Source organism: Streptomyces sp. A0958 (assembly GCF_004795035.1).
Taxonomy (GTDB): domain Bacteria; phylum Actinomycetota; class Actinomycetes; order Streptomycetales; family Streptomycetaceae; genus Streptomyces.
Genome location: NZ_SSBK01000008.1, coordinates 112,791 through 170,461 on the forward strand (window position 1 = coordinate 112,791; position 57,671 = coordinate 170,461).

At 72.6% G+C, this 57,671-nt stretch carries 48 protein-coding genes (2 of these 48 cut by a window edge); 32 read left to right on the plus strand and 16 right to left on the minus strand.

Going from position 1 to position 57,671, the window contains the following annotated elements; translation table 11 throughout:
- Window positions 1-93, plus strand: the end of a protein-coding gene (locus E6P78_RS11490) for a pyridoxamine 5'-phosphate oxidase family protein (RefSeq protein ID WP_136203443.1). 324 nt of this gene lie to the left of the window's left edge; the window shows 93 of its 417 coding nt (coding positions 325-417); its start codon lies off the left edge, out of view; its stop codon occupies window positions 91-93.
- Between the two features lie 123 nt (window positions 94-216).
- Here E6P78_RS11490 and E6P78_RS11495 read toward each other — a convergent pair whose 3' ends face one another.
- Window positions 217-714 carry a nuclear transport factor 2 family protein gene (locus tag E6P78_RS11495; RefSeq protein ID WP_136203444.1) on the minus strand — a complete coding sequence of 166 codons (498 nt, stop codon included), beginning with the start codon at window positions 712-714 and terminating at the stop codon, window positions 217-219.
- Window positions 715-901: 187 nt separating this feature from the next.
- On the opposite strand from E6P78_RS11495, the gene E6P78_RS11500 reads away from it, so the two are divergent.
- From E6P78_RS11500 to E6P78_RS11555, 10 genes are all read left to right on the plus strand, one after another.
- Window positions 902-2,374: an FAD-dependent monooxygenase gene (locus E6P78_RS11500; RefSeq protein ID WP_136203445.1), complete on the plus strand. Its 1,473-nt coding sequence runs from the start codon at window positions 902-904 to the stop codon at window positions 2,372-2,374.
- Window positions 2,375-3,053: 679 nt separating this feature from the next.
- Window positions 3,054-3,272 carry a hypothetical protein gene (locus E6P78_RS11510; protein WP_206307786.1) on the plus strand — a complete coding sequence of 73 codons (219 nt, stop codon included), beginning with the start codon at window positions 3,054-3,056 and terminating at the stop codon, window positions 3,270-3,272.
- A gap of 292 nt (window positions 3,273-3,564) precedes the next feature.
- Entirely contained in the window at window positions 3,565-3,894 is a 330-nt protein-coding gene (locus E6P78_RS11515) for a TcmI family type II polyketide cyclase (RefSeq protein WP_136203546.1), read from the plus strand.
- Entirely contained in the window at window positions 3,891-5,162 is a 1,272-nt protein-coding gene (locus tag E6P78_RS11520) for a beta-ketoacyl-[acyl-carrier-protein] synthase family protein (protein ID WP_136203446.1), read from the plus strand. The genes E6P78_RS11515 and E6P78_RS11520 overlap by 4 nt, the downstream gene beginning before the upstream one ends.
- Window positions 5,159-6,373, plus strand: a complete 1,215-nt coding sequence (locus E6P78_RS11525) for a ketosynthase chain-length factor (RefSeq protein ID WP_136203447.1) — start codon at window positions 5,159-5,161, stop codon at window positions 6,371-6,373. Before E6P78_RS11520 ends, E6P78_RS11525 begins: the two co-directional genes overlap by 4 nt.
- Before the next feature lie 90 nt (window positions 6,374-6,463).
- Window positions 6,464-6,733 carry an acyl carrier protein gene (locus tag E6P78_RS11530; RefSeq protein ID WP_136203448.1) on the plus strand — a complete coding sequence of 90 codons (270 nt, stop codon included), beginning with the start codon at window positions 6,464-6,466 and terminating at the stop codon, window positions 6,731-6,733.
- Window positions 6,734-6,745: 12 nt separating this feature from the next.
- On the plus strand, window positions 6,746-7,534 hold the full coding sequence (gene fabG / locus E6P78_RS11535; protein WP_136203449.1) for a 3-oxoacyl-ACP reductase FabG: 789 nt from the start codon (window positions 6,746-6,748) through the stop codon (window positions 7,532-7,534).
- A gap of 222 nt (window positions 7,535-7,756) precedes the next feature.
- Complete coding sequence (locus tag E6P78_RS11545) at window positions 7,757-8,701, plus strand: aromatase/cyclase (RefSeq protein WP_136203451.1); 945 nt, start codon at window positions 7,757-7,759, stop codon at window positions 8,699-8,701.
- Window positions 8,702-8,703: 2 nt separating this feature from the next.
- Window positions 8,704-10,218 carry an FAD-dependent oxidoreductase gene (locus E6P78_RS11550; RefSeq protein WP_276607216.1) on the plus strand — a complete coding sequence of 505 codons (1,515 nt, stop codon included), beginning with the start codon at window positions 8,704-8,706 and terminating at the stop codon, window positions 10,216-10,218.
- 220 nt (window positions 10,219-10,438) lie between these two features.
- Window positions 10,439-11,953, plus strand: coding sequence for an FAD-dependent monooxygenase (locus E6P78_RS11555; protein ID WP_136203452.1), 1,515 nt, complete (start codon window positions 10,439-10,441; stop codon window positions 11,951-11,953).
- A gap of 173 nt (window positions 11,954-12,126) precedes the next feature.
- On the opposite strand, the gene E6P78_RS11560 is transcribed toward E6P78_RS11555, so the two are convergent.
- Window positions 12,127-13,212: a methyltransferase gene (locus tag E6P78_RS11560; protein WP_136203453.1), complete on the minus strand. Its 1,086-nt coding sequence runs from the start codon at window positions 13,210-13,212 to the stop codon at window positions 12,127-12,129.
- Between the two features lie 339 nt (window positions 13,213-13,551).
- On the opposite strand from E6P78_RS11560, the gene E6P78_RS11565 reads away from it, so the two are divergent.
- From E6P78_RS11565 to pcaB, 4 genes are all read left to right on the plus strand, one after another.
- The gene (locus E6P78_RS11565; RefSeq protein WP_136203454.1) at window positions 13,552-15,030 is read left to right on the plus strand and encodes an FAD-dependent monooxygenase; all 1,479 of its coding nucleotides are present in this window, start codon (window positions 13,552-13,554) and stop codon (window positions 15,028-15,030) included.
- 95 nt (window positions 15,031-15,125) lie between these two features.
- On the plus strand, window positions 15,126-16,598 hold the full coding sequence (locus E6P78_RS11570; RefSeq protein ID WP_136203455.1) for an FAD-dependent monooxygenase: 1,473 nt from the start codon (window positions 15,126-15,128) through the stop codon (window positions 16,596-16,598).
- A gap of 376 nt (window positions 16,599-16,974) precedes the next feature.
- Window positions 16,975-18,990, plus strand: a complete 2,016-nt coding sequence (locus tag E6P78_RS11575; RefSeq protein WP_136203548.1) for an FAD/NAD(P)-binding protein — start codon at window positions 16,975-16,977, stop codon at window positions 18,988-18,990.
- Window positions 18,987-20,402, plus strand: a complete 1,416-nt coding sequence (gene pcaB, locus E6P78_RS11580) for a 3-carboxy-cis,cis-muconate cycloisomerase (protein ID WP_136203456.1) — start codon at window positions 18,987-18,989, stop codon at window positions 20,400-20,402. Before E6P78_RS11575 ends, pcaB begins: the two co-directional genes overlap by 4 nt.
- A gap of 32 nt (window positions 20,403-20,434) precedes the next feature.
- Here pcaB and E6P78_RS11585 read toward each other — a convergent pair whose 3' ends face one another.
- The 8 genes from E6P78_RS11585 to E6P78_RS11620 all read right to left on the minus strand — a co-directional run bounded on the left by E6P78_RS11585 (window position 20,435) and on the right by E6P78_RS11620 (window position 29,727).
- Window positions 20,435-21,055 (minus strand): winged helix-turn-helix domain-containing protein, encoded by a 621-nt coding sequence (locus tag E6P78_RS11585; RefSeq protein ID WP_240799163.1) that lies wholly within the window; start codon window positions 21,053-21,055, stop codon window positions 20,435-20,437.
- 310 nt (window positions 21,056-21,365) lie between these two features.
- A complete protein-coding gene (locus tag E6P78_RS11590) occupies window positions 21,366-22,409 on the minus strand; it encodes a C45 family peptidase (RefSeq protein WP_136203458.1) in 1,044 nt (347 codons plus the stop codon).
- Window positions 22,406-23,014, minus strand: a complete 609-nt coding sequence (locus E6P78_RS11595; protein ID WP_136203459.1) for a GNAT family N-acetyltransferase — start codon at window positions 23,012-23,014, stop codon at window positions 22,406-22,408. Before E6P78_RS11595 ends, E6P78_RS11590 begins: the two co-directional genes overlap by 4 nt.
- Before the next feature lie 74 nt (window positions 23,015-23,088).
- Complete coding sequence (purB, locus tag E6P78_RS11600; RefSeq protein WP_206307787.1) at window positions 23,089-24,375, minus strand: adenylosuccinate lyase; 1,287 nt, start codon at window positions 24,373-24,375, stop codon at window positions 23,089-23,091.
- 48 nt (window positions 24,376-24,423) lie between these two features.
- The gene (locus E6P78_RS11605) at window positions 24,424-25,917 is read right to left on the minus strand and encodes a glutamine synthetase family protein (protein WP_136203460.1); all 1,494 of its coding nucleotides are present in this window, start codon (window positions 25,915-25,917) and stop codon (window positions 24,424-24,426) included.
- 52 nt (window positions 25,918-25,969) lie between these two features.
- The gene (locus E6P78_RS11610; protein WP_136203461.1) at window positions 25,970-27,895 is read right to left on the minus strand and encodes a hypothetical protein; all 1,926 of its coding nucleotides are present in this window, start codon (window positions 27,893-27,895) and stop codon (window positions 25,970-25,972) included.
- Window positions 27,892-28,221 carry a 4Fe-4S dicluster-binding protein gene (locus E6P78_RS11615; protein WP_240799145.1) on the minus strand — a complete coding sequence of 110 codons (330 nt, stop codon included), beginning with the start codon at window positions 28,219-28,221 and terminating at the stop codon, window positions 27,892-27,894. The genes E6P78_RS11610 and E6P78_RS11615 overlap by 4 nt, the downstream gene beginning before the upstream one ends.
- Before the next feature lie 309 nt (window positions 28,222-28,530).
- Complete coding sequence (locus tag E6P78_RS11620; protein ID WP_136203463.1) at window positions 28,531-29,727, minus strand: ParB N-terminal domain-containing protein; 1,197 nt, start codon at window positions 29,725-29,727, stop codon at window positions 28,531-28,533.
- Between the two features lie 333 nt (window positions 29,728-30,060).
- On the opposite strand from E6P78_RS11620, the gene E6P78_RS11625 reads away from it, so the two are divergent.
- Window positions 30,061-30,780, plus strand: a complete 720-nt coding sequence (locus E6P78_RS11625; protein WP_240799146.1) for a gamma-glutamyl-gamma-aminobutyrate hydrolase family protein — start codon at window positions 30,061-30,063, stop codon at window positions 30,778-30,780.
- 102 nt (window positions 30,781-30,882) lie between these two features.
- Window positions 30,883-32,427, plus strand: a complete 1,545-nt coding sequence (locus E6P78_RS11630) for an alpha/beta fold hydrolase (RefSeq protein WP_136203465.1) — start codon at window positions 30,883-30,885, stop codon at window positions 32,425-32,427.
- Between the two features lie 72 nt (window positions 32,428-32,499).
- Here the strand turns inward: E6P78_RS11630 and E6P78_RS11635 are convergent, their stop codons facing one another.
- Complete coding sequence (locus E6P78_RS11635; RefSeq protein ID WP_136203466.1) at window positions 32,500-33,702, minus strand: MFS transporter; 1,203 nt, start codon at window positions 33,700-33,702, stop codon at window positions 32,500-32,502.
- Between the two features lie 78 nt (window positions 33,703-33,780).
- Between E6P78_RS11635 and E6P78_RS11640 the strand changes: the two genes are divergently transcribed.
- Window positions 33,781-35,058 carry an ATP-grasp domain-containing protein gene (locus E6P78_RS11640; RefSeq protein WP_136203467.1) on the plus strand — a complete coding sequence of 426 codons (1,278 nt, stop codon included), beginning with the start codon at window positions 33,781-33,783 and terminating at the stop codon, window positions 35,056-35,058.
- On the opposite strand, the gene E6P78_RS11645 is transcribed toward E6P78_RS11640, so the two are convergent.
- A complete protein-coding gene (locus E6P78_RS11645; RefSeq protein ID WP_136203468.1) occupies window positions 35,028-35,894 on the minus strand; it encodes a phytanoyl-CoA dioxygenase family protein in 867 nt (288 codons plus the stop codon). The two genes, E6P78_RS11640 and E6P78_RS11645, sit on opposite strands and share 31 nt — an antisense overlap.
- Window positions 35,895-36,208: 314 nt before the next feature.
- Between E6P78_RS11645 and E6P78_RS11650 the strand changes: the two genes are divergently transcribed.
- From E6P78_RS11650 to E6P78_RS11690, 9 genes are all read left to right on the plus strand, one after another.
- Entirely contained in the window at window positions 36,209-37,576 is a 1,368-nt protein-coding gene (locus E6P78_RS11650; protein ID WP_240799147.1) for an SUMF1/EgtB/PvdO family nonheme iron enzyme, read from the plus strand.
- Window positions 37,576-38,985, plus strand: coding sequence for an MBL fold metallo-hydrolase (locus E6P78_RS11655; protein WP_136203469.1), 1,410 nt, complete (start codon window positions 37,576-37,578; stop codon window positions 38,983-38,985). Before E6P78_RS11650 ends, E6P78_RS11655 begins: the two co-directional genes overlap by 1 nt.
- Window positions 38,982-39,986 carry an alpha/beta hydrolase-fold protein gene (locus tag E6P78_RS11660; RefSeq protein ID WP_136203470.1) on the plus strand — a complete coding sequence of 335 codons (1,005 nt, stop codon included), beginning with the start codon at window positions 38,982-38,984 and terminating at the stop codon, window positions 39,984-39,986. The genes E6P78_RS11655 and E6P78_RS11660 overlap by 4 nt, the downstream gene beginning before the upstream one ends.
- The gene (locus E6P78_RS11665) at window positions 39,974-41,815 is read left to right on the plus strand and encodes an asparagine synthetase B (protein ID WP_136203471.1); all 1,842 of its coding nucleotides are present in this window, start codon (window positions 39,974-39,976) and stop codon (window positions 41,813-41,815) included. Before E6P78_RS11660 ends, E6P78_RS11665 begins: the two co-directional genes overlap by 13 nt.
- Window positions 41,757-42,854 (plus strand): hypothetical protein, encoded by a 1,098-nt coding sequence (locus E6P78_RS11670; RefSeq protein ID WP_136203472.1) that lies wholly within the window; start codon window positions 41,757-41,759, stop codon window positions 42,852-42,854. The genes E6P78_RS11665 and E6P78_RS11670 overlap by 59 nt, the downstream gene beginning before the upstream one ends.
- Window positions 42,851-44,254, plus strand: coding sequence for an aldehyde dehydrogenase family protein (locus E6P78_RS11675; RefSeq protein WP_136203473.1), 1,404 nt, complete (start codon window positions 42,851-42,853; stop codon window positions 44,252-44,254). The genes E6P78_RS11670 and E6P78_RS11675 overlap by 4 nt, the downstream gene beginning before the upstream one ends.
- Before the next feature lie 6 nt (window positions 44,255-44,260).
- The gene (locus E6P78_RS11680; protein ID WP_136203474.1) at window positions 44,261-45,382 is read left to right on the plus strand and encodes a GntG family PLP-dependent aldolase; all 1,122 of its coding nucleotides are present in this window, start codon (window positions 44,261-44,263) and stop codon (window positions 45,380-45,382) included.
- Window positions 45,379-45,831, plus strand: a complete 453-nt coding sequence (locus tag E6P78_RS11685; RefSeq protein WP_136203475.1) for a pyridoxamine 5'-phosphate oxidase family protein — start codon at window positions 45,379-45,381, stop codon at window positions 45,829-45,831. The genes E6P78_RS11680 and E6P78_RS11685 overlap by 4 nt, the downstream gene beginning before the upstream one ends.
- A 165-nt stretch (window positions 45,832-45,996) precedes the next feature.
- Window positions 45,997-47,748, plus strand: a complete 1,752-nt coding sequence (locus E6P78_RS11690) for an FAD-dependent monooxygenase (protein WP_136203476.1) — start codon at window positions 45,997-45,999, stop codon at window positions 47,746-47,748.
- Between the two features lie 191 nt (window positions 47,749-47,939).
- Here E6P78_RS11690 and hemG read toward each other — a convergent pair whose 3' ends face one another.
- Complete coding sequence (gene hemG / locus E6P78_RS11695) at window positions 47,940-49,421, minus strand: protoporphyrinogen oxidase (RefSeq protein WP_136203477.1); 1,482 nt, start codon at window positions 49,419-49,421, stop codon at window positions 47,940-47,942.
- Between the two features lie 305 nt (window positions 49,422-49,726).
- Here hemG and E6P78_RS11700 point away from each other — a divergent pair, with 305 nt between their 5' ends.
- Window positions 49,727-50,455, plus strand: coding sequence for an SDR family oxidoreductase (locus E6P78_RS11700; protein WP_136203478.1), 729 nt, complete (start codon window positions 49,727-49,729; stop codon window positions 50,453-50,455).
- Window positions 50,456-50,559: 104 nt separating this feature from the next.
- A complete protein-coding gene (locus E6P78_RS11705) occupies window positions 50,560-51,429 on the plus strand; it encodes an NmrA/HSCARG family protein (RefSeq protein WP_168712599.1) in 870 nt (289 codons plus the stop codon).
- A 21-nt stretch (window positions 51,430-51,450) separates the two neighbouring features.
- Here E6P78_RS11705 and E6P78_RS11710 read toward each other — a convergent pair whose 3' ends face one another.
- Window positions 51,451-52,068: a DsbA family protein gene (locus E6P78_RS11710; protein WP_136203479.1), complete on the minus strand. Its 618-nt coding sequence runs from the start codon at window positions 52,066-52,068 to the stop codon at window positions 51,451-51,453.
- A gap of 221 nt (window positions 52,069-52,289) precedes the next feature.
- On the opposite strand from E6P78_RS11710, the gene E6P78_RS11715 reads away from it, so the two are divergent.
- The 3 genes from E6P78_RS11715 (at window position 52,290) to E6P78_RS11725 (ending at window position 54,492) form a co-directional block, all read left to right on the plus strand.
- On the plus strand, window positions 52,290-53,318 hold the full coding sequence (locus tag E6P78_RS11715) for a methyltransferase (protein WP_136203480.1): 1,029 nt from the start codon (window positions 52,290-52,292) through the stop codon (window positions 53,316-53,318).
- A gap of 61 nt (window positions 53,319-53,379) precedes the next feature.
- On the plus strand, window positions 53,380-53,811 hold the full coding sequence (locus E6P78_RS11720; RefSeq protein WP_136203481.1) for a carboxymuconolactone decarboxylase family protein: 432 nt from the start codon (window positions 53,380-53,382) through the stop codon (window positions 53,809-53,811).
- 18 nt (window positions 53,812-53,829) lie between these two features.
- Window positions 53,830-54,492, plus strand: coding sequence for a sulfotransferase family protein (locus E6P78_RS11725; protein WP_136203482.1), 663 nt, complete (start codon window positions 53,830-53,832; stop codon window positions 54,490-54,492).
- 762 nt (window positions 54,493-55,254) lie between these two features.
- On the opposite strand, the gene E6P78_RS11730 is transcribed toward E6P78_RS11725, so the two are convergent.
- Complete coding sequence (locus E6P78_RS11730) at window positions 55,255-57,006, minus strand: ABC transporter ATP-binding protein (RefSeq protein WP_136203552.1); 1,752 nt, start codon at window positions 57,004-57,006, stop codon at window positions 55,255-55,257.
- Window positions 57,007-57,418: 412 nt separating this feature from the next.
- Window positions 57,419-57,671, minus strand: partial view of an ABC transporter permease gene (locus E6P78_RS11735; RefSeq protein WP_136203483.1) — the end only. The gene runs 665 nt beyond the window's last position; the window shows 253 of its 918 coding nt (coding positions 666-918); its start codon lies beyond the right edge, outside the window — the gene reads right to left on this strand; its stop codon occupies window positions 57,419-57,421.

Consider the following 57,671-nt stretch of genomic DNA (forward strand, 5'->3'; position numbering starts at 1 on the left):
TACGCCGAGCGGTACTGGTCGGGGCCGCCGAACCCGCCCGGCCGGGTGGTCATCGAGATCGAGGTGGACCGGGTGCTCAGCCTCAACACCTGAGGCGGGTACGCCGCAACGGCACGTGCGCGGCGGCGCCGGGAGGATCTCCCGGCGCCGCCGCGCACGTGCCGTTGCGGCCGCCGGGCCCCGGGCACGGAACCCGGGGGAGGGCCCCGGGCCCTCTCACGCTCCCTTCGGGGGCGGCGTTCCGTCCGCCCACAGCAGGCGGAAGGACAGCAGCGTCAGCCGCCAGCCCAGCGGGGTGCGCCGGGCCTCGCCGTCGACGAACGTGCCGGTGGCGAACAGCGGCGGCAGGTCGCCTTGCGGGCGCGCGTGGTGCGGGTGGTGCACGTGCGTGCACAGCACGTTGGCCCGCAGCGTCGCCCGGTCGCCGTCGAGGACGACCAGGGCCCCAGAGCCCAGGTGCTGGGTGGCGGCGAAGGCCGACAGGGCGGTGAGGTGGAACTTCGCCATGCCCTCGGCGCCCTCGTGCCGGCTCATCGGCGGGAAGGCGACGACGCCGTCCGGCGTGAACAGCCGCGCGGCCCAGGCGTCGTCGAGCTTCTCGTCGTCGAGCGAGAGCAGATAGCGGTCCAGCAGGGCCGCCACGAGGGCCCGGGACTCCGCCGGGGTCTCCGCGGCCGGGACGGCGGGACCGGCGGGAATGTGAGTGGAGGTCATGCCCGAGCATGCGCCCGCGCGCACCCGCGCGGGCAACCCCGTCGACAAGGACCCGACGAAGTCCTGACGAAGATCTGACGTGGCCGGCCTTTTTCTGACATTCCTTTTCAAAGGCCTGTACGGATCGCTATTTACGCTCCGCCCGAACCCTCGCGATACTGGGAGTACACCAGTGGGAAGAGGGCAAATGCGCACCTTTGATGCGGACGTCGTTGTCGTGGGGGCCGGCCCCACCGGACTTATGATCGCGGGCGAATTGAGGCTCAATGGAGTCTCCGTCATCGTGCTTGACAAGCTCGCGGAACCCATTCAGGAATCACGTGCCCTAGGTTTCTCGGCACGTACGATCGAGGAATTCGCGCAGCGCGGTCTGATTTCCCGCTTCGGTGAGGTCGGCGTCATACCCGTCGGCCACTTCGGCGGTGTCCCGCTCGACTACCGGGTGCTGGAGGGCGGCTCCTACGGGGCCCGCGGCATCCCGCAGGCCCGCACCGAGGGCGTCCTCGGCGGCTGGGCCCGGGAGCTCGGTGCCGAGATCCGCCGCGGCGTCGAGGTCGTCGGCCTCGACCAGGACACCGACGGTGTCACCGTGACCGGCTCCACCGCCGACGGCGCCCTGAGCCTGCGCGCCCGGCACGTGGTCGGCGCCGACGGCGCCCGCAGCGTCGTGCGCAAGCTCACCGGCATCGACTTCCCCGGCACCGAACCCGCCATGGAGCTCCGCTTCGCGGACGTCGCCGGCGTCCAGCTGCGCCCCCGCTTCAGCGGCGAGCGCGTCCCCGGCGGCATGGTCATGGTCATCCCGATGGGCCCGGACCGCGCCCGCGTCATCTACTTCGACAACACCCAGCCGCTGCGCACCGCCGAGGGCCCCCTCGCCTTTGACGAGGTCGTCGAGGCCTGGCAGCGCCTGACCGGCGAGGACATCTCCGGCGCCACCCCGCTGTGGGTCAGCTCCACCACCGACAACTCCCGCCAGGCGTCCGAGTACCGGCGCGGCCGGGTCTTCCTCGCGGGCGACGCCGCGCACATCCACCTGCCCATCGGCGCGCAGGGCATGAGCGCGGGCATCCAGGACGCGGTGAACCTCGGCTGGAAGCTGGCCCTGGACGTCAAGGGCCGGGCGCCCGAAGGCCTGCTCGACACCTACCACGCGGAGCGGCACCCGGTCGGCGCCCGCATCCTGACCAACACCCTCGCCCAGCGGATTCTCTACCTCGGCGGTGACGACATCACCCCGATGCGCGAGGTCTTCTCCGAGCTGGTCGAACACCACGACTCGGTCCGCCGGCACCTGGCCGGGATGGTCACCGGCCTCGACATCCGCCACGAAACGGTCCAGGGCGACCACCCCCTGCTCGGCCGCCGGCTGCCCGACCGTGAACTGCTCGCGGACGGCGAGAAGACCTCCGCCTTCGCGCTGCTGGCCGCCGGACGGGCCGTGCTCCTGGACCTCGGCGGCGGCCCCGCCCTGCACGAGGCGGCGGCCGGCTGGGCGGACCGCGTCGACGTGATCGGCGTCGACTACCCCGACTGCGCCGCGCCGGTGGACGCCATCCTCGTCCGCCCCGACGGCTACGTGGCCTGGGTCGCGCCCCTCGGCGCCGGCCCCGCAGGCCTCACCGACTCCCTCTCCCACTGGTTCGGTCCCGCACAGTAGGCGCGTTCCGCCCGGTTTCGTCCCACCTCCAAAGGAAGCGAAGAAGAATGCCTTTCATCTCTGTCGAGGACAAGCACCTCACCGTCCTCAACCTCTTCACGACCGACAAGCCCGAGAACCAGGACAGCCTGATCGCGGAGATGACGAAGATCGTCGACGCGGCCACGTACGAGGGCTGGATGTCCTCCACGGTCCACGCGGGCGTCGACCAGCCGGGCACCGCGAACTTCATCCAGTGGCGCAGCGGCGAGGACCTCGAGAAGCGCTACGCGGGCGAGGAGTTCAAGCACCGCACCCTGCCGGTCTTCTCCGAGATCACCACCTCGATCAAGCTCCTGCAGAACGAGGTCGCCTACGTCCTGACCTCCGACGGGCCCGGCGGCAAGGCCGAGATCGGTCCGCACCGCGACGACTACACCTGCATCTCCGTCTTCGTCGTCCGCCCCGACGCGCAGGACGAGGCCATCGACGCCCTCGGCGCCGGCCAGGAGTACTTCAAGGGGGATGTCCCGACCATCTCACGCTCCGCCCCACGCGTAGGCCCAGGAACGACCCAAGCCCTTTCACCGCGCGCTCGCCGCCGGAAGGGCGACCCAAGCCCCCACCCACCGAGGGCCGCGAGGCCGCGAGGTCGGGACAACGCCACTTCAAGGACCTGCCGGGCTTCCGCTCGCACATCGTGCTCAAGGGTCTGCGGGCCCGCGGCCTGGACGGCACCTTCGTCGTCTCCTACTCGCAGTGGGACAGCAAGGAGGCCTTCGAGGCCTACCGCCACCAGGCCCCGGAGAAGCAGCCCGAGGCCCGCAAGGCCGCCATGGGCCGGGTCCGCGCCGTGGCCGTCGGCGCCCCGTACGTCAACACCTACCAGGTGGTCCACACCCGCGCCGCCGGCGAGTGATCCGGCGCGCCGGCGACGGCGCGACCGGCCCGCACACGCCCCGGGACGCCTGGCTCCCCGCCTTCGGGGGCCGGGCGTCCCGCGCGTGTGCCCGGGACGCGGTGCCCGCCCGCGCACCCGTCCGGCGGCGTCCGGCCGCCCGGCTCCGGTGGAATTCGAGAATCCCCCGGGCGAGCCGCGATCTGTGTGCGGGACCGTCAAGACGGGTGGCGAGTCCATTCCCGGCCACGAATTACCGAGGACCCGGCCTTTCCGTAATCCCTCCCATGCAACCGCTGAGGAGCTAAACCTTATGCACAGCACGCTGATTGTCGCACGGATGGCAGCCGCATCCGCCACCGATGTGGCCAAGCTGTTCTCCGAATTCGACGCGACGGACATGCCTCACCGCATGGGGACGCGGCGCCGCCAGCTGTTCTCGTACCGGGGCCTCTATTTCCATCTCCAGGACTTCGACGAGGACAACGGGGGCGAGCTGATCGAGCAGGCCAAGACGGACCCGCGCTTCGTGGGGATCAGCGAGGACCTCAAGCCCTTCATCGAGGCGTACGACCCGAAGACCTGGCGCTCGCCGGCCGACGCCATGGCGCAGCGCTTCTACACGTGGGAGGCGAACGCGTGAACCGCCGACGCGTGGTCATCACCGGCATCGAGGTGATCGCACCCGGCGGCGTGGGCAGGGAGAAGTTCTGGGCCCTGCTGAGCGAGGGTCGCACGGCCACCCGCGGGATCACCTTCTTCGACCCGGCGCAGTTCCGCTCCCGGGTCGCCGCCGAGGTCGACTTCGACCCGTACGCGCACGGCCTGGCGCCGCAGGAGGTGCGCCGCCTCGACCGGGCAGCGCAGTTCGCCGTCGTCGCCTCGCGCGGCGCGGTCGCCGACAGCGGCATCGACCTCGAGGGGTACGACCCCCACCGCATCGGCGTCACCGTCGGCAGCGCTGTCGGTGCCACGATGGGCCTCGACGAGGAGTACCGGGTCGTCTCCGACGGCGGCCGGCTCGACCTCGTCGACCACGCGTACGCGGTGCCGCACCTGTACGACTACATGGTGCCGAGCTCCTTCGCGTCCGAGGTCGCCTGGGCCGTCGGCGCCGAGGGCCCCTCCACCGTGGTCTCCACCGGCTGCACCTCCGGCATCGACTCGGTGGGCTACGCCGTCGAGCTGGTGCGCGAGGGCACCGCGGACGTCGTGATCGCCGGTTCGTCCGACGCGCCGATCTCGCCGATCACGATGGCCTGCTTCGACGCGATCAAGGCCACCACCCCGCGGTTCGACGAGCCCGGACGCGCCTCCCGGCCCTTCGACAGCACCCGCAACGGCTTCGTCCTGGGCGAGGGCACCGCCTTCTTCGTCCTGGAGGAGCTGGAGAGCGCCAAGAAGCGCGGCGCCCACATTTACGCGGAGATCGCCGGCTACGCCACGCGCTCCAACGCGTACCACATGACGGGCCTGCGCCCCGACGGTGTCGAGATGTCCGAGGCCATCAACCTCGCGCTCGCCGAGGCCCGGATGAACCCCGAGGCCGTCGACTACATCAACGCGCACGGCTCGGGCACCAAGCAGAACGACCGGCACGAGACGGCCGCCTTCAAGCGCAGCCTCGGCGACCACGCCTACCGCACTCCGGTCAGCTCCATCAAGTCGATGGTCGGGCACTCGCTCGGCGCCATCGGCTCCATCGAGATCGCCGCCTCGGCCCTGGCCATGGAGTACGACGTCGTGCCCCCGACGGCCAACCTCACCACGCCCGACCCCGAGTGTGACCTCGACTACGTCCCCGTGACTGCGCGCGACCAGCCCGTCGACGCGGTCCTCACGGTCGGCAGCGGATTCGGCGGCTTCCAGAGCGCCATGGTGCTGGCCAGCCCCGAAAGGATTCTCGTATGACCACGTCGGTGGTGGTTACCGGTCTGGGCGTCGCCTCCCCCAACGGGCTCGGCGCCGAGGACTACTGGGACGCGACCCTGGGCGGGAAGAACGGCATCGGCCGCATTACCCGCTTCGACCCGGCCGGTTACCCGGCCGGGCTGGCCGGCGAGATCCCCGGCTTCGCGGCCGAGGACCACCTGCCCAGCCGTCTGCTGCCGCAGACCGACCGGGTCACCCGGCTGGCGCTGGTCGCCACGGACTGGGCGCTCGCAGACGCGGGCGTCGACCCCGGGAAGCAGCCCGAGTTCGACATGGGCGTCATCACGGCGTCCGCGGCCGGCGGCTTCGAGTTCGGCCAGGGCGAGCTGCAGAGCCTGTGGGCCCGGGGCAGCCAGTACGTCTCCGCGTACCAGTCCTTCGCCTGGTTCTACGCCGTCAACAGTGGCCAGATCTCGATCCGCAACGGGATGAAGGGCCCCTCCGGCGTCGTCGTCAGCGAGGGAGCAGGCGGCCTCGACGCCGTCGCCCAGGCCCGCCGTCAGATCCGCAAGGGCACCCCGCTGATCGTCACCGGTGGTGTGGACGCATCGATCTGCACCTGGGGCTGGGTGGCGCAGCTGTCCACGGGCAGGCTCAGCACCAGCAGCGAACCCACCCGCGCCTACCTGCCCTTCGACCGCGACGCCCGCGGCTACGTGCCCGGCGAGGGCGGCGCGATCCTCATCGCCGAGGACGCCGGCGCGGCCCGCTCCCGCGGCGCCCACGTCTACGGCGAGATCGCCGGCTACGGGGCGACGATGGACCCCCGGCCGGGCAGCGGCCGCGAACCGGGCCTGCGCAAGGCCGTCCAGGTCGCGCTCGCCGACGCCGGGACCGCCCCCGGCGAGGTGGACGTGGTCTTCGCCGACGGTGCCGGCGACCCGGCCCTCGACCGCGTCGAGGCCGAGGCGATCAGCGCCGTCTTCGGCCCCCGCTCCGTCCCGGTGACCGTGCCCAAGACCATGACGGGCCGCCTGTACTCGGGCGCCTCGCCGCTGGACCTGGCCGCCGCCTTCCTCTCGATCCGCGACGGGGTCGTCCCGCCGACCGTGCACGTCGACCCGTGCCCGGACTACCCCCTGGACCTGGTCCTCGGCCGGCCGCGCGAGGTCCGGGTGCGCACCGCGCTCGTCCTGGCCCGCGGCAGCGGCGGCTTCAACTCCGCCATGGTCGTACGCGCCGTGGACTAGAGAGCCCCGAACGGCGGGCGGCCCCGCCCGGGGCCACCCACCGCCCACGCACCGACCCACACCACCTCACGGACGAAAAGGACTTCCACCATGGCCACCAAGGCGTTCACCCTCGACGACCTCAAGCACACCCTGCAGGAGGCCGCAGGCGTGGCCGAGGGCGTCGACCTGGACGGTGACATCCTCGACACGGAGTTCGACGTGCTCGGCTACGAGTCCCTCGCGCTGCTGGAGGCCGGCAGCCTCATCGAGCGCGAGTACGGCATATCCCTCGACGAGGAGGCCGTCAACGACGCGCACACCCCGCGGGCCTTCATCGAGGTCGTCAACACCCAGCTCGCCCCCGCCCAGGCCGCCTGAGGAGATCCGGACATGACGCAGCACACCACCCCCCGGGTCGCCCTCGTCACCGGCGCCACCAGCGGCATCGGCCTGTCCTCGGCGCGCCTGCTCGCCCGCGACGGCCACCGGGTGTTCATCGGCGCACGCAACGCCGACAACGTGGCCGAGACCGTCAAGGAGCTCCAGGCCGAGGGCCTGGACGTGGACGGCGGCGTGGTCGACGTCCGCGACACCGCGTCCGTCGACGCCTGGGTCCGGAGCGCGGTCGACCGCTTCGGCACCGTCGACGTCGTGGTCAACAACGCCGGCCGCTCCGGCGGCGGTCCCACCGCCGACATCGCGGACGAGCTGTGGGACGACGTCATCGACACCAACCTCAACAGCGTCTTCCGCGTCACCCGCGCCGCCCTGACGATCGGCGGGATGCGTGCCAAGGACCGCGGCCGGATCATCAGCATCGCCTCCACCGCCGGCAAGCAGGGCGTCGTCCTCGGCGCCCCGTACTCGGCCTCCAAGCACGGCGTCGTCGGCTTCACCAAGGCCCTCGGCAACGAGCTGGCCCCGACCGGCATCACCGTCAACGCGGTCTGCCCCGGCTACGTGGAGACCCCGATGGCCCAGCGCGTGCGCCAGGGCTACGCCGCCGCCTACGACACCTCCGAGGACGCCATCCTCGAGAAGTTCCAGGCGAAGATCCCGCTCGGCCGCTACTCCACCCCGGAGGAGGTCGCCGGCCTGGTCGGCTACCTGGCCTCGGACACCGCCGCCTCCATCACCTCCCAGGCGCTCAACGTCTGCGGCGGACTGGGCAACTTCTAGGGCGTGTTCCGAAAGTCCCGCCTGCCGGGCGACGCCTGGCACGCACGCTCGCGGCGTTGCCGAAAAGCCCTACCAGCTCCGCTACGAGGGTTCCCGGCGCCTTGCGATCGTACGCACCAGACGCCGCCCGGCCCGCCCTCCGGGCGGACGGCGCCACTTTCGGAACACCGCCCTGGTCGCCCGCCCCACGCACCACCGGAAACCACTTGAGGAGAACCCGTCATGACCACGCGTGAGGTCGAGCACGAGATCACCATCGGCGCCCCGGCCGCCGCCGTGTACCAGCTGCTCGCGGACGTGACCAACTGGCCGCGCATCTTCCCGCCCACCATCCACGTGGACCGGGTCGAGGCCGAGGGCGACGAGGAGAGGATTCGGATCTGGGCGACCGCCAACGGCCTGCCGAAGAACTGGACCTCGCGGCGCACCCTGGACCCGGAGGGCCTGCGCATCACCTTCCGCCAGGAGGTCCCGGCGGAGCCCGTCAAGCACATGGGCGGCACCTGGATCATCGAGCCGCTCGGCGGGGCGGAGGCCCGCGTCCGGCTCCTGCACGACTACAGCGCCGTCGGCGACGACCCGCACGACCTGCTGTGGATCGAGCGGGCGGTGGACAAGAACAGCACCTCCGAGCTGGCCGCCCTCAAGGCCAACGTCGAGGCGGCCCACGCCGCGGAGACCGAGGAGCTGACCTTCTCGTTCACCGACACCGTCCGGACCGGCGGCTCCGCCAAGGACGCGTTCGACTTCATCAACGAGGCCCAGCTGTGGGCCGAGCGGCTCCCGCACGTGGCCGTGGTGCGCCTCGCCGAGGACACCCCGGGCCTGCAGGAGCTGGAGATGGACACCCGCGCCAAGGACGGCTCGGTGCACACCACCAAGTCGTACCGGGTCGTCTTCCCCCACGCCAAGATCGCCTACAAGCAGGTCACCCTGCCGGCGCTGATGACCCTGCACACCGGCGAGTGGACCTTCGTCGAGACAGACGCCGGCACCGACGTCTCCTCGCAGCACACGGTCACCCTCAACACCGAGAACATCGCGCGCGTCCTCGGCCCCGAAGCCACCGTGGCCGACGCCCGCGAGTACGTCCACACGGCGCTGTCCACCAACAGCTGCGCCACCCTCGCCCACGCGAAGGCCCACGCCGAGTCGAAGGCCTCCTGACCGTGGCGCCCGATTCCGCGGCGGACGGCGCGGAGCCGGCTCCGGGCGGCACGCGCCGCCCGGACCGGCTCGACACCCAGGTCCTCGTCGTCGGGGCCGGCCCCGTCGGGCTGATGCTCGCCGCCGAGCTGGCCCGCGGCGGCGTGGACGTCGTCGTGGTGGAGCGGCGCAAGGGCCCCTCCACCGAGTCCCGGGCCTCCACGCTGCACGCCCGCACCATGGAGATCCTCGACGCGCGGGAGCTGCTGCCCGACGTCGGCACGCCGCCGAACGAGCCACGCGGCCACTTCGGCGGCCTCCCCCTCGACCTCACCCTGCCCGGTCCCCACCCCGGGCAGTGGAAGGTGCCGCAGACCAGGACCGAGGCGGTCCTGGAGGAGTGGGCGCTCTCCCTCGGCGTCGACATCCGGTGCGGCCACGAGCTGGCCGCGGCCGGTGAGGTCGGCGACCACGTCGAGGCCGAGGCCGTCGGGCGCGACGGGGTGCTGCGGCTGCGGGCCCGCTACCTGGTCGCCTGCGACGGCGAGGACAGCACCGTACGACGGCTGACCGGGGCCGGGTTCCCCGGCCACGACGCCGTACGGGAGCTGCTGCGGGCCGACGTCGAGGGCATCGACGTCCCCGACCGGCGCTTCCAGCGCCTGGAGCGAGGGCTCGCCGTCGCCTGGCGCAACGACAGGGGCGTCACCCGCGTCATGGCGCACGAGTTCGGCTCCACCGCGCGCCCGCGCACCTCGGCCCCCTCGTTCGAGGAGGTCGCGACCGTCTGGAAGCGCGTCACCGGGGAGGACATCAGCGGCGGCACACCGCTGTGGGTGAACTCCTTCGGCGACGCCTCCCGGCAGCTGGCCTCCTACCGGCACGGGCGGATTCTGTTCGCGGGGGACGCCGCGCACCGGCAGATGCCGATCGGCGGCCAGGCCCTCAACCTCGGCCTGCAGGACGCCTTCAACCTGGGCTGGAAGCTCGCGCTCACCGTACGTGGGCAGGCGCCCGAGAGCCTCCTCGACACCTACCACGAGGAGCGGCACGCGGTGGGCCGCCGGGTCCTGGCCGACATCGAGGCCCAGGCCCTGCTTCTGCTCGGCGGCCCGGAGGCGGAACCGCTGCGCGCCCTGCTGGGCGAGCTGGTCGCCCTGGAGGAGGTACGGGACCACCTGGCCGGGATGATCAGCGGACTCGACGTGCGCTACCCGGTCCCGGGCCCCGCACACCCGCTGCTCGGCGCCCGGCTGCCGCACACCGCCGTACGGACCGGCGGCCGCGAGCTCACCACGGCCGAACTGCTGCGGCCCCGCGGCGGACTGCTGCTCGTCCTGGGCGGCACCGGCGTACGGCTGCCCGGCGGCTGGGCCGACCGCGTCACGGCCGTCGCCGGCGAGGTGGGGCCCGGTTCCCCGACGGGGGAGACCGGCGCCCTGCTCGTACGGCCCGACGGTCACGTGGCGTGGGCGGGCCGGACCGAGGACGGCCTTGCCGAGGCCCTTGAACGGTGGTTCGGGCCGGCCCGGAACTAGAGCGTGTTTCGAAAGTAGCGCCGGAGGCCCGGGGCGCGCGGCGCCCCGGCCCCGGGCCCACGGAACCGGTCCGGAACGGGCGCCCGGCCGTACACCGGACGCCGGCCGCGCGCCCGGCCGGACCGAGGACGCGTCCGCCCTCCGGGGCGGACGCGTCCGCACCCACCCACCCCCCACGAAGCCAGTGCCCAGCGATCCCCACTGCAAGGAAGGACACCCCATGAAAGGGACAGCCGCGGACGCCGACGTCATCGTCGTCGGAGCCGGTCCGACCGGACTGATGCTCGCCGGCGAACTGCGCCTGGGCGGAGCCCGCGTCGTCGTGATCGAGAAGCTGGCTGCGCCGACCGGGCAGTCCCGCGGCCTGGGCTTCACCGCCCGTGCCATGGAGGTGTTCGACGAGCGCGGGCTGCTGCCCCGGTTCGGCCAGGGCGAGACCCTCGCCACCAGCCCCATGGGGCACTTCGGCGGGGCCCAGTTCGACTTCACCGTGCTGGAGGACGCGCACTTCGGCGCCCGCGGCATCCCGCAGGGGGAGACCGAGGCCGTGCTGGAGGGCTGGGCCGTCGAGCTCGGCGCCGACGTCCGGCGCGGCTGGGAGTTCCTCTCCCTCGCCGACGGCTTCCTCGACGGGGACCACGCCGAGATCACCGTCCGGACGCCCGAAGGCACCGAACAGCGACTGCGCGCCGCGTACCTGGTGGCCGCCGACGGGGGCGCCAGCCGGGTCCGCAGGGCCGCCGGGTTCGAGTTCCCCGGCACCGACGCCACCCAGGGCATGTACCTCGCCGACGTCACCGGCTGCGCGCTGCGGCCCCGGTTCCTCGGCGAGCGCCTGAACAACGGCATGGTGATGGCCGCCCCGCTCGCCGAGGGCGTGGACCGGATCATCGTCTGCCCCGACGGCACGCCCGCGCACGACCGCGAGCGGACCGTCACGTTCGAGGAGGTCGCGGCGGCCTGGCAGGCCATCACCGGCGAGGACATCTCGCATGGCGGCGCCGACTGGGTCTCCTCCTTCACCAACGCCACCCGCCAGGCCTCCGCGTACCGGCGCGGCCGGGTGTTCGTGGCCGGCGACGCGGCGCACATCCACCTCCCGGCCGGCGGCCAGGGCCTGAGCGCGGGCGTGCAGGACGCGGCCAACCTCGGCTGGAAGCTCGCCGCCGTGGTCCGCGGCGACGCCCCCGGGGCGCTGCTGGACACCTACCACGCCGAGCGGTGGCCGGTCGGCCGCCGGCTGCTGGCCAACACCCGGGCCCAGGGGGTGGTCTTCCTCGGCGGAGCGGAGTCGGACCCGCTGCGCGAGCTGTTCTCCGAGCTGGTCCGGTACGACGACGTCAAGCGGCACCTGGCCGGTGCGGTCAGCCACCTCGACATCCGCTACGACCTCGGGGCAGGCGAGGACGCCCACCCGCTGGTCGGCCGCCGGATGCCGCCGCGTCCGCTGGTCGACGCGGACGGCGGGCAGCACCGCGTCGCGCAACTGCTGCGCACGGGCCGGGCCGTGCTGCTCGACCTCGCCGACGACGCCGGGGTGCGCCGTGCGGCGGCCGGACACCTGGGCCGCCTCGACGTGCACACCGTGTCCGCCAAGCCGGTCGACGGCCCGGACGTGCTGGCCGGCGCCGGCGCGCTGCTGGTCCGCCCCGACGGGTACGTGGCCTGGGCGGGCGGTTTTGCGCGGGGCCTGACGGCCGCGCTGGAGCGGTGGCTCGGACCCGCCGCCCCCTGACCGTTCCCGGGGCAACGGCACGGAAGCCGGCGGGGTGCGTACGCGAGAACCGCGTACGCACCCCGCCGGCTTCCGTACGGGCCCGGCGGCCCGCCGCGTGCGGTGCCCCGGAACGGCGCGGGGCCCCGGTTCCGCGCCGGGGGAGCGCGGAACCGGGGCCCGTCCGGAGGGCGTCAGACGGCGACGGCCTCGACGACCGAGACGGCCGCGGCGGTCTCGACGACCCGCTCCAGCCGGAAGCCGGCCTTCGCCACCAGCTCCGCGTACTGCGACCGGGTGCGCTCCCTGCCGCCCACGAGCAGCAGCAGCCACAGGTCGACGAGCTTGCCCGAGTGCGGCTCGTTGCCCTTCTCCGGAACCACCATCTCGACAAGCAGGAGCTTGCCGCCCGGCTTGACCGCGGCGCGCACGTTCCGGAGGATCTGCAGCGCCTGCTCCTCGGGCCAGTCGTGCACGATGTGCTTGAGGACGTACGCGTCCGCGCCCGCCGGCATCGGCTCGAACAAGTCGCCGTCGGCCAGGGTCACGCGGTCCGCGACCCCCTGCGCCTCCAGGAACTCCGCCGCGCCGTTCCCGGCGACACGCGGGTCCGACAGGATGCCCTTGGTGTCCGGAGCACTGTTCAGAATGCCGGCCAGCAGCGCGCCGTTGGCGCCGCAGAAGTCCAGGACCGTACCGAACTGCGAGAAGTCGTACGCGGCCACGACCGGGTCGGTCTCGGTGGCGGACATGTTGCCCATTCCGCCGATGAACACCGCGCCGTACTCCGGGTTCTGCATGAAGTATTCGAAGGCGCCCGCACCACGCCGCTTCGGAAGGCTGGGCTCGCCGGTCCGCACGGAATCCAGGAATCCGTCCCAGTCCTCCCAGTGCGTCGGGTGGCCCATCAGCACACAGAGGTCGCGCATCGTCGCCGGGTGGTCGGCGCGCAGCGCGTCGGCCATCGGCGTCAGCGCCCAGCGGCCGTCCTCCCGGCCCTCGAACACGCCCTGGCTCGCGAGGAGGCGCAGCACCCGCTCCAGCGCCCCGGCGTCCGCGCCGACCTCCGCCGCGACCTCCGCGACCGGTCGCGGACCGGCCTGCAGGGCCTCGGCCACACGCAGCTCGGCGACGGCGTACAGGGCCTGGGTCACCATCGAACCCATGGCCAGTTCGAGCAGGGCGAACGGGGGCGGGGCCAGCTCCCGGACCTGCTTCTGCAGGTCCGCCCGGGTCCTCTCCGCGGCGCGGACGACTTCGGGGGGTGGCACAGCAGGCATGGTTCCTCCAGGGCAGAAGAGCGAGAACTCTGTCCCAACCGCCGGAAGGGACCCGTCACGCCACGGTAGGCAGGAGGGGTGGACCCGCCCTGGAAAGCGACTCGGACGCATCTGGAGCGGGGCGGTGGCCTCGTACACGAGGAGGCAGGCCGCCGCCTGACGGCCGGCCCAGAACCGCTCGGCGGCCGCTCGACGTGGGCCGGAGACCGGTTCGTCCGGGGCGCGGCAGTCGGCATCCTGGGCCCGGCGCCGCGTTGCGGGGTCCGACGCCCCTGCATCGCCCCTCGACCCCCCTGGTCTTCTCTGATGATCCCAACCGTCTGTACGGAGGAATCGAAAATGGCAAAGAGCGCGATCATCGTGGGCGCCGGGCCGGTCGGTCTGATGCTCGCGGGGGAACTGCGGCTCGGCGGCGCGGACGTCGTCGTCTACGACAGACTTCCCGCCCCCAGCGGCGAGTCGCGCGGCCTCGGGTTCACCAGCCGTACCGCGGAGGTCTTCGAGCAGCGCGGGCTGCTCGGCAGGCTCGGCGACATCCGCTGGGGCAAGCAGGGCCACTACGGCGGCGTCCGCATCGACTTCTCCCTCCTGGACGAGAGCCACTTCGGCATCATGGGCCTGGCCCAGTCCGTCACCGAGGACATGCTCGGCCGCTGGGTCGGCGAGCTCGGCGTCGAGGTGCGCCGCGGCTACACGCTGACCACCCTGACCGAGACCGAGGACGGCGTGGTCGCCGGCTTCCAGGGCCCCGACGGGCACACCGAGGCCACCGGCACGTACGTCATCGGCTGCGACGGCGGCAAGTCCACCGTGCGGACCCTGGCCGGCATCGACTTCCCCGGCGACGAGGCCACCCGCGGCATGTACCTGGCCGACGTCGTCGGCGCGAACGTGCGCATGAGGCCCATCGGCGAGCGCATCGAGGGCGGCGGCATGGTGCTGTCCGTCACCCTGGAGCCGGGTGTGGACCGCATCGTCATCCACGAGCCCGGCGTACGCCCGCACCACGGCGAGGGCGAGCTGGAGTTCTCGGAGCTCGCCGACGCCTGGCAGCGCATGACGGGCGAGGACATCCACGGCGCCTCCGCCTCCTGGATGTGCGCCCTGACCAACGCCACCGGCCTCGCCGCCCAGTACCGCAAGGGCCGCATCCTCCTGGCCGGCGACGCCGCCCACGACCACGCGCCGCTCGGCGCCCAGGGCGTCAGCGTCGGTCTCCAGGACGCCGTCAACCTCGGGTGGAAGCTCGCCGCCGTGCTCACCGGCCGGGCGCCCGAGTCCCTGCTCGACAGCTACCACGCCGAGCGCCACCCGGTCGGCGAGGAGTTGATGCGCGACGTGCACTCCATGTCGCTGCTGTACCTCTCCGGCGAGGAGATGGAGCCGCTGCGCGCCGTCGTACGCGAACTCGTCACGCTGCCCGAGGCCGCCCGGCGGCTCGCGGGCCGCGTCTCCGGACTCCACATCACATACGACATGGGCCCCGGGGAACACCCCCTCCTGGGGCTGCGCCTGGCCCCGCACCGCGCCGTCGAGCGCGCCGACGGCAGCCGTACGACGGTCGCCGAACTCCTGCACGGAGCGCGCGGCGTGCTCATCGTCACGGACGGGGACGGCGGCCCGGCCGAACTCGCCGCGCGCTGGGCCGGCCGCGTCGACGTCGTCACCGGCGCCTGGGCCGACCAGGAGGCCGACCACCACGACGCCCCGCACGCCGTGCTGGTCCGCCCCGACGGCTACATCGCCTGGGTGTCGCCGGAGGGCGGCGACCTCGAAACCGCCCTCACCCGCTGGTTCGGGGCGCCCGCGGCCGTGTGACGGCCCTTCGCGGCCGGTACCCGCCGGCCGTCCCGCTGACCACCGCCGACCTGGCGCTGCCCGTGCACGGCAGCTTTGATGTTGAGGAGTAGAACATGGCAAAGGGCGCGATCATCGTCGGCGCCGGGCCGGTCGGGCTGATGCTCGCCGGCGAACTGAGACTGGGCGGCGTGGACGTCGTCGTCTACGACAGACTGCCCGCCCCCAGCGGCGAGTCCCGCGGCGTGGGCTTCACCCGCCGCGCGGCCGAGGTCTTCGACCAGCGCGGCCTGCTGGAGCGCTTCGGCGACGTCGAGTGGGCCCAGGGCCACTTCGGCGGGGTCCACATCGACTTCTCCAAGCTGGACGACAACCACTTCAGCGTCCGCGGCATCCCGCAGTTCCGCACCGAGGAGATCCTGGAGAGCCGGCTGAAGGAACTGGGCGTCGAGGTCCGCCGCCGGCACGAGGTGCTCGGCTTCCGCGAGACCGAGGACGGCGTCGTCGTCGAGTACGAGGGCCCCGACGGCCGCGGCGAGGAGAGCGCCGGCTACCTGGTCGGCTGCGACGGCGCCCGCAGCATCGTCCGCCGGCTCGCCGGCATCGACTTCCCCGGCTGGGAGCCCACCCGCGGGATGTACATGGCCGACGTCGTCGGGGCGGACGTACGCCAGCGCCCCATCGGCGAGCGCGTGCCCGGCGGCATGGTCATGGCATTCAACCTGGAGGACGGCGTCCACCGGATCGTCATCCACAACGAGTCGCTGCGCCCGCCGGAGGACAAGAGCGGCCTCACGTTCGAGACCATCGCCGACGCCTGGCAGGACATGACCGGCGAGCGCCTGCACGACGCCGAGGTCCGCTGGATCAGCTCCTTCACCGACACCACCCGCCAGGCCGCCCAGTACCGCAAGGGCCGGATCTTCCTGGCCGGCGACGCCACCCACATCCATATGCCGGCCGGCGCGCAGGGCATGAGCGTGGGCGTGCAGGACGCGGCCAACCTCGGCTGGAAGCTGGCGGCCGCCGTCAACGGCTGGGCGCCCGAGGGCCTCCTCGACACCTACCAGTCCGAGCGGCACCCGGTCGGGGAACTGCTCATGCGCAACACCCGCGCCCAGACCAAGCTCTACCTCTCCGGCGAGGAGATGGAGCCGCTGCGCGCCGTCATGCAGGAACTCGTCCAGGACGCCGCGGTGGCCCGACACCTGGCGGGCCAGGTCTCCGGCCTCGACATCCGCTACGACATGGGCGCCGGCACCCACCCGCGGCTCGGCCTGCGGCTGCGCCCCGACACCCCGCTCAAGCTCGCTGACGGCACCCCCGCCACCGTGCGGGACCTCCTCGAACCGGCCCGGGGCGTGCTGTTCGTGACCCCGGCGGCCGCCGACGCCGGCACGCTGCTCGACACCGCGGCGCACTGGGCGGACCGGGTCGACGCCGTCACCGGCGACTGGGCCGACGCCGAGGACGTCCGCCCGGACACCCCGCACGCGCTGCTGGTCCGTCCCGATGGGTACATCGCCTGGGCCGCGCCGGAGGGGGCCGGTCTGCGGGAGGCGCTGGAGCGCTGGTTCGGAACCGCCTGAGCGACGCCCGGCGTTCCGGCCGCCCCCGAGTCGGCCCGGGACGGGAACTCCCCGCCGCCGCGTCCGCGGCGCGCGGGGAGTTCCCGCGCCTACCGGGGTGGGCCGGGACACCCCGCCACCCCGGTCTGCCGCCGCCTGCCGGGATGTACCCGCCACGAACGTCCCGGCCGGACCGGAAGACGTCCGGGACCGGCCCAGGAGGGTTCTTCCACCGGTATCCGAGCCCTGGTTGAGCGCCACCGCCGACCGTGGGCGGACACCACCCTGACCCTCGGGGAGCAGGCGGGGCCGGCACACCGGCGGGGCCTACGCGGCGGCGCCGCGGTCCAGCCGTCCCCCCGTCTCCTGAGCGGAGTGCTTCGTGAGCAGCGGACGTATGGAAGTGTGCCTTGTCGGCGCCGGACCGCGCGGGCTGTCCGTACTGGAACGGCTCTGCGCGCAGGAGCGGAAGTCCCCACGCTGGGACCGCCTGACCGTGCACGTCGTGGACCCGGACCCGCCGGGATCGGGCCGGGTCTGGCGGCCCTCCCAGTCCCGGCACCTCCTGATGAACACCGTCGCCTCCCAGGTCACCGTCTACACGGACGCCGGCGTCGTCATCGAGGGGCCGCTGGAGGAGGGCCCGAGCCTGTACCAGTGGGCCAAGGCGCTGGGGCCCAGCGCGCTCATGCCGGGCGCGGGCGCCCCTTACGACGACGAGACCCTCGCCGAGGCCCGTGACCTGGGCCCGGACACCTACCCCACCCGTGCCCTCTACGGCCAGTACCTGACCTGGGTGTTCGGGCAGGTGACCGCCGCCGCGGCCGCGCACACCACCGTCCGCGTGCACGCCTCCCGGGCAGTGGCCCTCGACGAGGAGGACGGACCCGGCACGGGCACCGGCGGCGCGCAGACCGTGGTCCTGGAGAACGGCATCCGGCTGACCGGCCTGGGCGCCGTGGTCCTCGCGCAGGGCCACGTCCCGGTGCGGCCGGCCGGCCCGGAGCGGGAGTTCGCCGCGTTCGCCGCCCGGCACGGGCTGACCTACCTCGCACCCGCCAACCCGGCGGACGTCGACCTGTCGGCCGTCGCCCCGGGCGAGAGCGTGCTGCTGCGCGGCCTCGGCCTGAACTTCTTCGACTACATGGCGCTGTTCACGCACGCCCGCGGCGGGGTGTTCGAGCGCGTCGACGGCCGCCTGGTGTACCGGCCCTCGGGCCGCGAGCCCCGGATGTACGCCGGCTCCCGGCGCGGCGTGCCGTACCAGGCGCGCGGCGACAACGAGAAGGGCGCGCACGGCCGCTACCACCCGCGGCTGCTGACCGCCGCGTTCGTGGCGGGACTGCGTGCCCGGGTGAGCGCCGGCGAACCGATCCGCTTCGGCACCGAACTGTGGCCCCTGGTCTCCAAGGAGGTGCGCACCGTCTACTACGAGGCGCTGCTCGCGCGGCGGGCGGCGCCGGCCGAGGTGGCCGCGTTCGCGGAGGCGTTCCTGCACGCCGGGGAGGGCGCCGAGGAGGAACGGGTGCTCGCCGGGGCCGGAGTCGCCGACGACGAGCGCTGGGACTGGGACGCGGTCGCCCACCCGCACGGCGGGCGGACCTTCCCGGACCCGGCCTCCTTTCGCCGCTGGCTGCGCGGCTACCTGGACGAGGACGTGCGCCGGGCCCGGGAGGGCAACGTCAGCGGCCCGTTCAAGGCGGCCCTGGACCTGCTGCGGGACCTGCGCAACGAGCTGCGCCTGGCGATCGACCACGGCGGTCTCGACGCCGACTCCCACCGCGACGAGCTGGACCGCTGGTACACCCCGCTCAACGCCTACCTGTCGATCGGCCCGCCGGTCTCCCGCATCGAGGAGATGGCCGCGCTGATCGACGCCGGGATTCTCGACGTGACCGGTCCGGGGCTGCGGGTCGCCGCCGACGCGCACGACCCCGGCGGCCCGGCCTTCGTCGGCACCTCTGCGAACGTCGCCGGACTGCGGGTACGGGCCACGACGCTGATCGAGGCCCGGCTGCCCGAGACCGACGTACGGCGCACCGCCGACCCGCTGATGCGACGGCTGCTGAGCACCGGTCAGGCCCGCACCCACCGTGTCCCGGGCGCGGGCGGCTCGTCGTACGAGACCGGCGGCCTGGCCGTGTCCGAGCGTCCCTGCCACCTGCTGGACGCCCAGGGAGCGCCGCACCCGCGGCGGTTCGCCTACGGGGTGCCCACCGAGTCCGTGCGCTGGGTGACCGCGGCCGGCATCCGGCCGGGCGTGGGATCGGTGACGCTGGAGGACTCCGACGCCATCGCGGCGGCCGTACTGGCGCTGCCGGAGCCGCCCGCCGCGGCGCTGAGCTCCGGGGCCCCGGCGGTCGCGGCGGGCCCGGCGCTTGCCGCCAACTCCGGTGCGGGGGCCACCGCATGAGCCCGGTCGCCGGCCGCCCCGCGGACCCGGACACCGGGCTGCTGTCCCCGGTCCGGGCGGGGACCCCCGTCGAGGCCGCCGTCGCCGACACCGCCTGGATTCAGGCGATGCTCGACGCGGAGGCCGCGCTGGCCCGCGCCCAGGCACGGTGCGGCACGGTCCCGGCCGCCGCGGCCGCCGCGATCACCGCCGCCGCCCGGGCGGAGGACTTCGACGCGCGGGAGCTGGCGCTGGCCTCGCGGGAGACCGCGAACCCGGTGGTGGGCCTGGTCGCGGCCCTCACCGCCCGGGTCGCGGCCCGCGCGCCCCGGGCGGCGGAGTACGTCCACCGGGGTTCCACCAGCCAGGACGTCTTCGACACCGGCGCGATGCTGGTCGCGACCCGGGCCCTGCGCCTGATCATCGCGGACCTCGAAGCGGTGGCCGACACCCTGGCCGCCCTGGCGGCCGGCCACCGCGACACGGTGATGGCCGGCCGCACCCTCGCCCTGCACGCCGTACCCACCACCTTCGGGCTGAAAGCGGCCGGCTGGCGCCAGCTGGTCCTGGACTCCGCCGCGCGCCTGGAGCGCCTGGCCGACGGCGGGCTGCCGGTCTCCCTGGGCGGCGCGGCCGGAACGCTGGCCGGCTACCTCCAGTACGCGGGCGACGGCGCCGACCCGGCGGCCGTCCTCGACGACCTGGTGGCTGCCTTCGCGGACGAGACCGGGCTGACCGCGCCGGTGCTGCCCTGGCACGCGCTGCGCACCCCGGTCGCCGACCTCGGCGCGGCCCTCGCGCACACCGCCGGGGCGCTGGGCAAGATCGCCGCGGACGTGCTGGTACTGGCCCGCACCGAGATCGGGGAGGTCGCCGAGCCGGCGGCGGCAGGGCGGGGCGCCTCCTCGGCGATGCCGCACAAACGCAACCCGGTGCTCTCGACACTGATCCGCTCCGCCGCCCTCCAGGTCCCGGCGCTGGCCGCCGTCCTCGCCCAGTGCCTGCCGCACGAGGACGAACGGTCGGCGGGCGTCTGGCACGCCGAATGGCAGCCGCTGCGCGAGGCGCTGCGGCTGACCGGCGGGGCCGCGCACACCGCAGTGGAACTGGTCGGCGGACTCACCGTGAACCCCGAACGGATGGCGGCCAACCTCGCGGCCACCGGCGGACAGATCGTCTCCGAGCGGGTCTCCGCCGTGCTCGCCCCGCGGCTGGGCAAGGCGGCCGCCAAGGAGCTGCTGACCCGGGCGTCGCTGCGGGCGGCCGAGACGGCCCGCCCGCTGGCCGCCGTACTGGCGGAGTCCGACGCGCTGAGGGGGGTGCTCACGGCTGCGGAGCTGACCGCGCTGCTCGACCCGGCCGGCTACACCGGGGCGGCCGGGCCGCTGGTCGACCGGGCGCTGGACGCCGGCCGCCCCGGCGCCCGCACCTGAGGAATCCGGTTCACGGCGCGAGGGACGGGGCGTCAGACGACGCCGAGGCGGAAACCGACGCCGCGCACGGTGATGATCCAGCCGGGGTCGCCCAGCTTGCCGCGCACACTGCTGACGTGGGTGTCCACGGTGCGGCGCGACCAGGAGTCGCCCCACACCTGCTGGAGCAGCTGCCTGCGCGGGACGACGACGTCGGGATGCTGCGCCAGCAGGCACAGCAGGTCGAACTCCTTTCGCGTGAGCGCGACCGGTGTGCCGTCGACGGTCACCTCGCGGGAGCCCGCGTCGATGCGCAGCCGTCCGTGCCGGATCTCCTGGGCGGGGCCCGCCGCTGCCGCCGGCTGCCACTGCGTACGGCGCGTGACGGCCTCGATCCGGGCCATCAGCTCGCGGATTCCGAAGGGCCTGGTGACGTAGTCGTCCGCGCCCGCCTGGAGTCCGAGCACGCAGTCGGTCTCGGACTTGCGGGAGGTGACGATGATGAGCGGCACCCGGCTGACCGACCGGATCGCCCGGCACACCTCCAGCCCGTCCAGGTCCGGCAGTTCGAGGTCGAGCAGGACGAGGTCGGCGCTGCCGTAGGCCTGCAGGGCCGCGCCGCCGTGGGCCGCCCTGGTACAGGTGTGGCCGTGCCGGCGCAGCTGGTGCGACAGCCCGTCCCCGGCGTCGGCGCCCACGACCAGGACGCGCCGCCCGGAGACCACGGGCGCCGGGCGCGGCACGCTCTGGGCGGGGTTCCGCCGGCCGGGGGACCACACGGCTGGGGATGATCCGGGACGCGCAGGGGGCGTCCGGTGCTCCGGCAGTGCCTGCGCCTGAAGCTGACTCATGCCGCCCCCGGGGTTCGTGGCAAGGCCGGCCCGGTTCGGCCGCCCCGCGCGCCGACGCTAGCGGTGTGCGGTCGATTCCTGGTGCAGGGCCGGTCCAGGGTCCGCCCGGCCGCCCGCCGGTCCGGCCCGGCCCCTACACCGCGAACACCTCGGTGGCGCCGTGGTTCGGGTCGCCCGCCCGCAGGTGCAGCTCGCCCGCCCCGGGCAGCATGACCACCGAGGCCACCGTCCTCTCCAGGCGGTAGATCCCGTGGTCGGCGATGCACACCGGCGGCCGGGACAGCACCGCGAAGTGCTCCTCCGCGCCGGCCCGTGGGCCGAGGCCGGCCAGCCCCTTCGTGACGGCCTCGAGCCGGTCGTCGGAGTTGACGCGGTCGGGGGCCGACTGCCGGTCGAGCGGGGTGAAGTCCTCGTGCAGGTAGTGGTTGGTGTGCACGGCCTCCCCCGCAGCGGGCTCGGTCACCCGCAGCCGGGTCCCGCACACCTCGGCGTACACCGCGCGCCGTCGGTCGCACAGCACCAGGTTGCGCGAGCTGGACAGGGTGAGCCCGGTCAGGATCTCCAGGGCCTCGTCCACGCTCCCGGCACGGTCCAGCAGATGACGGATGGCCAGGTACGGCGTGATACCGGGCCGCCACAGGCCGTCGGTCACCAGGTTCACCCCGATGGCGAGACCGTCGCTGTTCATGCCGAGGTAGCCGAGCAGCCCCGCGAAGCTGAGCACCGTCACCCGGCGCGGCCCGCCCGCCCGGGCCAGCGACAGCACCGCGACATGGCTGTCGATGTCCGCGTTGAGGTCCACCGTCTGCGCCAGCACCGGCAGGCAGGCCGGCCCGGTGCGGGCGTACGCCGTGCAGTCCCCGGCGCTCGGCACCCCGGTGAAGCCCATGACCTCGCGGCGCAGCTGCAGCAGCCACGCCTCGTCCTCGGACACCCCGGCCCCCGCCGCCAGCCCCGCGACCTCCTCGGCGAGGTCGGGGACCGCCGCCGTGATCTCCGCGCGGTAGGCGGTGATCGACGGCAGCAGCCCGGCGAACGTCAGCGGCCGGTCGGCGAGGGGCTGCAGCCGCGCCAGGCCGTCGCGGAGGAAGGCGCGCAGCGGGCCGGCGAGCGCCGCCCCGTGGGCGCGGCCCAGTTCGAAGGGGGTGCCGGCGGCCTTGACGTACGCGACGCTCATGCGGAGGCGGCCGCCTTCTTCGGGCCCCGGGAGAGGGCGTCCAGCACCTGCGGCCACTCGGCGCGCAGGATGCTGTAGAAGACCGCGTCGCGGCGGCGTCCGCCCGGCATGTAGTTGAAGGAGCGCAGGGTGCCCTCCTCCGTGGCGCCGATGTTGCGCAGGCCCTTGCGGGCCTGGACGTTGAGCTCGTCCGTCTTGAACTCCACCCGCTCGGCCTCCAGCACCTCGAAGGAGTGCTGGAGCAGCAGCAGCTTCGCCCAGTGGTTGATGCCCTTGCCGCGGAAGTCGTGGCCCAGCCAGGAGGCCCCGATCTCCAGTCGGCGGTCCTTCTCGGCGAAGCTCAGCAGGCTCATGCTGCCCGCGATCCGGCCGCTCTTCTTGTCGGTGATCACGAACACGGCGCGGCGCCCCGCGGTGTGCTCGGCGAGGTTCGAGTCGAAGAACGCCTCGAAGTCCGTGTCGTCGCCGACGACGACCGTGAAGTAGCGCCAGATCTCGGGGTCGAGGGCTACGGCGCGGACGCCCTCGCGGTCCGCCTCGCCGAGCGGGGTCAGCAGGACGTGCTCGTTCTCCAGCGTGGTGGCGGCTTTCTCGGACCAGCTCATGGTGAGGGACTCCATAGGGCGAAGAGGGGAGGGGGTCGGGGCGAGTCTGAACAGCGGGGCGGCCTTTTCCAAGATCAGTCCGTCAGCGCACGAAGATTCTCCAACCGGTCGTGCACCACGCCGTGGTGGACGAGGAAGTCCTCGGGTTCACGCGGGCTGCTGCGCACGCCCTCCTCGGTCAGGGCCTCGCCGAAGTTCTGTCCGTACTCCGCGGTGCGCCTGGCCGCCGCCTGCACCGCACGGTAGGCCTGGTCGCGTTCGACGCCCGCCTCCAGGAGCTCCACCAGCACCGACGACGAGCACACGAGCCCGTTGGTGGCGGCGATCGAGTCCCGCATGCGGTCCGTGTCGATCCGCAGGTTCTCCAGCAGGTCCGCGGCCCTGACCGTCTGGAAGTGCGCCACCGTCAGCGCGTCCGGCAGCAGCACCTTCTCGACCGCCTGGTGGGCCAGGTCCCGCTCGTGCCACAGCGCCACGTTCTCCAGCGCCGTGCCGGCGTACCCGCGCAGCAGTCGTGCCAGGCCGCACAGCAGCTCGCTGCCCGTCGGATTGGCCTTGTGGGGCATCGCGCTGGAGCCCTGGTAGGCCTCGACGCGCTGCTCCTCGACCTCGCGCACCTCGGTGCGCTGCAACAGCCGCAGTTCCAGGGCGATCTGCTCGATGCAGGCGCCCAGCACGGCCACCGCCTGGACCAGCTGGGCGTGCCGGTCGCGGGCCACGACCTGGCTGGGGGAGGGCTCCAGGCCCAGCCCGAGCCGCTCGCACACGTACTCCTCGACGGCCGGGTCGATCAGCGCGTACGTACCCACCGCGCCGGATATCGTGCCCACCGCGACGGCCTCGCGGGCGGCGGCCAGCCGCTGCAGGGACCGGTCGACGGCGAACGCGTACCCGCCCAGTTTGTGGCCGAGCGTGGTGGGCTCGGCGTGCACGCCGTGGGTACGGCCCACCATCACCGTGTCCCAGTGCTCGAAGGCCCGGTCGACGAGCACCCCGCGCAGCCGCCGGGCGGCGGAGGCGAGCAGGTCCGTGGCGTCGGCCAGGATGGAGCCGAGGGCCGTGTCGACCAGGTCGTAGCTGGTCATGCCGAGATGCACCCAGCGGGCGGAGGACTCCGGCATCTGCTCGGTGTACGCGGTCAGGAAGGAGATCACCTCGTGGTCGCGTTCCTTCTTGATCTCCGCGACCCGGGACGGCAGCGGGGGCACGGCCGCGCGCATGTCGTCGAGGACCGCTTCCGGTACGCGGCCGAGCCGCACCTGCGCCTCGGTCGCGAGGATCTCCACGCGGACATAGGTCTCGTACCGGAACTCGTCCGAGAAGAGGTGCGCCATCTCGGGCAGGGTGAACTGAGGAATCATGGGAAGGCCTTCGTCGGTAGCGGTGGTCGTGGTCGGGGAGCCCGGGCCTCAGAAGGCCGCGAAGTACTCGCGCTGCTCCCACTCGGTGACCTGGCCCGGCGCGGGGGCGGCCTGCAGGGCCCAGGCCTCGTACCGGCGCACCTCGCTCTCCTTGAGCCTGGTCAGACAGGCGGCCAGCGGGTCGCCCAGAAGCCGGGCGGCCCGGCCCGCCGTGAACGCCTCCAGGGCCTCGCGCAGGGACCGCGGGACGGTGTCCGAGCCGTCGCGGGGCCCGTCGGCCGAGCCCCCGTCGAGGCCGTCGAGCCCGGCGAAGAGCTGGGCGGCGATGTTCAGGTACGGGTTCGCGCTCGGCTCGCCGACGCGGTTCTCGATGTGCGCGCCGGCCCCCGAGCCGACGACGCGCAGCATGGCCGTGCGGGACTCCAGGCTCAGGCTCACCCGGGTCGGGGACAGGGCGTGCTGCGCGCCCAGGCGCTGGTAGCCGTTCACCGTGGGAACCGACAGCAGGAACAGGTCGCGCAGCCAGTCCCGCAGGCCCTCGGCGTACGCCTTGCTCGTGGGGGAGAGCCCCGCCGACAGACCCTCGGCGCCGAAGACGTTGCGGCCGGTGGCGGTCTCCAGGACGGACTGGTTCAGGTGCCAGCCACTCGGGTCCGCCCCGGCGATCGCCGGCTGCGACATGAACGAGGCGTGCAGACCCCGGGCCGCGCACCAGCGCTTGGTGAAGACGCGGAAGAAGAGCATCGCATCGGCCGTGTCCAGCGCCGACATGGGGTCGAACGTGGTCTCGACCTGCCCGGGGCCCATCTCGTGCTCCATCGACCGCACCGGCAGCCCCAGGCCGAGCAGGGCGAGGGCCAGCGGGTCGGTGACCGGGGCGACCGTGTCGTACGCGGCGTCCAGGTTGAACTGGTAGCCCGCGTTCATCGCGGCCACCCGCGGGGCCGGGCCCTGCAGGCCGAAGCCGTTGCCCTCGTTGCCCGGCTCGTCGTCCAGCCGGCGCGCCAGGTACCACTCGACCTCCAGGCCGAGCACGGGCGTCAGCCCGCGGTCGGCGTAGCGGTCCAGCACCTGGTGCAGCACGTGCCGCGAGGACAGCGGGTGGGGGCGGCCGTCGCGCAGGTACTCGTCGCCGATCACCCAGGCCGTGCGCGCCCCCTCGCCGGGCAGCACCAGGAAGGTCAGCGGGTCGGGCACCAGCACGAAGTTGCCCAGGCCGGCGATCTCGTCGACGCCGATGCCGTGCGCGCCCCGGTAGTCCACCGCCGTGGCGCAGGCGGTGTCCTTCAGGAACGGGCCGGGGCTGTAGTTCATGCCGTTGCGCAGCACCCCGCGGAAGGTGCGGGCGGTCAGCGTCTTGGAGCGCACCAGACCGTGCGGGTCGCCCCACACCAGACGGACGAGGTCGATCCCGTCCAGCCCGGCCTCGATCCGCTCGGCGGCAGCCGACCGGTCGTCGTCCCACAGCCCGTGTACGGCGACGAACGCGTGGCTCCCGACGCTGCCCTCCGTGGCAGGGGCCGACCATGATCTGGAGTACATGAGGGGCTTCCTTACCGTCGGAGGGCCGAGAGGGGGCGTGCCGGGGTGCCGGTCAGGCGGCGTGCCCGGCCGGCTGCGGGGTGGTGGTCCCGACCGGGGTGCCGGTGACGGTCCTCCAGTGCCAGGCCGAGTCGAAGGCCGTCACGGCGGCCTGCTCCCCCTGCTCGGCGAGCGCGGCAGCCTGCTGCGTCATCCGGGCGATGAAGGCGGCCACCTGGTGCGCCGCGAGCATCTCCTGCTCGGTGTACGGTTCCCCGTCGGCACGCACGATGCGCAGGTCCACGAACCCGTTGAAGGGACGGCCGCACACCCACACCGTCTGAGGGCTGCGGATCGTGAAGCGCACCATGTTGTTGACGTGCCCGTGGTGGTGCTGGTCGGAGAAGTGGGCGATGTCGGGGATGGTGGGCGGCACGAAGTGGTCGCGCTCCAGGACCTTCTCGGTACGCGGCAGGTTGCCGGCGATGAAGTGCCAGGAGTTGTACTGCATGCGCGAGGACATCGCCCAGGCGGTGTCCGCGAGGGTGGCGAACGAGTCGCCGTAGTGCCGCCGGGCCTCCGGCGCGGGGACCACGCAGCAGAAGAAGTCCGTGATGCCCCACGTGGTGATCTCGTCCCAGGCCTCCGCGCGCAGCGCGCGCACCAGCTCCGGCAGTGACCGGATGCCGCGGCTCATCGAGAAGTCGGCGCCGAACGCGGCGGTGGTGGCGGCGACCGCCTCGTACACGACCGCCTCCAGACCGGTGCCGAACTCGCCGTAGGGGCGGGCCAGCCAGGCCGGGCCGGCGTCGTCGGCGAGCCGCAGTCCGGCCAGCCGGTCGCCGGTCACGGGCAGCGTGGCGCGCAGGTGGTCGGTGACCTGCCGGTCCCGGTCCGCGGCCACCTCGCCGTACGGGGCCGCCACCTTCTCCACCTTGTGGATCAAGGTGCCGTGGATCTCGCGGTACAGCTGGACGGTGCGGGTCACCTCGGGACGGTGGGTGCCCAGCGCCGTGGCCAGGGCCGTCAGCGCGTCGATGCCGGCGTCGGGACCGGCCGCGGGAATCCGCTCGCCGCCCAGGGCCCCGTTGTAGTTGCGGCGGGTCTGCTCCAGCAGCCGGCCGATGTTCTCCGGGGTGAGCTGCGAGCCGTTTACCTCCTCGATGCGGCCGTGCCCGGCCGAGCGGATCAGCAGGCCGAGGCCCACGACCAACAGGGCGTCGTGGTCCGACCACAGCTCCAGCGGCAGGCCCGACAGGCTGCCGAACACACAGTCCGGGTGGCCCGGCCACAGCGTCTTGCCCACGACCGTGTTGGTGTCGCGGAAGTTCGTGTACTGCTTGTCCTCGATGTAGAGCATGAAGGGGGCGGTGCGCTGCGCGCCCTCGGTCAGCTGCGCCAGCAGCGCCTCGCGGCCCTCGGGGCCCTGTTCCGCGAGCCAGCGGCGGCTGTCGGCCGCGTCGCGGTCGAACCGCTCCCGGGCCCTCGTCACCTCGCGCCGGTAGTCCTCCAGTTGGCGCGGGTTCCACGGAACCCGCAGTACGCCGCCGACCAGCGTGTGCTGCTTGGCGAGCGGCGGCTGGGAGGGGACGCGGACGACGACCCGGCCGCCGGTGGTCAGGCCGATCTCGCCGAGGAACACGGCGTGCTCCGCGGGGTCCACGACGTCCCCGGCCTGTCCGCGCGCGTCCGCGGACAGGCCGGCGAGGACCTTCAGCGCGGCGGCGTCCGCGATGCGCAGGGCGCCCGTCTGGACCTCCGCGGGCACGTGTCCGTCGAGCGTGAGCAGGATGTCCAGGGCCGCCCGCGTGCCGGCGGCGGCCGAGGCCTTCCGCCACACCCGGGCCAGCAGCCCGGGGAACCCGGCGTCCTCCTCGCGTACCCGGTCCGGCTTGGGCGTGGCGCCGGCCGCCAGGCCCAGGCGGCTGGGCCGCCTGCTCTGGCGCTTGCGGGAGTTGGCGGCTCGGCGGGAGCCTTCTCGGTCCATGGGCGTGGTCATGCGGTACCTTCCCCGGTGAGTGCGATGTGGCTCCACATCGCGTCGTCGGTGGGCGTCCAGTCCTCGTCGACGTAGATGCAGTCGACCGGGCACTCCAGGACACAGACGGGGCAGCCCGAGCACAGCTCGGGGATGATCACGACATCGAGCCCGCTGTCGAAGATCGCGCCGAACTGCTCCGGACAGCCGCGCAGGCAGCTGTCACAGGTGATGCACTCGGATGTTTCGATGCGGCGCGGGGGCTTGGTCCAGTTGCCGGCGCGGCTGCGCGTGGCGATCCTCAGGTCCCGCCCGGACGGCACATCTGACGAAGCGTTGATTTCCACGGGCATGGGACCCCTTAGGCGTCGTGTCTATGACGGCTCGAACGGATGCTTCGAGCATTCGGGGTTCCTCTCGACCTTCTCCTGAACCCCGGTCGGGGCCTGCTGGAGCGCCAGGACACCGGGGGGACTCGAGCTGAGCGCGATGGGCCCACGGCAGACTGCTCACCGGTCCCTGTCGCCTCGGCCGTCTTCGACGTGCCGAGCGGCCGTCCAGCGCCCCGCGTCAGGACGCCGACGACCGGCCCCGGGCCGCGGGCCGTCTGCGGACGGTGCTCGCGCGGCCGGCGCCGTGACGGGCGTGGGGGCAGGTCACGGCATCATGCCCTGCTTGGTCCTGAGCCCCTCGGCGAGCAGGCTCCATTCCTTGCCGATGCGCTCGGCGATCGGGGCGATGACGCCGAGCCAGTGGGCCGGAACCGCGTCGATCAGTTCACGCCAGCCGTCGTCCGGCTCGGCGGCGTGCAGCTGCATCCAGCGCAGGAACTCCCGGCCGCCCGCGGTGTAACGGATGGTGGGGTCGGCGGCCATCTTCGCCGCCACCGCCGTCCAGACCGGGATCTCGTCGGTACGGTCCCCGCGCTGCGGCGCGCCGGTGATGCCCGGTGCCACCCGCAGCGGCATCCGGGCCGTGCCGCCGGAGCCCGCGCCGCCGGGAGCCGCCGGGGCGGGCCGCGACGGCTCCCCGGACAGCTGCACGGACCCTGCGGGGTGGGCCGGGGGGACGGAGCGCAGGGGGTGCCCCGTCGCGTCGGGGGCCCGGCGGCCGCCGCGCTCGGGGCTTTCGCCGCGCCGCAGCCGGGTGCTCACGTCGTGGACCGTGCCGAGCGACACGTCGGTCTCCCGGGCGACCTGGCGCAGCGGGGCGTCCGGGTGCTCGGCGATGTACTCGGCGGCCCGCAGCCGGCCCTCGCCCGGACCCACCGGACGCCGCCTGCCGTCCTGGCCGACGCGCTTGCCGTCGAGCGGTGTTCCGACGCTCGACCTCTCGCGCAGCGAGGCGATCGTCTTCGCGCTCAGCCCGGTGACGCGGGCGACGGCACGATCGGACCAGTCCGGGTGGGAACTCAGGACACGCTGGGCCCCGGACACGCGGTCGGTCTTCGACAGGGGCAGGCCGTGCGTGCCGTTCGCCTTCATGGCGATGACGAGCGCCTCGGGGTCCGAACAGTCGACGAAGCGCGCCTTGATGCTGCTGTCGCCGCGCAGCTTGGCGGCTTCCAGCCGGTGCAGGCCGTCGATGATGCGGTAGCCGTCGATCTGGACCAGGACGGGCGGCAGCTCCGCCGAGCCGGCCACGTCGGCGAGAAGCTGGACGTGGCCGGCGTCCGTGCCGCTCCGGCGCAGGGACACGCCCGCCGACAGGGAGTTGACGAGGACGTCGCAGGCGGGAAGTCTCTCGAGGTTTCTCAGATCGAATTCGCCGCGGGCCGACGCGTCGGCGCCTTCCGTCCTGAGGGGGCCGAACGCGTTCGTGATCAAGATGGCCTGCGCGCTGCTCTGAGCCATGCCTTCACTTCCTCTCTGCCGCCGCTTCGGTCAGCGTCGCAGGAGGGGCTCCAGCCGCAGTTGAGGAGAGATCGAGATTTCCTAAAACCGTGAGGCGGGCCCGGGCGCCGGGAGGGGCGGTGGGCCGCAGCACGGCGGAGGGCTCCGTCCGTGGTACCAGCCGGGGCACTCCGTTCAGTAGGCGTCGGCCTGACGGACGGTGAACGATGGCCGCCGCTTTGCCGGGACGGCTACTTTCAGACCCCTGGCGATCCTCCGCGGACGCGGATGTTGCATCTGCCTAATTTCCCCGGTTGAACCCGGAAATCCCTGAAGGTGGTTATGAATTCATTCGTGAACGTTTCGGCGAGCACAGGGCGGCCGGTGATCGGGATCGTCGCGCGGACCGCGCCGGTCACGTTCCAGGGCAGCGACATGGTCGTCAGCTTCGCGCTCCAGTCCCACCTGGCCTTCCTGGCCGCGGCGGACTGCACGCCCCTGCTGCTTCCGCTGCTGCCCGGGGTCGAGGCCATGGCGGACCGGGTCGACGGCCTGCTGATCCCGGGTGGCCCCGATGTCGATCCGGCGCTGTACGGCCAGGACCCGCACCCTGGCACGCGGGCGATGACCCCGGACGCCGACCGTACCGAACTGGCGTTGATCCGGGCGGCGCTCGACTCCGGGCTGCCCGTGCTGGGCATCTGCCGCGGCATGCAGCTGCTCAACGTGCTGCACGGAGGCACGCTGCACCAGCACCTGCCCGAGATCACGGGCCACGACGGCCACCGCCCGGACACGCCGTCCTTCACCCTCGGCCCCCACCCGTTGAAGCTGGAGCCGGGCAGCCGGATCGCCGGTGTCCTCGACGAGGACGCGCCGGTGACGGCCTGCCACCACCACCAGGCCGTCGACCGGCTCGGTGACGGCCTCACCGTCACCGGCCGGGCCGAGGACGGGACCGTCGAGGCCATCGAGGTCACGGATCGCCCCTTCGCCGTCGGCGTGCAGTGGGAAGCGGGATTCACGCCCGACCAACGGCTTCATCACGCACTCGTGCGCGCGGCCGGGCGCTGACCGCATGTATCAGACAATTTCCTCCGGCTCCAGTGGATTTCGAGCCGCTTCACAGACTCTCCTTGCCACGCTGTGCGCGCCGTGCACCCAGAAGGAGAATTCATGAAAAAGCTCGCGTCGGTCACTGCGGTGATCGTGATCGGACTGTCGGGTCCGGCCGTGGCCCCCGTGGCGGCGGCCGAGGGGACTGTCGCGCCGGCCGCCACGGGAACCGTCGCCTGGTCGCCGTGTCCCGACAACGACCCCAACCTCGGCCCGATGCTCAAGGGCCTGGAGTGCGGTGCGGTGGAGGTCCCGCTCGACTACGACAGCCCCAGCGGTCAGAAGATCAAGCTGGCGCTGACCCGCGCCAGGCACACCGTCGCAGACGGCCAGTACAAGGGCGTCGTGCTGCTGCACCGCGGCCAGTGGCCCGGTCCGATCAGCCGCGACATGCCCACCCGGTACGCCCAGGGCACGACCGGACTGGCCGCGGACGTCAGTGCCGCCTACGACTGGATCGGCTTCGACCCGCGCGGCGTCGGGGCCAGCGAGCCGTCGATCGTCTGCGACCCGTCCTACATCAACCCGCTGCTCCCCGCCCCCGTGCCGAAGACGGCCCAGGACGAGCAGAACTCCGTTGCCAGGGCCAAGGCGTACGCCAAGAGCTGCGGTGACAAGTACGGCGACGTGCTCGACCACTTCACCACCGCGGACTCCGCGCGTGACCTCGACCGGATGCGGATCGCGCTGGGCCAGGAGAAGATCAGCTACTACGGCATCGACTGGGGCGGCTACCTCGGCTCGGTCTACGCGACGATGTACCCGGACCGCGTGAAGCGCATGGTGCTGGACAGCGTGCCCAGCCCCAGCGGTGTGGGCTACCAGGACCAGATGGCCAAGAGTTTCACGTCCGAGCACAACGGCGGGCTCTTCTTCGCCTGGGTGGCCACGTACGACTCCGTCTACCACCTGGGCACGACCGCCGACGCGGTCGAGGCCAACTACTACGAGGGCCTGGAGACCGTGGGTGCGGCGCCGGTCGACGGCAAGATCGGACCGGGCGAGTGGACGAACGTCTTCGAGCAGGTCGCCTACCGCAGCTGGACCTGGGAGAGCCGCGCGAAGATACTCTCCGACTTCGTGGTGCACGGTGACGCGACGGCGCTGCGCGCCGACTCCCCGACCCCGGGCTTCCCGCAGCAGAACCGCGTCGCGACCACCAACGCGGTCAACTGCACCGACGGCCGGTGGCCGAAGGACTGGAACGTGTGGAGTGCCGCCCTCGCCGGCCAGTACGCCGCCGGCAACCACCTCCTGACCTGGAGCAACGGCTGGTACAGCGCGCCCTGCGCCTTCTGGCCGGCGCAGTCCCACGCTCCGGCGCAGGTCGGCAACAGCAGCGCCGACATCCTGCTGGTGCAGCCGCAGTACGACGCCGCGCACGGGATGTTCGGCGCCCTCGACATGCGGGTCCGCTTCCCCAACTCCCGTCTGATCGTGGAGCTGGGCGGCCACAACGTCGGCTCGGCGCTGTCGGCGAACAACAACCCCTGTCTCAACACCCGCGTGAGCGACTACCTGAGGGACGGCACCCGTCCCACCTCGTGGTGGGGCATCGACGCCACCTGCCAGGCGCCCGCGGACCCGGTTCCGTCGGGGGCCTGATCCGCCGCCTGCCGGGCCCCGCACGATCACCGTGCGGGGCCCGCCGCACGCCCGCCCCGTACTCCCTCGTGATCACGCGTTGCGCAGTCGTCTCCTCCAGGCCTGCCCGGTGGTCGCGGTCGCGGCGGTGACCAGGACCGTGACGCCCGCGACCACCAGGGCCGCGGGCAGCGGGCCCGCGAGGTCGGACAGCGCGCCCATGACGAGGATGGACACCGCCACGCCAGAGGGCAGCAGCGTGGCCCTCAGTGTCACCACCGACGGCAGCTCCTCGTCGGACGCCGAGGCCAGCAACCGGTTGTTGTAGTGGACGAACGCCACCTCGAAGAGCACCAGGAACAGCGCGTACAGCACGATCGTCGGCACCGTCCGGCCGATCGCCACCGCCATCAGCAGGGGCGCCATGGGCAACAGCGTCCATGTGGTCGAGGGCACGCGCGCGAGGTATCGCTGGGCCGGCAGGGCGGCGAGCGAGCCGGCGAAGATGGCGACCGCCGAGACCGCGACGAACACCCCCACCAGGCGCGTTCCGCCGCCCAGCAGGTGGAGCGGGATGACGGTGACGGCCACCGTGTGGAAGCCCTGCCAGAACGCCACCAGGAGGAAGCGGGCGAAGAGCCGGCGCACCACGGGGTCCTCGACGCGCAGGCGCGCGCCGGCCCTGGCATCCGCGCCGGCCGGGGAATCCGCGCCGGCCACGCCCCCGGGGGCCGACGGCAGCGCCCAGGCGAGGAGCGCCGAGAGCGCGAGCAGGGCGGCGTTCACGACGAACAGGCCCCGCAGCGACAGGACCGACGAGGCCGGCCCCGCAAGCGCCGCCCCGACGCTGAGACCGGTCAACTTGCAGATCTCGGCGACGGTGTTGGCGTGGTCGAGCCGTTTTGCCGGGACGGTGTTGCGCAGGACGACCGACGTGGCCGAGCGGGTGACCGCCTCGAAGAACCCGCGGGCGACCACAAGACAGACGGCCATCACGAGGAGCCCCCGCCCGGGCGCCACGACCGCGGCCGCGGTCACCAGCAGGCTCGCCGCCTCTGCCAGCCGGACGAGGCCTTCCGGGGCATGCCTGCTGAGCAGCCGGTTGAGCGGGGCGGCCAGCAGCAGCGCGGGTAACCACGGCGCGCTGAGAACGGCCCCCGCCAGAAGTCCCGAGCCGGTGGCCGACCCCACGTGCGTGGACAGGGCCACGAGGACCAGGAAACTGCCGCACGTATTGACGAACAGCAGCACGGGCGTGAAATGCGGCGAGCGAATACTCACCAAATAGGACGTCATCCTCCCATTCTTCCAGGATCGGAGGACGGCAGAGCTGAACGAATTTCGGAGAGCGATGGCGCTGTCTATGTTGAACTCATGACAGCAGACAATCAGAGCAACCCGTGCATTGTGGTGGTCGACGCCTATGCGGCGGTACGTTCGCTCGTTCTGGAATTCCTGGAGCAGGGCTGTTCCGTCGTGCGCGTGCAGAGCACGCCCGAGGTCCCGTTCGTATACCGTACGGCGCCGTACGTCCCGGACGACTTCATTGCCTCCATCGTCCACGAGGGGGATCTCGCGGCCACGGCCGACGCCGTCGCGGCGTATGCGCCGATCGCGGTGATCGCGGGCGGCGAGGTCGGGGTGGAACTCGCGGACCTGCTCGCGCAGCGGCTCGGCCTGCCGGGCAACGGCACGGCCCTCAGCACCGCGCGGCGCGACAAGCACCTCATGATCGAGACCGTGCGCGCCGCCGGGCTCCGCGCGGCCCGTCAGCTGCGGGCCACCGACGCGGACGAGCTCGCCGCCTGGCACCGGGAGCTCGGTGGCCGCGTCGTCCTCAAGCCGCCGCGGAGCGCCGGCGGCCAAGGGGTCTCCTTCTGCGACACCCCGGAGGAGTCCGTCGCGGCGTTCCTCGCCCTCGCCACCGCCGACGACGTCTTCTCCCAGCCCAACGACGGGGCCGTGGCACAGGAGTACCTTCCGGGCGCCGAGTACATGGTGAACACCGTCAGCCACGACGGCCGCCATCACCTGTGCGACGTCTGGCGCACCACCCGCGTCAGCGCCAACGGCGTCGTCGACCTCTGCGACGCCCTCCTGCTGATCGATGCGGGGGAGCGGGTCGTGGAGCCGCTCAGGGAGTACGCCTTCCAGGTCCTGGACGCCCTCGGCATCCAGTACGGCCCGGCGCACGTGGAGGTCAGGATGACCCCCGACGGGCCGTGCCTGGTGGAGGTCGGTGCCCGGATAGCCGGCGGCGGCATCCCGGCCGGCGCCGGCCTCGGCATCGGCGCATCGCAGTTGGAGTGGACGGTCGACGCCTACCTGCGCCCCGAGCGGTTCCACGCCCGCGCCGGGACCCCGTACGAGGTGCGCAGGTACTGCGCGATCGCCGGCATGGTCTCACCGGTGGAGGGCGTGCTCAGCGAGTACCGCGGGATCGAGGAGATCGAGCTGCTGGAGAGCTTCCACGCCCTGGCGACCCCGGTGAAGCCCGGACAGGAGATCCACCGGACGGTCGACGACCTCACCTACCCGGTCGTCGTGACGCTGCTGCACGAACTCGAGGAGGTCGTGCAGCGCGACCTGAACACGATCCGCCACCTCGACGGCACCGGCTTCTACGCCCTCGACCCCGGGGCGAGCGCCTGAGCCCGCCGTTCGACCGAGGATTCGCCGCGGTCGAACGCCGCCCCCGCGGGCACGGCCGGCCCCCACCGCACCCAGGACGGGCGCGGCACCCGGTAGACGAAGCTGACGGCGGTACGGGGCTCCGCCGCCGTCGTGTTGGGCGCCGAGCGGTGCACCACCATGCCGTCGAACATGACGGCCGAACCGGGTTCGAGGGGCATGGCGACCGGTTCGGCCGTACGCGGGAGGTGCGCGTCCGCGATGTGCGGCTCGACCGCCTTCTCCAGCGGCGCCTCACCCGGCAGCCGCTCACGGTCCCCGCTGTGCGGGAACAGCCCGAGCGTGTGGGAACCGGGGACGAACTCCAGACAGCCGTTGCGCGTGGTCGCCGGTTCGAGCGCGATCCAGACCGTCATGATGCCGTGCTTCTCGACGCCGAAGCCGGGCGGCGCGAAGGCCATGTCCTGGTGCCAGGGCTTGGCCGAGCCGACTACGGGCGGCTTGGCCCAGAGGAACGCGTTGACCAGCTCGCCCGGTGCGCCGGCGCACCGGGCGACCGGCCCCTCAGCCAGGCGCAGCGAGCGCTGCACGGCGTCGAACTCCGGGACGTGCTCGTGGATGCGGTCGGCCGACCGCAGCACCCCCTTGAGGGCGCCGGCCCCCTCCTGCCAGGCCGCCCATCCGCCGGCGCCGGCCGCCTCCAGGACGAACTCCCCGCTGGAGGCCGTGCGGTCGGCGGCGAGCTCCTCGATCCGGCTGACCGCGCGCCGGAGCCGGCCGAGCGCGTCGCCCGTCGCGAGCCCCGGAAGCCGTGCGAACCCGTTCTCCCGTATCTCCCGGGAAGTGGTGTCAACCATTCGTTCCTCCCTTTCTGAACGCCAAGATCGAAATGAACTTCCCCGTAGGTTATCGAAAAAGTGCCCTTTTCCAGGTTCACCCTTGCGGCACGTCCCGGGGCCTGCGTTAGTGTTTGAGCCGTGAGAACGAGAGGTCAACAAAAACCTTCTCGTACCCCCTGGGAAGAAGGGAGAGAAAAATGAGCGACCGTGACTTCATCGAGACCCGTGACGCCAAGCAGGAGTGCTCCAAGTGGTAATCCACTGAGCCGCGAGTCAGCCGCCCGTACGGGAACGATTCCGTACGGGCGGCTCGTCGTCCGAGAGAGGTAGAGATGGTAGGAAATCAGGTTTCAGACGTCATCGACATTCCCGCCGATCTGCTGGCGATCGACGATTCCACCGACGCCCGCTACTGGGCGTCGGTGCAGCGCGTCGTCGACCTGGCCGGGGAGAAGGGCCGCGGCCCCGACGGGATACCGCTGCTGGCGAGCCTCGTGGTCGCCCACCCCGAGTGGCCGGTGCGCGCCGGCGCGGTGCGGCTGCTGGCCGTGCACCACGCGGGCGCCCCCGCCGCCGACACCGCCGTGGCCTCCGCGACGCACGACACCGTCGACTGGGTCGCGTTCACCGCGCTCAAGGTCATCACGGAGTACCGGATCGCTGCCGCGGTGCCCGACCTCATCCGCATCTCCGGCTGGCCCAGCAACTTCACCCGCCCCGACTGGGCGCGCAAGCCCGTCGGTTGCGGCGCGGCGCTCACCAAGCGCGCCCTGATCTCCATCTTCGGCACCCGCGACCCTGCTGAACTCCGCCGCCTGGAGGACGAGTACTTCACGGACATGCGGGCCCGGGTCGACGCCGTCCGCACCCGCCCCCGGAACAACGACGACGTCGTCCTGGTGCCGGGCGGTCCGGCGATCATCGGCGCGGACGAGCAGCCCGACGCGTTCCGCATGGCACAGGACGACACCACGCTGCGCGCGGTGGACGTACCCGCCTTTCTCGTCGACCGCACCACCGTGACCAACGCCCGCTACCGCGAGTTCCTCGAAGAGGTGGGCGACTCCGGCGCGTTCGACCACCCCGACCAGCCGCTCGGCGGATCGCACCGCCCGGCGCACTGGCACGACCCGCGCTTCAACGCACCCGGCCTCCCGGTCGTGGGCATCGACTGGTACGACGCCTACGCCTTCGCGAAGTGGGCCGGCGGCATGCTGCCCAGCGAGGTCCAGTGGGAGAAGGCCGCGCGCGGCGTGGACGGCCGCCGCTTCCCGTGGGGCGAGGAGTGGGACCCCGGCCGCGTGAACTACGTCGAGCGGTCGTTCGGCCAGGCCGTGGCCGACCTCGACTCCCTCGAAGCGCTCCTCGTCACCATCGAGCAGGGGGAGAACCCCGCCGACCCGGTGCTGGCCGCGGACGCCCTCCCGGAAGGCGCCAGTCCGTACGGCGCCCTGCAGATGTCGGGCAACGTCTGGGAGCTGACCCGGACCAACTTCTACACCGGCGAGGACATGGACCCCTTCTTCAGAGGACGCCACCCGCTGGACTTCATGAACCGCAAGGAAGCCTTCCACGTGCTGCGCGGCGGCACCTTCACCTCGCCGCCCGCCTGCCTGACCACGTTCTACCGGGGCAAGGACCTGATCACCGACCGCCACATGGAAGTCGGCTTCCGCTGCGTGTACGAGGAGAAGATCTGATGCGTCTGACCTCGCTCGGCCATGCGTGCGTCCTCATCGAGACGGGCACGGAGCGCATCCTCTTCGACCCGTGGCTCACACAGCGCCTGGACCGCTTCTGGGAGCACCACCCGCCGCTGTCGGGCGACCTGGTCCGCGCGGTGCTCGACGAGGGCGTCGACTACGTGGTCCTCAGCCACCACCACTACGACCACCACCACTTCCCCTCCCTGCTCGGCCTGGTCGACGGCGCCGACGTCGACTTCGACGACAGCCCGCGACAGAGCTCCGAGGTCACCTGCGTCTACCCCGCGGGACCGGTGCCACCGACGCTGACCGCCTCGGGACTCGGGCACCAGGCGATCTCCTGGACGCTGCGCCGCTTCGGCTTCGAGCGACTGCGCCCGGTCACGCCGGGCGACACGATCACCACCCCGGGCGGGACGACCCTGCGGACGTTCCCCTCGGCCGTGTCGTTCCCGGAGATGAGCGTGCTGGTGCAGACCGCCGACGCGGCCGTGATGCTCTGCGGCGACGCGCTCCTCCACGAGGACACCGTCGCGGCCTTCCAGCGCGGCGACGCGCCGCGGGTCGACGCCGTGTTCATCCCCGCGCACAGCATCTCGCCGCCCGGCGTGCTCACCGAGCGCCGCCCGCTGACCGACGCCGACGCGGTCCGTGCCCGCGCCGTCGCGAACTTCGACCGGTACCTCGCCTCGATCCCCGCGACCGTGACCGTCCCCTCCTCGTTCGGCTGGCGCATCAGCGGCGAGGGCGGGCACGACTACGCCTGGTGCAACAGGACCATGTTCCCCTTCACCCCGGCCCAGGCCCTGCGCCGCCTGGAGGAGCTGGGCCGCGACGGCCTTCTCTGGGGCCCCGGTCAGGTGATCGAGGTGGCGCACGGCAAGGCCGCCCTGGCCGACGGGCCGACAGCGCCCGACGCATACGACTTCGACGAGGTCTACGCCGAGGTCACGCTCGACCCGGCCATACCCGTGCCGCCGTTCGACGCCTCCCTCGAACGGTACGGCCGCCAGACCCGCGGTGCCGAGGACATGCTCCGCGAGCTGCTGAAGCGGCTCGTGGCGACCGACTACTGGTACCGGGCGCTGGACGACGGCGCCGGACGGCACGTCGTCTCGCTGTACGAGGACGAGGGCACCGAGACCTCCTTCCTGCTGGACCCGGTCGCGGACCGGGTGACCCGGCTCGGCCCGGGCCCCGCCCGCAGCCACGTCACCGGCGCGGAGGGCTGGACCGAACTGGCGGCGAGCACGCTGGAGGCCATGCTCGGCGCAGACCTCCTGTTCGGCAGCTCCTTCGCCCTGTGGGCCAGCAACGGCGTGCTGCTCTCCGCGGTCTTCCACCACCCGTCCTTCTACACGCGCCACGTGGAGCGCGCGCTGCGGGAGGCGAACGAGGCATGAGCGGCCCGCTCGTCCTCGACCACGAGAGCGCCCGCCTGCGCGGCAACCCGCTCGGCGACCCCTGCCACCGCCGCATCGAGGTACACCTGCCGCCCGGGTACGACGGCGTCCGGCGCTTCCCGGTCGTGTACTGGCTGCCCGGCTTCGGCGCCCACCCCGGTCTCGCCGGGAAGGCGCTCGCCTTCGGCGCGTCCGTCGCCGACCGGCTCCGCCAGGCGATGACGGACGGCCGGGTGCCGCCCGCGCTGCTCGTCGTGCCCGACTGCACGACCGCCTACGGCGGCTCGCAGTACATCGACTCCGTCGCCTGCGGCCCGTACGCCGGCTACCTGGCCGAGGTCGTCGCCGAGATCGACCGGCGGTTCGCGACCCGGCCGGAGCCGGCGTGGCGCGCCGTCGGGGGGAAGTCCAGCGGCGGATACGGTGCGCTCGTCGCGGGCATGACCTCCGAGCTGTTCGGGGCGGTGATCGCCTGCTCTCCCGACGCCGGGTTCGAGCACAGCTACCTGCCGCTGCTGCCCCAGTCCCTCGACACCGTCAGGGCGGCCGGCGGCGTCGACTCGCTGCTGGCCCGCCGCGACAGCGGCCCGCACGACGTGCCCTTCATGGTCGCCATGAGCATCATCGCGATGGGCATGTGCTACGCCGACGACTCCCGGACCACCGCGGCGGACGCACTGCCCTGTGACCCCGTGACGGGCCTGTTCCGCGACGAGGTGTGGCAGCGCTGGCTCATCCACGACCCCGTCCGGATGCTCCCCGCGTACGCCGGCCGGCTCGCCGGACTGGGCCTGCTGCACCTCAGCGTCGGCCGACGCGACGAGTACGGCATGCACTGGGGTGTGCGTGCGCTGCACGCGGCCCTCGACGCCCGCCGGGTCCCCCACCTCTACCTGGAGCACGAGGGCGGCCACCAGGGCATCGAGTACGTCTACACCGAGGCTCTGGCGGCGCTCTGGAGGCTGTGGCGGGAACCGGAGGGTGACGTATGTGCGGCATAGCGGGCTTCATCAGCTTCGAAGGACGGCGTGATCCCGGCCGGCTGGACACGCTGGGGCGGACCATGACCGGCGCCATGGCCCACCGCGGCGAGGAGGCCTGCGCCCCGTACGTCTCGCCCTGCGGCACCGTCATGCTGTGCGCGACCCGGCTGGCCGTGCGCGACCGCAGCCACGCCGGCGACCAGCCGATGACCGACCCCACAGGCCGCGTCGTGCTGGTGCACAACGGCGAGGTCTACGGCTCCCGTTCGCCCGCGCCGCCGCTGTGGCCGCGCCGTACCACCTGTGACACCGAGTTCGTGCTCCAGCAGGTCTGCCGCGAGCCCGACCCGGCCGCCGCGCTGCTGCCGCTGGACGGCATGTTCGCTCTCGCCTGGCACGACACCTGGACCGGACGCGTGGTGCTGGCCCGCGACCACTTCGGCGTGAAGCCGCTGTACTACGCCTTCACCGACGGCGGCCTGCTGTTCGCCTCGGAGCAGGGGGTGCTGCTCAGCACCGGCCTCGTCACGCCCGAGGTGGACCGCGAGGAGTACCTGCTGCGCTCCTGGATTCGGATGGACGCCGCGGACGACCGCACCTGGCTGCGCGGCATCGAGGCCCTGCCGCCCGCCGAGTACCTCGTCATCGACCGGCCCCGTACGACCAGACACCGCTACTGGCATCCCGGGGCGGTGGACGGCCTGGTCGAGCCCGAGGAGATCAGGGCCGCCTTCGACCGGGCGATCGCGCAGCGGTCCGTGTCCGACGTCCCGCGGGCGGCGGTGCTCAGCGGCGGCGTCGACAGCACGGCGATCGTCGCGGGCCTGACCGGCCTGGGGCTGCCGATCGACGCGTACGTACTGCGCTACCAGGACGGCATCGGCGGCTCGGGCGACGACGTCGCGTACGCCACCGAGGCCGCCGGGCACCTGGGCGTGCCGCTGACCGTCTGCGACCTCGGCCGCGACGCCGCCGTCGACCTGCTGCCGGTCCTGCCGACCCGGTTGATGCGGCCGCTGCTGCACGGCGCCGAGCTGGCGATGCACCAGCTCTACCGGACCATCGCAGCCGACGGGAAGGTGGTCGTCTACTCGGGACACGGGGCCGACGAGTTCTGGGGGTACCAGGCCGGCAAGTACTTCCCCATCGTCGACCCCTACGCGCCCACGTTCATCCACGGGCGCCACTACCTGACGCACCGTCTGCACGCCGACGAACGCCCGGTCTGGTCCCGGCTCGTCGAGTGGATGGCGCACGAGCTCGACGTCGACATGACGGCGGTGACCGACCAGGTGTGGGAACGCACCATGGCCGAGTACCGGGCGCTCAAGACGGCATCGCCGCTCAAACGCGGCAGGCACCACCTGATGCGGCGCTTCCTGGTCTACGTCAACGACATGGTGGACGCCACCTCGTCGACCTTCACCCTGGAGGACCGGCCCGTCTTCCAGGACGTCACCCTCGCCGAGCTGGCCTTCCGCTGCCCCGAGCACCTGAAGGACTCCAACCAGCCCGGCACCCACAAGGGGCTGCTGAAGGCCGCGCTCGCCGATCTGCTGCCCGCATCGGTGCAGGCCCGCCGCAAGCAGGGCTTCCCGACCCCCACCGACCCCGGCTACGTCCGCCAGGTCACCGACCTGGCCGACGGGCTCGGCACCCCCTTCGGGCTGCCCCGGCCGCCGGCCGGTCTCCGCGCCGAGCTGGGCGTCGGCGAATGGATGTTCCTTGCCTCGACCTCCGCCTGGCTCGACCACCTCGCGGAGCTCCGAACCGACCCGAGGAGACACGGTGAGCAGTCCCGTCCCGCACTGGAGCTGGCACGTCCTGGACAGCGCGGCCGAGCTTGACCCGGTACCGCCGGCCATCACGGAGGAACTCGCCCAGGACTGGTGCAACTTCGTGGTGTGGCGGCCGTCAAAGCTGCCCGACGGCTGCGACACCAGCACCGGAACGATCCGGCGCGAGGCGCCGCCCGGACGCGTCGACGCCAAGGGCCGCAGCCCGTGGAGCGACGCCAACCCGTCCGGCTACCGCACCGAGATCTCCGGCGGCGGACGGCGGCTGCGGCTGAAGCAGTTCCTGTACGACTGGGCGTTCCCCGCCGCCGACCACCCGTGTCTGTGGGGTAGCGAGACGCGGCCCCACGAGATCGGCGGGGGCAGGGTCGTCTGGCTCGGCACCGACTACCTGAGCCACCGGGCCGCCAGCGCTCGGATGGCCCGCACCACGGTCGAACTCTCGGTTTTGGAGGGCGAGTTCACCGACGACGAGCTCGTCGCGCTCTTTGCCGCACTGCGGCCGGCCGTACCGGAAGCGGTGGCGAGGGTGCTCGCCACCCCGTTCGCCGAACTGAGCTACTGGGCCCGGCGGCCGGCCGAGACGGTGTCGGTGCCCACCGGTGTCTTCTCCTTCCACCGGCACGGGCCCGGACACGAGGGCGACTGGGTCGCACCGGGGGAGCTCACCGCCTTCCTCGCCGGGCAGGGGGTGCCGGTGTCGGTCGGCGGCTACCGCGCCGACAGCGCCGCGACGTTCGGCGACGGCGCCGCCGTACGCGAGCTGGACGTCGTCTACGCCTCGGCGTCCGGCGGCGAACTGCGCCTGACGGCGCAGCGCACCGGAGGCGGACGCCTGGCGTTCCCGCCGCAGCGGGACAAGCAGCCCGCCACCGAGGAGCTCCTGGAACTCGGCGGCCGCCCGCTGCACCTGGGCTACCGGGACGCGGGGGCCGGAGCCTGCGACGCCTGGTGGCAGCACCCCGACGGGTACGAGCTCAGGCTGCTGGGCAGCTCCGGCACGGACCTGGGGCGGGACGCCTTCATCGGCCTGGTCACCGAACTCGACGCCGGACTGCGGCTGGGCGGCCGCGCCGGGACGCTGGGATGACCGAGGAGGGACGCGCGATCCTCGACCCCGCCACGGGGCAGGTCTTCGCCCGCGTACCGGACACATCCGGACCCGGGGTCGCCGACGCCGTGGACCGGGCGGCGTCGGCGTTCCACGGCAGCTGGGCCGGCACCTCCCCGGCCCACCGCTCCGGCCTCCTGCGCGAGCTCGCCCACCTGCTGCGCGAGGACCGTGACGCACTCGCGGACCTGGAACGGCGCAACGCGGGAAAGCCCGTGGCGCGCGCCGTCGGAGAGGTCGAATTCGCCGCGCAGGTGGTCGACTGGTTCGCGGCGGCCGCCCGGTACCCGGTGGGCGAGACCCATCCGTCCGGCCCCGGCATGCGCACGTACACCGACCGCGTGCCGGTCGGAGTGTGCGTGGCCATCGCCCCGAACAACTACCCGCTCCTGCTGGCCGTCTGGAAGATCGCCGCGGCCCTCGCGTACGGCAACACCGTCGTCGTCAAACCGGCGCCCGAGACGCCGCTGTCGACCCGCCGCCTGGTCGAGCGCGCCGCCGAGGTGCTCCCCGAAGGCGTGCTCACCGCCGTCTACGGCGGAGCCGGCACCGGGCGGCAGCTGTGCGACCACCCCGCCGTCGGGATGGTCTCCTTCACCGGCTCGACGGCGGCGGGGCGCGAGGTGGCGCGGCGCTGCGCCGACGGCCTCAAGCCCGTCTCGCTGGAACTCGGCGGCAAGAATCCCGTCGTCGTCTTCCGCGACGCCGACCTCGACGAAGCCGCCCGCGCGGTCGTCACGGGTTTCACCGGCAACACCGGCCAGGTGTGCGTGGCCGCCACGCGCCTGATCGTCGACCGGGCCGTGCACGCCGAGTTCGTCGGCCGCGTGGCCGAACTGACCGCCGCCCTGCGCGTCGGCCTGCCGCAGGACCCCGCCACCGACCTCGGCCCGCTGATCAGCCGGGCGGCCGTCGACCGGGCGGCCGAGGCGGTCGACGAGGCGGAGACCCAGGGGGCGAAGGTCATCGTGCCGCCCGGGAGTGCGGGCGTCCGCCACGCACTCGGCGGCGGCTTCTTCGTCGACCCGGTCATCCTGGACGGCCCGCCGTCCACCGGCCGCGCCTGGCGCGAGGAGATCTTCGCCCCCGTGCTGTCCGTGGCGGCGTTCGACACCGACGCCGAGGCGCTGTCCCTCGCCCACGACACGGCGTACGGCCTGTCGGCGTCCGTGTGGACCTCGGACGCCCACCGGGCCGAGCACTTCGGCCGGGCCCTGCGCGCCGGCATGGTGTGGGTCAACACCTGGGGCGAGACCGAGGAGACGGTCAGCGTCTCGGGTCTGGGCCAGTCCGGATACGGCCGTGAGCTGGGCATCCACGCGGTGGAGGGCTACACCAGGCCCCGCGCCGTCTGGGTGGCCCACCGGGCGAGGGGGTAGGCCGCGATGGCCCGGACCGACCCGCCCCGGCTCGACTTCCGCAGCGACACCCGCACCCTTCCGGACGCCGGGATGCGCGCGGCGATGGCCGCGGCCGAGGTCGGGGACGACGTGTACGGGGACGACCCCACGGTCGCGCTCCTCGAAGCGCGGGTGGCCCAGCTGCTCGGCACCGGGGCGGCGCTGCTCACGCCCACCAGCACCATGGCGAACCTGCTCGCCCCGCTTGCCGCGGCAGGTCAGCCGGGACCGCGCGCGCCGCGGCTGGTCGTCGGCGAGGACACCCACATGGCCTTCCTCGAACCGGAGGGGCTGCGCCGCTTCGCCGGGGTCGAGCTGCTGACGGTGGCGCAGCACCCCGACGGCCTGCCCGACCTCGGCGCCGTGGACGCGCTGCTCGCCGCCGGGGGCGGCCGGCCCACCGTGGTCTGCCTGGAGAACACGAGCATGATGCGCTCGGGCAACGCCCTGGACGCTGCGGCGACCCGCGCCCTGGCCGCCCTGGCCCACCGGTACGGCGCCCACGTCCACCTCGACGGCGCCCGGCTCGCGAACGCGGCCGTGGCGCTCGGGGTCCGCCCCGCGGAGCTGGCCGAGCCCGCGGACAGCGTCACCTTCTCCGTCTCCAAGGGCCTCGGTGCGCCGGTCGGCGGGCTGCTGTGCGGGACCCCCGCGTACGTCGCACGCGCCCGGGAACTGAGGGCGGCGCTGGGCGGCTCCATGCACCAGGCGGGCGTCGTGGCGGCACCCGCCCTCGTCGCGCTGGAGCGCCTGCCCGACCTGGCGGCCGACCACGCCACGGCCGCCGCGCTCGCCGCCGGTCTCGGGACGCTGCCCGGTGTCGAGGTGATGCGCCCGCCGCGGCCGACCAACATGGTCATGGCCCGTCTCGCCGGGCTCACCCCGGAGGAGTGCGCCGGCCGCCTCGCCGGCCTGGGGGTGCGTGTCCTGCCCCTGCCGAGCGGCTTCGTGCGCTTCGCTGTGCACCGGGCACACGACATGATCGGTGTGCGTGCCGCCGTCAGGGCGGTGGCGGCGGTCGCCGCCACCGGGCCGGCGGCCCGTACGACCACCGGAGGAGACCTCCTCGGACGGGGACTCTCCACGACATCGACGGAGGAAGCATGACGACTGTGCCACCGCGTGGGCTTGAGGAACGGCTGAGCGACACTCGCAAGAGACTGGAGAACGACATCGATGTCTGGGTCGCCTCGGCGGGCGGTCCCGGCACTCCCTACCTCGTCCCGCTCTCGTTCCTCTGGGACGGGACCGCCATCCTCGTCTCGACCCCGCGCGATTCCGTGACCGGTCGCAACCTGCTGGCGGACGGCCGGGTGCGCGCCGCCCTCGGCCCGACGCGCGACGTCGTGATCGTCGACGGCGACGCGGAGGCGGTGGATGCCGCCGAACTCGGCGTAACGGCCGATGCCTTCGCGGCCAAGACCGGCTTCGACCCGCGCGAACTCGACCAGCCCTACCAGTACTTCCGCGTACGGCCCCGACGCATCCAGGCCTGGCGGGAGGCCAACGAGCTGCCCGGACGCACGCTGATGAAGGACGGCGTCTGGCTCGGCTGAGCACCTGGGGAAACCCCGGAGGCGTCCGTTCCCCGAGGCATGCGGCCGGCCGGTCACCCGCGTGACCGGCCGGCGGCTTTCCGGAGTCCAGTCGTTCTTGACCAGGGTTGCGGATGACGTTGTCAGGCTGGGCGGAAAAGCCATCTGAATTCTGGAAGGGCGAACATGACGTCAATCGAGGTTCCGGTCCTGATCGTGGGCGGCGGCGGCTGCGGTCTGTCCGCCTCCGTCTTCCTCGCTGACCAGGGCGTCGACCACCTGCTGGTGGAGCGGCACGCGGACACGTCGAGGGTGCCGAAGGCGCACTACCTCAATCAGCGCACGATGGAGATCTTCCGACAGCACGGGCTCCGCGACGACGTCCTCGCGGAGGCGGCGCCGCTGGACAAGTTCGGCAAGGTGCGCTGGGCGACCACGTTCGCTGGTGACGGGCCGCTGGACGCTCGCCAGATCCATGAGATGGACGCCTTCGGCGGTGGCGAACTGACGGAGCGCTACGGCGCGGCCGGGCCGGAACTGCCCGCGAAGCTGCCGCAGATGTGGCTGGAGCCGATCCTGCGCCGTCACGCGGAGCAGCGCAGTCCGGGGCGAATCCTCTTCGGCCACGAGGTGATCGACTTCTCCGACGAGGGCGACCACGTCCTCGCTGAGGTGCGCAACGTCGAGACCGGCGAGGTCGTCACGGTCAGGGCGCAGTACCTCCTCGGCGCCGACGGCGGCCGCTACGTCGGTGCCAAGGCCGGCATCGAGATGCAGGGCCCGCCCGGCGTCGTCAACACGACGACCGTGTACTTCTCCGCGGACCTGTCGCAGTGGTGGGAGGAGGGCACGCTCATCACGCACTACCTCAGCCCGGAGGACCCCGACCTCTCCGTCAACCTCATCGAGATGGGCCCCAGCTGGGGCAAGGCCTGTGAGCAGTGGGGCCTGCACATGGCCCCCGGCCCGGCCGGCCGCTGGAACAACGAGACGGTCGTCGACCGCATCCGTGAAGTGCTGAAGGTGCCGGACCTGGAAGTGACCGTGCACAAGGTCACGGACTGGATCGTGAACGCGATCCTCGCCGACAAGTACCGGGTCGGCCGGGTGCTGATCGCCGGCGACGCCGCGCACAAGCAGCCGCCCGCCGTGGGCCTTGGCCTCAACACCGGCATCCAGGACGCGCACAACATCGCCTGGAAGCTGGCCGCGGTACTGAACGGCAGCGCGCCCGAGAGCCTGATCGACACCTACGAGGCCGAGCGCCGGCCCGTGGGCCGCGAGAACGTCGACTGGGCGGTCGCCGCCGCTCAGCACCACCAGGCGGTCATCGACGCCATAGGCGGCGGTCACAACATCCCGGCGGGGCGCCGCGGGCAGCGCCTGGCGGCGTACTTCGACCCGTCCCCGCTCGGCGACACCGTGCGGGCGCGTGCCCTGGAGATCTTCCACACCCACCGCGGCGGCTGCCAGTCGTTCGAGATGGAGATCGGCTTCGCCTACGAAGAGGGAGCGGTCGTCCCCGACGGCACCGAGCGCCCGGCGCGCGTCCCCATGCGCGACCAGCACACACCGACCTCGCGCCCCGGCCACCGGCTGCCGCACGCCTGGATCACCCGGGACGGCGAGCGCCTGTCCACCCTCGACCTGACGGGCCGGACCGGCTTCACACTGATCACCGGCCCGGAGGGGACGGCGTGGAGGGAGGCGGCCGCGCGCGTGGCGGAGAAGTTCTCCGTCCAGCTCGACGTGGTCGGTATCGGCGAGGGCGCCGAGTACGCCGACGCGGACGGCGGGTGGGAGGCCGTACGGCAGATCACCGGTGCGGGCGCGCTGCTGATCCGTCCCGACCAGCACGTGGCCTGGCGCAGCACCGGTGTGGGCGAGGACGCGGAGCAGGCGCTGACGGAGGTCTTCGCCACGGTCCTGGACCGCTGAGGGGGCAGAGACCAACCGGAGAATCCGGCCGGCGATCCGATCGCCGGCCGGATTCTCCGTTTCCACGACGCCCGGACGTCCAAAGCCCGCGCGCCGGTACGCAGCACTTCGCCCCGCCGAGCTGACGCTCGGCGGGGCGAAGCAGTGGCCGGACGGGGAGACCACCCGGGATCACTCCGGTGGACGCGGGATCACACTCCGGCCGCGACCGCCGAGGCGGCTGCCGCCTTCTTCGCGAAGGGGAGGATCTGGTCGACGGCCCTGCGCGAGGTCATCATGCAGACACCCACGCCCACGCCGTCGTACACCGCACCGCACACCGCGAGCCCGGGCTGGGCCGCGACGGTCTCACGGATCTTCCGCACCCGGTCCGTGTGGCCGACGTTGTACTGCGGCAGGGCGCTCTCCCAGCGGCTCACGCGGGACGCCACCGGGACACCGGTGACTCCGGTGGCCTCGGCGAGCTCGGCCGTCGCCAGCGCGACCAGTTCGGCGTCGTCGAGCTGGAGCAGGTGCTCCTCGCCGAACCGTCCGAGCGAGCAGCGCACGATCTCCACGTCGCCCGCCAGATGCGGCCACTTCACCGTGGTGAACGTGACCTCCTTGACGGCCTTCCCCTCCTCCGCCGGCACCCGGTAACCGGCGTAGCCGCGGCCCGAGAGCCCGCCGGGGAACGCCGTGCGCGGGTAGGCGAGCGTCACCATGGCCACGCTGGAGTACGGCACCTCGGCGAGCGCCGAGACGGCGGCGGACGTGCCCGGGACCCCGGCGAGCAGGCTGCCCGTCGGGCCGGCCGGGGTGGCGATGACGACCGCGTCGGCGTCGATGACCTCCGGGTCGGTGGCCGGCCCCACGGTCAGCTGCCAGCGCTCACCCTTGCGCGTCAGGTCCCGGACGGGGGTCCCGGTGCGCAGGGCCGTGTCCGGCGCGGCGTCCAGCACCTGCTGGACGATCGCCGCGGGCAGCGTGCCGAAGCCGCCCTCCAGAGTGGCGACGCTCACCGGCGGGGGCTTCTCGCCCTCCTTCAGGTGCGGCACCAGCGAGCCGGCCGCGTCCGCGAGCGAGATGTGATCGCGGGAGGCCCTCGCCAGCGGGGTCAGGGTCGCCTCGAACGAGAGGTCCGAGGCACGCCCCGCGAACACACCGGCGAGGAACGGTTCGACGAGACGGTCCACGACCTCCTGGCCGAAGCGCCCGCCGACGAAGGACGCGACCGAGATGTCGCCCTCCAGGTCGAACGAGGGCAGCACGAGGTCCTGCTGCGCCCGCTCCAGGCCTTCGGCGGACAGCACCCCGGACCGGGCGAGGTCGTCGATGTCGCAGGGCACACCCATGAACTGACGGTCGGGCTGGTGCCTGATCGTGCCCTTGGTCCAGATCGCCGACGCGGTGACCGGGCCCGCCGACATGATCTGCTCGCCGAGTCCCGCCTCCTTGATCAGGCCGGTGGTCTTCTTGCGGTTGGCGTACAGCGACTCGGCGCCCTCGTCGACCGCGACTCCCGCCACGTCGGAGACCAGCAGCTTTCCGCCCAGTCGGGACGAGGCCTCGAAGAGCGTCACGCGCACCGGCTCGTTCCGCAGGTGGAACGCCGCCGCCAGCCCAGAGATCCCGCCACCGACGATGACCACGTGGGGCTTGCCGCTCGCCCGAGCCTGTTCGCTCCCAGTCATTCCACCAGCTCCTTCATGGTTACGGTGTCGTCAGGCCCGTATCGGCACCGAGACAGGCCTGGGCAGTCTGGCCGAGCGTTCCGGACCCCGGGTGGAGGGTGCCTCGAAAGCGGGCCGGTCTTTCGCGGTCGCTCACCGCCCTGCTGTTCGACCGCGGGAATTCCGCATTTGAACACCGCGGTTCGGCGGCACCATCGAACGTGCCCGGGCATTTGCGTTTCGCACCGTGAACATATTGATTCGTTGCTCAAAAACCGGGCGCGTTCCAGAGGCAGCGGAACCTGGACCCCACGAAAGGGAAAGACGTGCCGTTCGAGAAGGTCGCGCTCATCACGGGCGCCAACAAGGGCATCGGGTTCGCCATCGCGCGGCAGCTCGGTGAGCAGAGGATCACCGTTCTCGTCGGCGCCCGGGACGAGGTGCTCGGCAAGCAGGCCGCCGGCACGCTGGCGGACGAGGGCATCACGGCCGTGCCGATCCGTCTCGACGTGACGGACCCGGCCTCCGTGGAGGAGGCGGCCCGCGAGATCGAGCGGCGGTTCGGGCGCCTGGACATCCTGGTGAACAACGCCGGCATCGCGGGCGGCTTCACCGGGACGCCCGGCGAGGCGACCGCCGACGACCTGCGGGAGGTCTTCGAGACCAATGTGTTCGGGGTGGTCACCGTGACCCACACGATGCTGCCGCTGCTGCGCCGTTCCCCGGCCGGCCGCATCGTCAACCTGTCCAGTCACGTGGGCTCGCTGACCCTGTCCTCGGCTCCGAGCGGCCCTCTGGCGGGCCTCAGCATGATCGCCTACCAGTCCTCGAAGACCGCCCTGAACGCGGTGACGCTCGCGTACGCGAAGGAGCTGCGGGAGACCCCGATCAAGGTCAACGCGGCGCTCCCCGGAGTGGTGGCGACCGACATCAACGGCAACCGCGGATACCGGTCCCCCGCCGAGGGCGCGGGGATCGCCGTCCGGCTCGCCACGCTGGACGAGGCCGGCCCGTCGGGCCGGTGCCTGTCCGACGAGGGCCCCGTCCCCTGGTAGCGCGCGACGTCGCCCTCCCACGAGGGACCCCGGCCGTTCGCGGCCATCACACCTGACAGCCGGGCCGGGCGAGGCTCGGCGGGCACACGACATGGAGGCAGACAGTGGCGGTTGCAGAGACGATTCTGGTGACAGGCGGCACCGGCCGGCAGGGTGGGGCGGTCGCCCGCGACCTGCTGCGGCGCGGTTTCTCCGTACGCGCCCTGGTCCGCGACCCGCAGAAGGCGCAGGCGCGGGCGCTGGAGGAGGCGGGAGCGGTCCTCGTCCGCGGCGACATGGACGACGAGGCATCGCTGGCGGCGGCCACGGAGGGCGCCTACGGCGTCTTCAGCGTGCAGACCTTCCGGGGACCCGGCGGCGTCGAGGCCGAGATCCGCCAGGGCAAGGCGGTGGCCGACGCCGCGGTGCGGGCCGGGGTGAAGCACTTCGTCTACAGCTCGGTCGGCGGTGCGGACCGGGACACCCGCGTCCCGCACTTCGAGAGCAAGCTGGTGGGCGAGCAGTACCTGGCGACGCTCGACCTGCCGGCCACGGTGCTGCGGCCGGCGATGTTCCACGACATCCTCCTCGACATAGCCCCGCGCGCCAGGCAGGACGAGCTCGTCCTGGCCATGTGGCTCGACCCCGCGACCTCGGTGCAGGTCATCGCGCCGAGCGACATCGGCGCCTTCGCCGCGGACGCCTTCGAGAACCCGCGGGAATGGATCGGCCGGACGGTCGACATCGCGGGCGACGAGCTGACCGGGCCGCAGATGGCCGCGGCGTTCGAGGCCGTCTCCGGCATCCCGACCCGCTTCCAGCAGCTGCCCATCGAGCCGCTGCGCGCGGGCCGCCCCGACCTGGCCAACATGTTCGACTGGTTCGAGCGCGACGGTTTCCAGGCCGACCTGACCGAACTGCGGAAGAAGCGGCCGAACCTGGTCTCCGTGGAGGCGTGGCTGAAGGACAACTGGACCGCCCCGGAACGCGGCTGACGCCGGGCCGGCCGTGCGGGCTCAGGCGAAGACCGGGTTCCGGGTCCGGGTGCGCTTGAGCTCGAAGAACCCGTCGGTCCCGGCCACCGCGAGCACGCCGTCCCAGAGCCTCACCGCGGCCTCCCCCCGCGGGACGGGCGTCACCACGGGGCCGAAGAAGGCCACGTCCCCCACGGCGATGACCGGGGTGCCCACATCGGTGCCGACGCGGGCGATGGCGTCCTGGTGCGAAGCACGCACCGCGCCGTCGAACGCGTCGGACCCGGCCGCACCGGCCAGGGCGGGGTCCAGGCCCGCGGCGGCCAGGGCCGCCCCGTACGTGGCCCGCTCCTTGGGCGCCTTCTCCAGGTGGAACCGGGTGCCGAGTTCGGTGTAGAGCCGGCGCAGCGCCCCGGGTCCGTACGTGTGCTCGGCGGCGGCGCAGACCCGTACCGGCTCCATGCGCAGGGCCAGGTCACGGTGCCAGCGCTCGTCCAGGTCCGCGCGGCCCTCGTTGAGCAGCGTCAGGCTCATGATGTGCCAGCGGATCTCCAGCGGCCGCCGCTCTGCGACCTCGAGGACCCACCGCGACGTCATCCACGCCCAGGGGCAGGTCGGGTCGAACCAGAAATCCACCGGGGTCGGGCTTTCGTGTGCCAACGTCGGACTCCTCAGGGCGATTATGAGCTCGCGGTCGGAACAGCCTGACAAGGGGGTTCTGATTCCCGGTCGAGTGTGAGTGGATGCGGGCTCCGTTCACACACGAGGGTTCCCCGGTTGAATTTACTCGTCAATGATGCCGGAGGCAGGGCCGGTTGCGGCGGGGAGAAGCGCCGAATTACCGTCCGAAATCCGAGAGAAGACACTCCGAGGGGAAAACGATGACCGCATCGGCCGAGGTCCGCGACCAGTCGGATTCCTACGCGCTGCTCGAATTGATCCAGGGTGCCGTCATCACCCAGGCGATCTCCGTCGCCGCCCGCCTCGGCATCGCCGACGTGCTCGCCGACGCACCGCTGTCCGCCGAGGACATCGCCCTGCGGGTCGAGGCCGACCCGCAGGCGACCCACCGGCTACTGCGCGCGCTGTCCGGCCACGGGGTCTTCGCCGTCCGTCCGGACGGACGGTACGAGAACACCGCGCTGTCCGCCAAGCTCCGCGAGGACGCCCAGGACTCGATGCGGAAGTTCGCCCAGCTGATGAGCCACCCCCTGCTGCACGAGGAGTGGGGCCACCTCCTCACCACCGTGCAGACCGGCGAGGCCAACCTGCCCAAGCTGCGCGGTATGAGCACGCTGGACTTCTTCCACGCGAACCACGCCTACGCCGCCGAGTTCTTCCAGGCGTTCGGCAAGGTCTCGGAGTCGGAGACCGACCCGGTCCTGGCCGCCTACGACTTCTCCCGGTTCCACACCGTCGTGGACGTCATCGGCGGCCGCGGCTACCTCCTGGCGGGGGTCCTCCAGCAGGCACCGGACGCCAAGGGCGTGCTGTACGACTTCGAGATCGCGACCGTGGACTCGGCCTCGCTCTTCGAGGAGGCCGGCGTCGCGGACCGCTGCACCGTCGAGCACGGCGGCTACCTCGGCGAGCTGCCCAAGGGCGGTGACGCGTACCTCTTCAAGCGCATCATCCACAACTTCTCCGAGGAGGACGCCCTGACCGCCCTGCGCAACGCGCGCGAGGCGATCAGCCCCGACGGCAAGCTGCTCTGCATCGAGTACGTGCTCCCCGAGAACAACGAGCGCCACATCGGCCACACCATCGACCTCTGGCTGATGCTGATGATCGGCTCCCAGGACCGCACCCTCGCGCAGTACACCGAGTTGTTCGCCAAGGCGGGCTTCAAGATCACCACGGTGGTCCCCACCGTGTCACCGATCTCGGTCATCGAGGCGATCCCGGTGTGACGGCCCTGTCCGGCGTGACCCCTCACCCTCCAGCGCACCGCTACCACACAGGAGAACTCCGATGGCTCAACGGATGGGCAACCCCTCCCTGGTCGTTCCCGGCGCCCTGCAGCCCCTGCTCGACCTGTCCGAGGTCATCGGCAAGGTCGGGGTGCCGCAGTCGACCCTCGACCTCGTCCGGCTGCGCGTCGCCTCGCTCAACGGCCGCGTCTACACCTTTCCGGCCGAGCCCGCGGACAAGCGCCTGTCCCTGGTGGACACCTGGCGGACCGAGCCCTCCTTCACCGGCGCCGAGTGCGCCGCCCTGGAGCTGGCCGAAGCCGTCACCCTGCAGACCGGCGTCGAGAGCGCGCCGTCGGACGAGGTCTGGGCGAACTCCGCCGAGCACTACGACGACGTACAGCTCGGAGCCCTGGTCATGCACATCAGCCTGGTCAACTTCTGGAACCGGGTGAACGTCGCCACCCACCAGGACGACGCGGTCTGGCGCTGAGGAAGAGGAGACATCACCGTGTTGCAGCTCATCAACGCCGGCCTGGGCCGGACCGGCACGACATCGCTCCAGGTGGCCCTGGAGCGACTCGGCCTCGGGCCCTGCTTCCACATGTTCGAGATCGTCGACGACGAAGAGCGCCTCGCCCGGTGGGAGCGGATCATCTGCGACGGCGAGCGCCCCGACTGGGCCGCGCTCTACGACGGCTTCACCTCCGCGGTGGACGGCCCCTCCACCGTCTACTACCAGCAGATCAGCGAGGCGCTCCCCGGGACCAAGGTGGTCCTCACCGTGCGCGACGCCGAGGGCTGGTACAAGAGCACCTACGACACGCTGTACCAGTTCGCGCTGCGGACCATGGAGCACCCGCCCGAGCCGGGTTCCCGGCAGGCCCGGCTGTTCCGCGTCGTCAACGCCCTGGTCTGGGAAGGCCTGTTCGACGGCCGGTTCTCGGACAAGGACCACGCCATCGAGGTCTACCACCGGCACACCGAGGACGTCGTACGCACCCTCGGCGCGGACAACGTCCTGGTGTACGACGTGCGGCAGGGGTGGGACCCGCTGTGCGCGTTCCTCGGGGTCGAGGTCCCCGACGAGGAGTTCCCGCGCGCCAACAGCTCCGAGGAGATGCGCCGGCGCATAGCCCAGGCAGCCGGCGCCGGCCCGGTCGCCGCCGGCTGAGCCGACCGGTCCCGCGGGCCCGCGCCGGTCACCGGCGCGGGCCCGCCGCGTCACCGCACCATGTGCGTGTGGCCGCCCGCGTGCACTTGAGCGGCCGGCGACACCACGAGGGGCCGCATCAGGTGCCGCTCGTGCTCCAGCACGTGGCAGTGGTGGACGCCCTGCCGACGACGGGTAACCGGACCGCCACGGTGACCAGTCCGCCCTGCGCAGCGTCCTGACGGCGCCCTCGGCGTCCCGGACCTGGACGATCCCGGTGGGACGGGAACGTGGTCCCCGCCGGGTCCACCTCCCCGTCTCCCACGGCTCGGGAACGTTCGTCGAGCCGGGAGCGACCACGAGCGGGCCGGGGGAACGGCCCGAGGCCGAGCCGAAGTCGACGGCCTTGACGGGGGTGTTTCCCGTCAGCCGGTTCTCCCGGACGATCCGCACCGGACGCCCGCTGACCGTCCTGACCGTCGGGCCCGGGTAGACACCCTCGTACCTCCACATCCTCACCGGCGGCATCTCCGACGAGTGCACGGTGACGCCGGCGGTGCGCATACGGACGGTCAGCTCGTCGTGGTCGCCGCGGTCGCGGGGACGCATCACCGGCGGGACGCGCAGCGGGAGATCCCTGAACTCCGTCAGCTTCGGCTCGGGCGCCGTCGGCTCGGGCCCGCTCGCCGGACCCGAGGTCGGCTCCAGGACGTGTCGTCAGACAGGCCCCGGCCCCCGGTGGACGGCACCGCCCCTTCGGCGGGGCCGTCCGGGAGACGGCTGTCAGACCGCGATGGGCTCGCTGTCCCGGTTGATGAGCGTCGCGTACTGGCCACCGCGCAGGAGCAGTTCGTCGTGGGTGCCGCGCTCCGAGATCCGGCCCCGGTCCAGCACGACGATCTCGTCGGCGTTGCGTACGGTCGACAGCCGGTGGGCGACCGTGATGGTGGTACGGCCCACGCTGGCCGCGTCGATGGCCTTCTGGACGGCCTGCTCGGTATGGGTGTCCAGGGCGCTGGTGGCCTCGTCGAGCACCAGGATCGGCGGGTCGCGCAGGATGGTGCGGGCGATCGCCAGCCGCTGCTTCTCACCGCCGGAGAACCGGTACCCGCGCTCGCCGACCACGGTGTCGTAGCCGTCGGGCAGCAGTGTCAGATATTCGTGGATGTGGGCGATCCGCGCCGCCGCGTACAGCTCCTCGTCGGTCGCGTCGGGCTTGGCGAACCGCAGGTTGTCCGCGACCGTGGCGTGGAACAGGTACGTCTCCTGGGAGACGACGCCGACCGCGGCCGTGAGCGTGGCGAAGGACAGGTCGCGTACGTCGACCCCGTCGATCGTGACGGAGCCGGACGTGACGTCGTACAGCCGCGGGATGAGGTAGCTGAGCGTGGTCTTCCCCGAGCCGGTCTCCCCGACGATGGCCAGGCTGCGGCCCGCGGGGACGGTCACGTCGACGCCGGCCAGCGTGGGCCGCTCCGTCCCCGCGTAGGAGAAGCCGACCCCCCGCATGCGCACCTCGCCCCGCAACGCGGCCGGCTCGCGGGGCCGCTCGGGCTCGCTGATGTCGACGGGCAGGTCGAGGTACTCGAAGATGCGGCCGAACAGTTCGAGGGAGCCCTGGATCTCGATCCCGACGGTCAGCAGCCGCTGCGCCGGGCGGAACAGGCTCTGCTGGAGGGACGTGAACGCGACCAGGGAGCCGATGGAGATGGCCATGTGGCCGTTGTTCGAGGTCAGCCCCGAGACCCAGTAGATCATCGCCGGCATGGAGGCGATGACGATCCAGATCGTGGACTGGTACCACAGGCCCGCGGTGGTGACGCGTACCTCGACGTCGGTGAGCTTGCGCGACTGCCGCGCGAAGCCGTCGGTCAGGGAGCGCGAACGGCCCATGGTGTGGCTGAGCAGGATTCCGCTGATCGACAGCGACTCCTGCATGGTCGAGGACAGCTCGGCGAGCTGCCTCTGCCGGTCCCGGGTGATGTCGCGCCGCTGGTTCCCGACGCGCCGGCTCACCAGGGCGAACACCGGAAGCATGAGCATGGACGCGAGCGTCAGCCGCCAGTCGAGCATGAACATGGCGGTGGTCGCGGCGATGACGACCGTCACGTCGGACAGCAGCGCCGTGGCGGTCGTCGTGATGGTGGCCTGCATCCCGCCGATGTCGTTGGTGATGCGCGACTGCACCTCGCCGGTACGGGTGCGGGCGAAGAAGGCCAGCGACATCCGCTGGAGGTGGGCGTACACCGCCGTGCGCAGGTCGTGCATCACGAGCTGGCCCACCGTGGCCGACATATGCGTCTGCCAGACGTTGAACGAGCTGGTGGTGACCGACACCAGGATCATGCCGAGAGAGAGCAGGGACAGCAGCCCCAGTCTGTCCTGCGGCAGCGCCGTGTCCATGATCTCGCGGATCAGGAACGGGTTGACGAGGGCGACCAGGGCGGAGCCCGCGACCAGCAACACGACGGACAGCAACTGCCTCCGGTACGGGCGGAACAGCCTGAGGATGCGTCGCAACTGGCCGTCTTTCATCAGCGCCTGGGGGCGCGTGGTACTCGAGCTGGCGCGGCTCACCCTGGCCTCCTTCTCATCGTCGGTCGATTTCGTTCGGCGGAACGCGGGACGGCCCCGCACGGGGACGCGCCCCGGCGCGGTCGCCGGATGATCCAGGTCGTGCCTACTTCAGCTGTCGCACCAGTGCCGTCCACTGGGCGAGCTCCGCGTCGGACAGCGGTGCCGGGTACGGCCGGCCGGCGGACGGGGCCGCGGATTCCTCCGTCCTCCACCCGTACGGGGGACACACGCCGTTCATCGCGAACCCCGACCAGAACAGGCCTTCCGTCAACGTCCTCCACACGACCCGCACCACGTACCCGGGCCTCGCACCCATCTCGATCTCCATTCGTAGGGGGAATCGTCCCGCTGTCCGCTGGGGACGGGCGCCTCAGCGCGCAGCCAGCAATCCGCGGCTGCGCAGCACCCGGCGCTCCAGCGGGCTGAAGAACAGCAGGTCGATGGCGACGCCGACGACGAAGATGAGGATGATGCCGAGCAGCACGCCCGGCATGTCGGAGAACTCCCGCTGGTTCTCCAGGTAGCGGCCCAGACCCGTTCCCAGATCCGGGGAGGAGGCGATGAGTTCGGCGGCCATCAGCGACCGCCAGGAGAACGCCCAGCCCTGCTTCAGACCGGCCAGG

Excerpts from the sequence above, each read along its gene's own strand:
- E6P78_RS11630 (WP_136203465.1), top strand. The coding sequence starts at position 30,883 with ATGAAAAAGCTCGCGTCGGTCACTGCGGTGATCGTGATCGGACTGTCG.
- E6P78_RS11665 (WP_136203471.1), top strand. The coding sequence starts at position 39,974 with ATGTGCGGCATAGCGGGCTTCATCAGCTTCGAAGGACGGCGTGATCCC.
- purB (WP_206307787.1), bottom strand. The coding sequence starts at position 24,375 with ATGATTCCTCAGTTCACCCTGCCCGAGATGGCGCACCTCTTCTCGGAC.
- E6P78_RS11590 (WP_136203458.1), bottom strand. The coding sequence starts at position 22,409 with ATGAGCGTCGCGTACGTCAAGGCCGCCGGCACCCCCTTCGAACTGGGC.
- E6P78_RS11515 (WP_136203546.1), top strand. The coding sequence starts at position 3,565 with ATGCACAGCACGCTGATTGTCGCACGGATGGCAGCCGCATCCGCCACC.
- E6P78_RS11560 (WP_136203453.1), bottom strand. The coding sequence starts at position 13,212 with ATGCCTGCTGTGCCACCCCCCGAAGTCGTCCGCGCCGCGGAGAGGACC.
- E6P78_RS11645 (WP_136203468.1), bottom strand. The coding sequence starts at position 35,894 with ATGGTTGACACCACTTCCCGGGAGATACGGGAGAACGGGTTCGCACGG.
- E6P78_RS11495 (WP_136203444.1), bottom strand. The coding sequence starts at position 714 with ATGACCTCCACTCACATTCCCGCCGGTCCCGCCGTCCCGGCCGCGGAG.
- E6P78_RS11650 (WP_240799147.1), top strand. The coding sequence starts at position 36,209 with ATGGTAGGAAATCAGGTTTCAGACGTCATCGACATTCCCGCCGATCTG.
- E6P78_RS11545 (WP_136203451.1), top strand. The coding sequence starts at position 7,757 with ATGACCACGCGTGAGGTCGAGCACGAGATCACCATCGGCGCCCCGGCC.
- E6P78_RS11675 (WP_136203473.1), top strand. The coding sequence starts at position 42,851 with ATGACCGAGGAGGGACGCGCGATCCTCGACCCCGCCACGGGGCAGGTC.
- E6P78_RS11635 (WP_136203466.1), bottom strand. The coding sequence starts at position 33,702 with ATGACGTCCTATTTGGTGAGTATTCGCTCGCCGCATTTCACGCCCGTG.
- E6P78_RS11655 (WP_136203469.1), top strand. The coding sequence starts at position 37,576 with ATGCGTCTGACCTCGCTCGGCCATGCGTGCGTCCTCATCGAGACGGGC.
- E6P78_RS11570 (WP_136203455.1), top strand. The coding sequence starts at position 15,126 with ATGGCAAAGGGCGCGATCATCGTCGGCGCCGGGCCGGTCGGGCTGATG.
- E6P78_RS11730 (WP_136203552.1), bottom strand. The coding sequence starts at position 57,006 with ATGAAAGACGGCCAGTTGCGACGCATCCTCAGGCTGTTCCGCCCGTAC.
- E6P78_RS11715 (WP_136203480.1), top strand. The coding sequence starts at position 52,290 with ATGACCGCATCGGCCGAGGTCCGCGACCAGTCGGATTCCTACGCGCTG.
- pcaB (WP_136203456.1), top strand. The coding sequence starts at position 18,987 with ATGAGCCCGGTCGCCGGCCGCCCCGCGGACCCGGACACCGGGCTGCTG.
- E6P78_RS11690 (WP_136203476.1), top strand. The coding sequence starts at position 45,997 with ATGACGTCAATCGAGGTTCCGGTCCTGATCGTGGGCGGCGGCGGCTGC.
- E6P78_RS11680 (WP_136203474.1), top strand. The coding sequence starts at position 44,261 with ATGGCCCGGACCGACCCGCCCCGGCTCGACTTCCGCAGCGACACCCGC.
- E6P78_RS11595 (WP_136203459.1), bottom strand. The coding sequence starts at position 23,014 with ATGAGCTGGTCCGAGAAAGCCGCCACCACGCTGGAGAACGAGCACGTC.
- hemG (WP_136203477.1), bottom strand. The coding sequence starts at position 49,421 with ATGACTGGGAGCGAACAGGCTCGGGCGAGCGGCAAGCCCCACGTGGTC.
- E6P78_RS11720 (WP_136203481.1), top strand. The coding sequence starts at position 53,380 with ATGGCTCAACGGATGGGCAACCCCTCCCTGGTCGTTCCCGGCGCCCTG.
- E6P78_RS11685 (WP_136203475.1), top strand. The coding sequence starts at position 45,379 with ATGACGACTGTGCCACCGCGTGGGCTTGAGGAACGGCTGAGCGACACT.
- E6P78_RS11640 (WP_136203467.1), top strand. The coding sequence starts at position 33,781 with ATGACAGCAGACAATCAGAGCAACCCGTGCATTGTGGTGGTCGACGCC.
- E6P78_RS11500 (WP_136203445.1), top strand. The coding sequence starts at position 902 with ATGCGCACCTTTGATGCGGACGTCGTTGTCGTGGGGGCCGGCCCCACC.
- E6P78_RS11620 (WP_136203463.1), bottom strand. The coding sequence starts at position 29,727 with ATGGCTCAGAGCAGCGCGCAGGCCATCTTGATCACGAACGCGTTCGGC.
- fabG (WP_136203449.1), top strand. The coding sequence starts at position 6,746 with ATGACGCAGCACACCACCCCCCGGGTCGCCCTCGTCACCGGCGCCACC.
- E6P78_RS11660 (WP_136203470.1), top strand. The coding sequence starts at position 38,982 with ATGAGCGGCCCGCTCGTCCTCGACCACGAGAGCGCCCGCCTGCGCGGC.
- E6P78_RS11530 (WP_136203448.1), top strand. The coding sequence starts at position 6,464 with ATGGCCACCAAGGCGTTCACCCTCGACGACCTCAAGCACACCCTGCAG.
- E6P78_RS11610 (WP_136203461.1), bottom strand. The coding sequence starts at position 27,895 with ATGACCACGCCCATGGACCGAGAAGGCTCCCGCCGAGCCGCCAACTCC.
- E6P78_RS11555 (WP_136203452.1), top strand. The coding sequence starts at position 10,439 with ATGAAAGGGACAGCCGCGGACGCCGACGTCATCGTCGTCGGAGCCGGT.
- E6P78_RS11525 (WP_136203447.1), top strand. The coding sequence starts at position 5,159 with ATGACCACGTCGGTGGTGGTTACCGGTCTGGGCGTCGCCTCCCCCAAC.
- E6P78_RS11565 (WP_136203454.1), top strand. The coding sequence starts at position 13,552 with ATGGCAAAGAGCGCGATCATCGTGGGCGCCGGGCCGGTCGGTCTGATG.
- E6P78_RS11605 (WP_136203460.1), bottom strand. The coding sequence starts at position 25,917 with ATGTACTCCAGATCATGGTCGGCCCCTGCCACGGAGGGCAGCGTCGGG.
- E6P78_RS11575 (WP_136203548.1), top strand. The coding sequence starts at position 16,975 with ATGGAAGTGTGCCTTGTCGGCGCCGGACCGCGCGGGCTGTCCGTACTG.